This window comes from Sulfurimonas sp. (assembly GCF_034005705.1).
In the GTDB taxonomy this organism is placed as follows: Bacteria; Campylobacterota; Campylobacteria; order Campylobacterales; family Sulfurimonadaceae; genus Sulfurimonas.
Map to the genome: position 1 here is coordinate 103239 of NZ_JAVEUF010000003.1, position 56661 is coordinate 159899.

At 41.1% G+C, this 56661-nt stretch carries 59 protein-coding genes (1 of these 59 cut by a window edge); 33 read left to right on the forward strand and 26 right to left on the reverse strand.

Annotated features, from left to right (window positions below):
* Nucleotides 1-136: 136 nt before the first annotated feature.
* Nucleotides 137-1399, reverse strand: coding sequence for an arsenic transporter (locus tag RBR61_RS03215; protein ID WP_320342069.1), 1263 nt, complete (start codon nucleotides 1397-1399; stop codon nucleotides 137-139).
* 121 nt (nucleotides 1400-1520) lie between these two features.
* Between RBR61_RS03215 and RBR61_RS03220 the strand changes: the two genes are divergently transcribed.
* From RBR61_RS03220 to RBR61_RS03240, 5 genes are read left to right on the forward strand one after another with little or no spacing between them, the layout of a single operon-like run.
* Nucleotides 1521-1844 carry a metalloregulator ArsR/SmtB family transcription factor gene (locus tag RBR61_RS03220; protein ID WP_320342070.1) on the forward strand — a complete coding sequence of 108 codons (324 nt, stop codon included), beginning with the start codon at nucleotides 1521-1523 and terminating at the stop codon, nucleotides 1842-1844.
* Nucleotides 1841-2245 (forward strand): arsenate reductase ArsC, encoded by a 405-nt coding sequence (locus tag RBR61_RS03225; RefSeq protein WP_320342071.1) that lies wholly within the window; start codon nucleotides 1841-1843, stop codon nucleotides 2243-2245. The genes RBR61_RS03220 and RBR61_RS03225 overlap by 4 nt, the downstream gene beginning before the upstream one ends.
* The gene (locus RBR61_RS03230; protein WP_320342072.1) at nucleotides 2246-3190 is read left to right on the forward strand and encodes a permease; all 945 of its coding nucleotides are present in this window, start codon (nucleotides 2246-2248) and stop codon (nucleotides 3188-3190) included.
* Nucleotides 3191-3201: 11 nt separating this feature from the next.
* The gene (locus tag RBR61_RS03235; RefSeq protein ID WP_320342073.1) at nucleotides 3202-3435 is read left to right on the forward strand and encodes a thioredoxin family protein; all 234 of its coding nucleotides are present in this window, start codon (nucleotides 3202-3204) and stop codon (nucleotides 3433-3435) included.
* Nucleotides 3436-3450: 15 nt separating this feature from the next.
* Nucleotides 3451-4377 carry a cation diffusion facilitator family transporter gene (locus RBR61_RS03240; protein ID WP_320342074.1) on the forward strand — a complete coding sequence of 309 codons (927 nt, stop codon included), beginning with the start codon at nucleotides 3451-3453 and terminating at the stop codon, nucleotides 4375-4377.
* Nucleotides 4378-4414: 37 nt separating this feature from the next.
* Here RBR61_RS03240 and RBR61_RS03245 read toward each other — a convergent pair whose 3' ends face one another.
* Nucleotides 4415-6010, reverse strand: a complete 1596-nt coding sequence (locus tag RBR61_RS03245) for a ferredoxin--nitrite reductase (protein ID WP_320342075.1) — start codon at nucleotides 6008-6010, stop codon at nucleotides 4415-4417.
* 1 nt (nucleotide 6011) lies between these two features.
* The gene (locus RBR61_RS03250) at nucleotides 6012-7991 is read right to left on the reverse strand and encodes a molybdopterin oxidoreductase family protein (protein ID WP_320342076.1); all 1980 of its coding nucleotides are present in this window, start codon (nucleotides 7989-7991) and stop codon (nucleotides 6012-6014) included.
* Nucleotides 7992-8143: 152 nt separating this feature from the next.
* Here RBR61_RS03250 and RBR61_RS03255 point away from each other — a divergent pair, with 152 nt between their 5' ends.
* Genes RBR61_RS03255 through RBR61_RS03265 form a run of 3 tightly spaced genes read left to right on the forward strand, consistent with a single transcriptional unit; the run spans nucleotide 8144 to nucleotide 11181 of the window.
* Nucleotides 8144-9526 (forward strand): CmpA/NrtA family ABC transporter substrate-binding protein, encoded by a 1383-nt coding sequence (locus RBR61_RS03255; protein WP_320342077.1) that lies wholly within the window; start codon nucleotides 8144-8146, stop codon nucleotides 9524-9526.
* Nucleotides 9527-9571: 45 nt separating this feature from the next.
* On the forward strand, nucleotides 9572-10387 hold the full coding sequence (gene ntrB, locus RBR61_RS03260) for a nitrate ABC transporter permease (RefSeq protein WP_320342078.1): 816 nt from the start codon (nucleotides 9572-9574) through the stop codon (nucleotides 10385-10387).
* On the forward strand, nucleotides 10387-11181 hold the full coding sequence (locus RBR61_RS03265; protein ID WP_320342079.1) for an ABC transporter ATP-binding protein: 795 nt from the start codon (nucleotides 10387-10389) through the stop codon (nucleotides 11179-11181). Before ntrB ends, RBR61_RS03265 begins: the two co-directional genes overlap by 1 nt.
* 19 nt (nucleotides 11182-11200) lie before the next feature.
* Here the strand turns inward: RBR61_RS03265 and RBR61_RS03270 are convergent, their stop codons facing one another.
* From RBR61_RS03270 to RBR61_RS03300, 7 genes are read right to left on the reverse strand one after another with little or no spacing between them, the layout of a single operon-like run.
* Complete coding sequence (locus RBR61_RS03270; protein ID WP_320342080.1) at nucleotides 11201-12028, reverse strand: alpha/beta hydrolase; 828 nt, start codon at nucleotides 12026-12028, stop codon at nucleotides 11201-11203.
* 1 nt (nucleotide 12029) lies between these two features.
* The gene (locus RBR61_RS03275) at nucleotides 12030-12455 is read right to left on the reverse strand and encodes a hypothetical protein (protein ID WP_320342081.1); all 426 of its coding nucleotides are present in this window, start codon (nucleotides 12453-12455) and stop codon (nucleotides 12030-12032) included.
* The gene (locus tag RBR61_RS03280; RefSeq protein ID WP_320342082.1) at nucleotides 12455-13885 is read right to left on the reverse strand and encodes a Ni/Fe hydrogenase subunit alpha; all 1431 of its coding nucleotides are present in this window, start codon (nucleotides 13883-13885) and stop codon (nucleotides 12455-12457) included. Before RBR61_RS03280 ends, RBR61_RS03275 begins: the two co-directional genes overlap by 1 nt.
* Before the next feature lie 2 nt (nucleotides 13886-13887).
* Nucleotides 13888-14427, reverse strand: coding sequence for a hypothetical protein (locus RBR61_RS03285; protein ID WP_320342083.1), 540 nt, complete (start codon nucleotides 14425-14427; stop codon nucleotides 13888-13890).
* Nucleotides 14424-15143, reverse strand: coding sequence for a 2Fe-2S iron-sulfur cluster-binding protein (locus tag RBR61_RS03290; protein ID WP_320342084.1), 720 nt, complete (start codon nucleotides 15141-15143; stop codon nucleotides 14424-14426). The genes RBR61_RS03285 and RBR61_RS03290 overlap by 4 nt, the downstream gene beginning before the upstream one ends.
* Nucleotides 15136-16467 (reverse strand): NADH-quinone oxidoreductase subunit F, encoded by a 1332-nt coding sequence (locus RBR61_RS03295; protein WP_320342085.1) that lies wholly within the window; start codon nucleotides 16465-16467, stop codon nucleotides 15136-15138. Before RBR61_RS03295 ends, RBR61_RS03290 begins: the two co-directional genes overlap by 8 nt.
* Nucleotides 16464-16937 carry an NAD(P)H-dependent oxidoreductase subunit E gene (locus RBR61_RS03300; protein ID WP_320342086.1) on the reverse strand — a complete coding sequence of 158 codons (474 nt, stop codon included), beginning with the start codon at nucleotides 16935-16937 and terminating at the stop codon, nucleotides 16464-16466. The genes RBR61_RS03295 and RBR61_RS03300 overlap by 4 nt, the downstream gene beginning before the upstream one ends.
* Nucleotides 16938-17024: 87 nt before the next feature.
* On the opposite strand from RBR61_RS03300, the gene RBR61_RS03305 reads away from it, so the two are divergent.
* Genes RBR61_RS03305 through hypF form a run of 13 tightly spaced genes read left to right on the forward strand, consistent with a single transcriptional unit; the run spans nucleotide 17025 to nucleotide 28709 of the window.
* Nucleotides 17025-17198, forward strand: a complete 174-nt coding sequence (locus tag RBR61_RS03305) for a hypothetical protein (RefSeq protein WP_320342087.1) — start codon at nucleotides 17025-17027, stop codon at nucleotides 17196-17198.
* Complete coding sequence (gene hypB, locus RBR61_RS03310) at nucleotides 17198-17950, forward strand: hydrogenase nickel incorporation protein HypB (RefSeq protein ID WP_320342088.1); 753 nt, start codon at nucleotides 17198-17200, stop codon at nucleotides 17948-17950. Before RBR61_RS03305 ends, hypB begins: the two co-directional genes overlap by 1 nt.
* Nucleotides 17950-18189 carry a HypC/HybG/HupF family hydrogenase formation chaperone gene (locus RBR61_RS03315; protein WP_320342089.1) on the forward strand — a complete coding sequence of 80 codons (240 nt, stop codon included), beginning with the start codon at nucleotides 17950-17952 and terminating at the stop codon, nucleotides 18187-18189. Before hypB ends, RBR61_RS03315 begins: the two co-directional genes overlap by 1 nt.
* Nucleotides 18182-19309 (forward strand): hydrogenase formation protein HypD, encoded by a 1128-nt coding sequence (gene hypD / locus RBR61_RS03320; RefSeq protein ID WP_320342159.1) that lies wholly within the window; start codon nucleotides 18182-18184, stop codon nucleotides 19307-19309. The genes RBR61_RS03315 and hypD overlap by 8 nt, the downstream gene beginning before the upstream one ends.
* Before the next feature lie 10 nt (nucleotides 19310-19319).
* Nucleotides 19320-20339 carry an aldo/keto reductase gene (locus RBR61_RS03325; RefSeq protein WP_320342090.1) on the forward strand — a complete coding sequence of 340 codons (1020 nt, stop codon included), beginning with the start codon at nucleotides 19320-19322 and terminating at the stop codon, nucleotides 20337-20339.
* A 3-nt stretch (nucleotides 20340-20342) separates the two neighbouring features.
* On the forward strand, nucleotides 20343-20831 hold the full coding sequence (locus RBR61_RS03330; RefSeq protein ID WP_320342091.1) for a histidine phosphatase family protein: 489 nt from the start codon (nucleotides 20343-20345) through the stop codon (nucleotides 20829-20831).
* Nucleotides 20832-20834: 3 nt separating this feature from the next.
* Nucleotides 20835-21506, forward strand: coding sequence for a CHAD domain-containing protein (locus RBR61_RS03335; protein ID WP_320342092.1), 672 nt, complete (start codon nucleotides 20835-20837; stop codon nucleotides 21504-21506).
* A 1-nt stretch (nucleotide 21507) separates the two neighbouring features.
* Nucleotides 21508-22644 (forward strand): restriction endonuclease, encoded by a 1137-nt coding sequence (locus tag RBR61_RS03340; protein ID WP_320342093.1) that lies wholly within the window; start codon nucleotides 21508-21510, stop codon nucleotides 22642-22644.
* Nucleotides 22641-23354: a Sir2 family NAD-dependent protein deacetylase gene (locus tag RBR61_RS03345; protein WP_320342094.1), complete on the forward strand. Its 714-nt coding sequence runs from the start codon at nucleotides 22641-22643 to the stop codon at nucleotides 23352-23354. The genes RBR61_RS03340 and RBR61_RS03345 overlap by 4 nt, the downstream gene beginning before the upstream one ends.
* A 42-nt stretch (nucleotides 23355-23396) precedes the next feature.
* The gene (locus RBR61_RS03350) at nucleotides 23397-25148 is read left to right on the forward strand and encodes an AAA family ATPase (RefSeq protein ID WP_320342095.1); all 1752 of its coding nucleotides are present in this window, start codon (nucleotides 23397-23399) and stop codon (nucleotides 25146-25148) included.
* Nucleotides 25141-26133: a hydrogenase expression/formation protein HypE gene (gene hypE / locus RBR61_RS03355; RefSeq protein WP_320342096.1), complete on the forward strand. Its 993-nt coding sequence runs from the start codon at nucleotides 25141-25143 to the stop codon at nucleotides 26131-26133. The genes RBR61_RS03350 and hypE overlap by 8 nt, the downstream gene beginning before the upstream one ends.
* Nucleotides 26134-26475, forward strand: a complete 342-nt coding sequence (gene hypA, locus RBR61_RS03360; RefSeq protein WP_320342097.1) for a hydrogenase/urease nickel incorporation protein HypA — start codon at nucleotides 26134-26136, stop codon at nucleotides 26473-26475.
* On the forward strand, nucleotides 26475-28709 hold the full coding sequence (gene hypF, locus RBR61_RS03365; protein ID WP_320342098.1) for a carbamoyltransferase HypF: 2235 nt from the start codon (nucleotides 26475-26477) through the stop codon (nucleotides 28707-28709). Before hypA ends, hypF begins: the two co-directional genes overlap by 1 nt.
* Here hypF and RBR61_RS03370 read toward each other — a convergent pair.
* From RBR61_RS03370 to RBR61_RS03410, 9 genes are all read right to left on the reverse strand, one after another.
* Complete coding sequence (locus RBR61_RS03370; RefSeq protein WP_320342099.1) at nucleotides 28689-29480, reverse strand: shikimate dehydrogenase; 792 nt, start codon at nucleotides 29478-29480, stop codon at nucleotides 28689-28691. The genes hypF and RBR61_RS03370 overlap by 21 nt on opposite strands.
* Complete coding sequence (locus RBR61_RS03375; protein WP_320342100.1) at nucleotides 29481-30884, reverse strand: anthranilate synthase component I family protein; 1404 nt, start codon at nucleotides 30882-30884, stop codon at nucleotides 29481-29483.
* Between the two features lie 16 nt (nucleotides 30885-30900).
* On the reverse strand, nucleotides 30901-31557 hold the full coding sequence (locus tag RBR61_RS03380; protein WP_320342101.1) for an SPOR domain-containing protein: 657 nt from the start codon (nucleotides 31555-31557) through the stop codon (nucleotides 30901-30903).
* Nucleotides 31558-31646: 89 nt separating this feature from the next.
* On the reverse strand, nucleotides 31647-32189 hold the full coding sequence (locus tag RBR61_RS03385) for a DUF1882 domain-containing protein (RefSeq protein WP_320342102.1): 543 nt from the start codon (nucleotides 32187-32189) through the stop codon (nucleotides 31647-31649).
* A gap of 14 nt (nucleotides 32190-32203) precedes the next feature.
* Nucleotides 32204-33451: a serine hydroxymethyltransferase gene (locus RBR61_RS03390; RefSeq protein WP_320342103.1), complete on the reverse strand. Its 1248-nt coding sequence runs from the start codon at nucleotides 33449-33451 to the stop codon at nucleotides 32204-32206.
* Nucleotides 33452-33561: 110 nt separating this feature from the next.
* A complete protein-coding gene (gene lysS / locus RBR61_RS03395) occupies nucleotides 33562-35076 on the reverse strand; it encodes a lysine--tRNA ligase (RefSeq protein WP_320342104.1) in 1515 nt (504 codons plus the stop codon).
* Between the two features lie 11 nt (nucleotides 35077-35087).
* Complete coding sequence (locus RBR61_RS03400) at nucleotides 35088-35573, reverse strand: Fur family transcriptional regulator (RefSeq protein ID WP_320342105.1); 486 nt, start codon at nucleotides 35571-35573, stop codon at nucleotides 35088-35090.
* A gap of 2 nt (nucleotides 35574-35575) precedes the next feature.
* Nucleotides 35576-36226: a CvpA family protein gene (locus tag RBR61_RS03405; RefSeq protein WP_320342106.1), complete on the reverse strand. Its 651-nt coding sequence runs from the start codon at nucleotides 36224-36226 to the stop codon at nucleotides 35576-35578.
* The gene (locus RBR61_RS03410; protein ID WP_320342107.1) at nucleotides 36226-37140 is read right to left on the reverse strand and encodes a GGDEF domain-containing protein; all 915 of its coding nucleotides are present in this window, start codon (nucleotides 37138-37140) and stop codon (nucleotides 36226-36228) included. Before RBR61_RS03410 ends, RBR61_RS03405 begins: the two co-directional genes overlap by 1 nt.
* A 154-nt stretch (nucleotides 37141-37294) precedes the next feature.
* On the opposite strand from RBR61_RS03410, the gene RBR61_RS03415 reads away from it, so the two are divergent.
* Nucleotides 37295-38641, forward strand: a complete 1347-nt coding sequence (locus RBR61_RS03415; RefSeq protein ID WP_320342108.1) for a 3-deoxy-7-phosphoheptulonate synthase class II — start codon at nucleotides 37295-37297, stop codon at nucleotides 38639-38641.
* Here the strand turns inward: RBR61_RS03415 and RBR61_RS03420 are convergent.
* Nucleotides 38625-40568, reverse strand: a complete 1944-nt coding sequence (locus RBR61_RS03420; RefSeq protein ID WP_320342109.1) for an ABC-F family ATP-binding cassette domain-containing protein — start codon at nucleotides 40566-40568, stop codon at nucleotides 38625-38627. The genes RBR61_RS03415 and RBR61_RS03420 overlap by 17 nt on opposite strands.
* A 102-nt stretch (nucleotides 40569-40670) precedes the next feature.
* Here RBR61_RS03420 and RBR61_RS03425 point away from each other — a divergent pair, with 102 nt between their 5' ends.
* Nucleotides 40671-42068 (forward strand): MBL fold metallo-hydrolase, encoded by a 1398-nt coding sequence (locus RBR61_RS03425; RefSeq protein ID WP_320342110.1) that lies wholly within the window; start codon nucleotides 40671-40673, stop codon nucleotides 42066-42068.
* Here the strand turns inward: RBR61_RS03425 and RBR61_RS03430 are convergent.
* Both RBR61_RS03430 and RBR61_RS03435 read right to left on the reverse strand, forming a co-directional pair.
* Nucleotides 42065-42376: a hypothetical protein gene (locus RBR61_RS03430; protein WP_320342111.1), complete on the reverse strand. Its 312-nt coding sequence runs from the start codon at nucleotides 42374-42376 to the stop codon at nucleotides 42065-42067. The genes RBR61_RS03425 and RBR61_RS03430 overlap by 4 nt on opposite strands.
* A gap of 7 nt (nucleotides 42377-42383) precedes the next feature.
* On the reverse strand, nucleotides 42384-43211 hold the full coding sequence (locus tag RBR61_RS03435; protein WP_320342112.1) for a universal stress protein: 828 nt from the start codon (nucleotides 43209-43211) through the stop codon (nucleotides 42384-42386).
* Nucleotides 43212-43502: 291 nt separating this feature from the next.
* Between RBR61_RS03435 and htpG the strand changes: the two genes are divergently transcribed.
* Both htpG and RBR61_RS03445 read left to right on the forward strand, forming a co-directional pair.
* Nucleotides 43503-45395 (forward strand): molecular chaperone HtpG, encoded by a 1893-nt coding sequence (gene htpG / locus RBR61_RS03440; protein WP_320342113.1) that lies wholly within the window; start codon nucleotides 43503-43505, stop codon nucleotides 45393-45395.
* A gap of 101 nt (nucleotides 45396-45496) precedes the next feature.
* Nucleotides 45497-46003 carry a hypothetical protein gene (locus RBR61_RS03445; RefSeq protein ID WP_320342114.1) on the forward strand — a complete coding sequence of 169 codons (507 nt, stop codon included), beginning with the start codon at nucleotides 45497-45499 and terminating at the stop codon, nucleotides 46001-46003.
* Between the two features lie 16 nt (nucleotides 46004-46019).
* On the opposite strand, the gene RBR61_RS03450 is transcribed toward RBR61_RS03445, so the two are convergent.
* Genes RBR61_RS03450 through RBR61_RS03460 form a run of 3 tightly spaced genes read right to left on the reverse strand, consistent with a single transcriptional unit; the run spans nucleotide 46020 to nucleotide 46850 of the window.
* A complete protein-coding gene (locus tag RBR61_RS03450) occupies nucleotides 46020-46190 on the reverse strand; it encodes a hypothetical protein (RefSeq protein ID WP_320342115.1) in 171 nt (56 codons plus the stop codon).
* An 8-nt stretch (nucleotides 46191-46198) separates the two neighbouring features.
* Nucleotides 46199-46507: a hypothetical protein gene (locus RBR61_RS03455; RefSeq protein WP_320342116.1), complete on the reverse strand. Its 309-nt coding sequence runs from the start codon at nucleotides 46505-46507 to the stop codon at nucleotides 46199-46201.
* A 52-nt stretch (nucleotides 46508-46559) separates the two neighbouring features.
* The gene (locus RBR61_RS03460) at nucleotides 46560-46850 is read right to left on the reverse strand and encodes a DUF3817 domain-containing protein (RefSeq protein WP_320342117.1); all 291 of its coding nucleotides are present in this window, start codon (nucleotides 46848-46850) and stop codon (nucleotides 46560-46562) included.
* A gap of 146 nt (nucleotides 46851-46996) precedes the next feature.
* Between RBR61_RS03460 and RBR61_RS03465 the strand changes: the two genes are divergently transcribed.
* From RBR61_RS03465 to RBR61_RS03475, 3 genes are read left to right on the forward strand one after another with little or no spacing between them, the layout of a single operon-like run.
* Entirely contained in the window at nucleotides 46997-47233 is a 237-nt protein-coding gene (locus RBR61_RS03465) for an OadG family transporter subunit (RefSeq protein ID WP_320342118.1), read from the forward strand.
* A gap of 8 nt (nucleotides 47234-47241) precedes the next feature.
* Nucleotides 47242-49038 carry a biotin/lipoyl-containing protein gene (locus tag RBR61_RS03470; RefSeq protein WP_320342119.1) on the forward strand — a complete coding sequence of 599 codons (1797 nt, stop codon included), beginning with the start codon at nucleotides 47242-47244 and terminating at the stop codon, nucleotides 49036-49038.
* A 5-nt stretch (nucleotides 49039-49043) separates the two neighbouring features.
* The gene (locus RBR61_RS03475) at nucleotides 49044-50372 is read left to right on the forward strand and encodes a sodium ion-translocating decarboxylase subunit beta (protein ID WP_320342120.1); all 1329 of its coding nucleotides are present in this window, start codon (nucleotides 49044-49046) and stop codon (nucleotides 50370-50372) included.
* Between the two features lie 37 nt (nucleotides 50373-50409).
* Here RBR61_RS03475 and RBR61_RS03480 read toward each other — a convergent pair whose 3' ends face one another.
* A complete protein-coding gene (locus tag RBR61_RS03480; RefSeq protein WP_320342121.1) occupies nucleotides 50410-51354 on the reverse strand; it encodes a chemotaxis protein in 945 nt (314 codons plus the stop codon).
* 131 nt (nucleotides 51355-51485) lie between these two features.
* On the opposite strand from RBR61_RS03480, the gene RBR61_RS03485 reads away from it, so the two are divergent.
* The 5 genes in view from RBR61_RS03485 to RBR61_RS03505 are tightly spaced (at most 29 nt apart) and all read left to right on the forward strand, a layout consistent with a single transcriptional unit that may run on beyond the window.
* Entirely contained in the window at nucleotides 51486-52283 is a 798-nt protein-coding gene (locus tag RBR61_RS03485) for an HlyD family secretion protein (protein WP_320342122.1), read from the forward strand.
* Entirely contained in the window at nucleotides 52276-54018 is a 1743-nt protein-coding gene (locus RBR61_RS03490; protein WP_320342123.1) for a molybdopterin-dependent oxidoreductase, read from the forward strand. The genes RBR61_RS03485 and RBR61_RS03490 overlap by 8 nt, the downstream gene beginning before the upstream one ends.
* Entirely contained in the window at nucleotides 54011-55195 is a 1185-nt protein-coding gene (locus RBR61_RS03495; RefSeq protein WP_320342124.1) for an aspartate aminotransferase family protein, read from the forward strand. The genes RBR61_RS03490 and RBR61_RS03495 overlap by 8 nt, the downstream gene beginning before the upstream one ends.
* The gene (locus RBR61_RS03500) at nucleotides 55152-56351 is read left to right on the forward strand and encodes a TolC family protein (protein ID WP_320342125.1); all 1200 of its coding nucleotides are present in this window, start codon (nucleotides 55152-55154) and stop codon (nucleotides 56349-56351) included. Before RBR61_RS03495 ends, RBR61_RS03500 begins: the two co-directional genes overlap by 44 nt.
* 29 nt (nucleotides 56352-56380) lie before the next feature.
* Nucleotides 56381-56661 carry the start of an SAM-dependent methyltransferase gene (locus RBR61_RS03505; RefSeq protein ID WP_320342126.1) on the forward strand. It continues 718 nt past the right edge of the window, so 281 of the gene's 999 nt are visible here — the first part of the coding sequence; its start codon is at nucleotides 56381-56383; its stop codon lies off the right edge, out of view.

Consider the following 56661-nt stretch of genomic DNA (forward strand, 5'->3'; position numbering starts at 1 on the left):
TCCTGCCAACCATCTATTTCGGGCTTCTTACCATGATCGCCATGTTTATGGCAATTGTGGCAGACTTGCTGCTGCTTCCAGTGCTGCTTCTGATATTTGGGATCTAAATAAACAGTTTAGACCCCAGATTTATATTTTATATTAGACCCAAAAGTGCAACAAAGAGCACGGGCGGTGTAATGACGAGTCCGACTTTCATATATTCGCCCCAAGTGATTTTGACCCCTTTTTGAGCAAGTACATGCAGCCAAAGCAGTGTTGCAAGTGAACCGATAGGTGTCATTTTCGGACCAAGGTTTGAGCCTAAGATATTTGCATAGACCAATGCTTCGTTCCCAACATATCCAACATGGTCAATAGCTATATCCATAATCATAATAGTCGGCATATTGTTCATAATAGAACTAATTACGGCAGATAAAAAGCCGGTTCCGATAACGGCGATTGTAGTTCCGTGAGAGTTTAACTCCGTAATCCATGAAGCTATTATCTCTGTAAGACCTGCGTTTTTAAGACCGTAAACTACGACATACAGTCCGATACTGAACCACACGACCTGCCAAGGTGCCGCTTTTATGGTCATAATAGGTTTTACCGCTTTGTAGTGGTTTGCAATGAGTAAAAATATCAATGCTCCTCCAAGTGCAAAGACAGAAACTGGCAGATGATAATAATCACCTATAAAATAGCCGATCATCAAAAGAGCTAAAAAGAACCATGAGAACTTAATCATAGTCCGGTTTTTTATAACCGATGAAGCCTCCGGCAGTGCTGAGACATCAATAGTAAAAGGGATATCTTTGCGAAAGTAGATCCAAAGAACGACGATAGAGGCGAATATCGCGAGTAGATTAGGCAAGAACATATTTTTCGCATACTCGACAAAGCCTATGTCAAAATATCCTACCGTGACAATATTGGTCAGGTTTGAGATGACAAGCGGGTTTGATGCGCTGTCCCCGATAAAACCGCCAGCCATCAAAAAGGCGAATATAGCCAAAGGCTTCATTTTAAGATACTTCATCTTAGCAAGTAAAATAGGGGTCAAAATAAGTGCCGCACCGTCATTTGCAAAAAACGCAGCGACTATTGCGCCTAAAAGTAGAATGTATACGAACATCTTGTGCCCACTCCCGCCGCTGAGCTTTGCCATCTTGATGGCTGCCCACTCGAAAAAACCTATCTCATCAAGAACCATAGACAAAATTATGATCCCTATAAATGCCAATGTAGCATCCCAAACGATGTCAATAACCGTAAATACATCACTAAAGCCGACAACTCCCGCCATCAGTGCTACAATTGCCCCGACAACTGCAGTGGTGCCGATCTGCAGACCACGCGGCTGCCAAATAACGAACACTAATGTGATCAAAAAAACTAACATCGCCAATGTCATCTATGACTCCTATTATTTTAAAAGACAAAACTATAGCAGAATTAAATCTAAATATCAACATATGTTGATTTAATGATATTATTTCGCTACAATTTTGCAATTCAACACAGAGGAGGTCGGTATGGATATCTTTTTAAAAAGTGTCGCGGCACTAAACGACGAAACAAGAGTTCTCATACTGCGCTTTTTGGATGAGCACGGACGTACTTGTGTCTGCGATCTTCAAAACTCGCTGGACATGATCCAGTCACGTCTCTCGCGCCATCTTAAAATATTAAAAGAGGCTGGATTTCTGCGTGTTGAGAGACGCGGCACTTGGGCATACTACTCTGTTCGTTGCCCGTTAGACCGTTTTCGCTCTGAAGCACTGGAGGAGATTCGCACTTTAGACATTGAACTCCCGCCTTTAAAAAAATCATCACAAACAGGAGAGTGTAAAATATGAAAAAAAATGTACTCATTTTATGTACCGGAAACAGTTGCCGCTCAATTATGGCAGAAGCGCTTATTAATGCAAAATTAGGTGACTGCATCGAAGCTCAAAGCTCAGGCGTGAAAGCAAGCGGAGCCGTAAATCCGAATGCAAAGGCTCTTTTGGAAAAAAAAGGTTACTGGAGGGATGAGTATCACTCAAAAGTTATTGAGACCGTTTTAGACACGCCTTTTGATTTGATCGTGACTGTATGCGACCACGCAAAAGAGACTTGTCCTATGTTTCCAAAGGCGGTTAAGACAATACATGTAGGTTTTGACGATCCGTCCGGCAAAGCAGTAGAAGAGTATGAAAAAACATTGAATTTAATCGAAAAAGGACTTCTTCCTGTTGTCAAAGAGGAACTTTGCTAAATGTGGTATGAACTCTCACAAGAGTTTGTTTATAGCACCATTGGGCTTGATGGGAAATTGGCTGATGCCACGCACTTTTTTATCTATGACACTATAAAGATCTGGTTTTTACTCTTAACAATCATCTTTGTAGTCTCTTTTTTAAGAACATGGGTTAATAGTGAGTATGTAAGAGCGCATCTTCAAGGAAAATCATCATTTTACTCTCATGTGGGAGCGTCCCTATTTGGAATTATTACGCCGTTTTGCTCTTGTTCGGCCATTCCTCTTTTTTTAGGTTTTATTCAAGCAAGAATTCCTCTTGGAGTGACATTTAGTTATCTCATATCCGCTCCAATGAACAATGAGATAGCCATAGCTATGCTATTTGGCATATTTGGATGGAAAGTGACTTCAATATACATCGCTTTTGGTCTGAGTGTGGCTATTGTCGGCGGGTGGCTGATAGGAAAGCTTGGATTGGAAAAAGAGATTTTAATGAACGTAAAACCGATCGAGGGGGAGCTTGAAGCTTCTTTGGTAAAACTGACATTAAAACAGAGATCAAAAGAAGCTTGGGAATATACTCTTGATATTTTCAAAAAAATATATATCTATGTTATGATTGGCGTAGGGGCAGGTGCATGGATACACGGATATATACCGACGGATTTTATAGCTTCCTACACAGGGGAAGGGAATCCATTTGCCGTCATCATCGCTGTACTAATGGGGATACCGATGTACTCAAATGCCGCCGGTGTTATGCCGCTTATAGAGGTTTTAACATCCAAAGGAATGCTTCTAGGGACTGCTCTTAGCTTTATGATGGCTGTTACCGCGCTGAGTCTTCCGGAAGCTTTGATACTGAAAAAAATTATTTCGCTTAAACTTATCGGAATCTTTTTTTCCATTGTCGGAGGTGGAATAATTGCTATAGGGTATCTATTTAACTTAATATTGTAGGAGTATGAATTATGAAAATCGAGATTTTAGGAACAGGTTGTGCAAAGTGCAAAACACTTGAAGCGGTCGCAAAAGAGGCGGTAGCAAAGAGCGGAAAATTTGCGCAGGTAGAGAAAGTTGAAGATATTGCAAAGATCATGGAGTATCAGGTTATGAGCACACCAGCACTTGTAATCGACGGTGTAGTCAAGAGCAGCGGCAAAGTGCTGAGCGTAGATGAAGTTCTAGCGTTTATAAAGAGTTAATAGCAGGAGATAAAATTGCAAGATAAAAAGAAAAAAGAGACACTGCAAATAGTAATATCGTTAAACATCATTTTGGTTATAGCTGAGATAACTGCCGGAATATTTAGCGGTTCCATGGCACTTGTTGCAGATGCTTTTCATAACCTAGGCGATGTTTTGGCACTGTTCATCTCTCTTGTTGCCATTATTTACGGAGCAAAAGAGGCAACAGGCACAATGACTTTTGGCTATATCAAAGCTGAGATGATGGCTGCATTTGTAAACTCTCTTTTTTTAATTATTACAATGCTCTTTATTCTTTTTGAATCAATAAACAGGTTTTTTGAACCGCACGCCATAGATGCACCCATCGTTATAGTTGCCGCACTTATCGCACTGCTTGTAAATGGGTATAGCACCTACCTGCTAAGCAGAGCAAATATAGAGCACCACCATGAAGGCGAAGAGCATCATCACGACCACGGACACAAAGACCTTAACATCACTTCAGCCTATCTGCATATGCTCGGAGATGCCGTAATCTCACTAAGCGTTGCAATCGGCGGGGTAGTGATCTACTTCTTTAATATCGTCTCTATTGACACTGTTTTGTCAATTATCTTTAGTATTTACATCATAAAAGAGACATTCCCTATTTTAAAGAACTCATTTTTTGCGCTTATGGATTCAAGCGGCAGCATTGATGTAAAGAAGATTGAAGATACTATTTTACAAAAACAGATGATATGTTCAGTGCATGACCTGCATATATATACGCCAAATTCAAAAGAAGTATATGGCAGCGCGCATATAGTTTTATGCGAAAACCTCTCACTTGAGGCAATAGAAGCCCTTTTAGAAGAGATCAGAACGGATTTGGCAAAAATCGGGATCAAGCACTTTATCATACAACCAGAGACGCAAAAATATTCAACCGGCGACAGTAGTTGCCAAAGGCACTAAAAGAGCTCTTAAGAACGATCTTAGTTTGAGATTACAATTACAGATTGAGGCTAATTTTTTTAACAAGCTCATCCGTGCTCATATAGTCGAGATTGTTTGAGTAGAATGACTCAAAACTCTCGTTGCCGCTGCGCTCGTTTTTATATATGAGCATTATTTTTTTGACTATGTGTTTTGCCTCGGTAAGCGGAACCGACTTAAATACAACTCTTGCTTCTGAGGCCTTTTTTGTAGCGTAGCCGCCGAGCAGAATATGTACGCCAAAACAGAGCTCTCCGTTTTCATCCCTTGCTTTGCACCCCTCAAAACCTATGTCCGCCACGCCGTGGATACCGCACCCTTTTACACAGCCTGACCAGTACATTCTGACCTTGCCGTTTTTTATAGGCACCTCTTTGTTTAAAAACTGAGCCATACTTATGGCATCGGCTTTGTTTGGAATAACGCCGAAATTGCATGTTGCCGTACCTGCGCAAGCTATCTGATGGTTAAAATAGATGTTTTGATACTGTGCGTATAAGTTGTAAACATCAGAGTTTAAAACAGTTTCTACATGCAGTTTGTCAACTATGATGTAGAGGCTCTGCTCGACCGATAGCCTGATAGAACCCTCAACGCTTTTTGCAAGTTCTGAGACGTTTATAAGATCGCTTCCGCTGAATATTCCGCTTGGAATACTGAAGTGGCACGCGCTAACTTCACTGCCAAGATCAAACACGCCGCCCTCATCAAGCACATACTCTTCACTTGCTAAAATCTCTCCGCTTGGCTTATAATTTATAGATGTAGTTTTTGAGATCGCTTTTGCAAACTCATCCATCCCCACTGCTTCGAGCAAAAAGCAGAGTCTGTTTTTGTTGCGGTTGTCTCTGAAGCCGTACTCTTTAAAGAGCTCAATTACCGCTTTAAATGTTGGCACAACATCCTCTTTTTTTACAAACAAACCGCTGTTTTGTGCCTGAACACCAACTTTTCCGCCGAGATATAGGTTGAAACCTATCTCATCATCTTTTTTTGCGACGATAAAAGAGCAGTCGTGTCCGTAGATGTTGCAGTCGTTTACGTTAGTGCCAAGAATCGCCGTGTTGAACTTTCTTGGAAGCACTCCGAGATACTCCTCTTTTTTTAAAAAGAGCGATTGGAGCTCGTCTATTATAGGCTTGCATTCTATGATGTGTTTGTCTCCAAGACCGTCAAAAGAGCTTGTGATTATGTTTCTGAAGTTGTCTATTCCTGTCTGAAACGTCGTTATACCCGCATCTTCAAGCCTCCTAAGAACAACGCTTACATCTTCTAGTTTTATATATCTGAGTTCAAGCTGCTGTCTTGTGGTTATGTCTATATAGTCGTCTCCGTAAAGTTTTGAGACTTCGCCGATAGTTCTTGCCTGTGCGGTTGTTAGTTGTCCGGCAGGTATGCGCAGGCGGATCATAAACTTGCCGTCATCTTTAAAGTAGAGTCCGAAACATTTTAAGAAGAAACTCTTATCTTCATCACTCAAATTTTCAACTCCCATTGCACAGAGCTCATACATTTTTTCATAAACGCTCAGCGGAGTCTTTATCTTTTTGATCTCCTCGAACTTGTTTATTTTTTTGCTTCTTGCCTCTTTAGCTTCTAGTAATTTTTCCATTTTATATCCTTTTTATAGTTACAGCACTGTGGTTGTAGTCAGGTTGCAGAGACTCTCTGTCAAGCAGGTCGCTTGTCAGATAGTTGACCTCTCTGTTTGTTACAGGTATAAAGAGCGTTTTTGCTCTTATGGCATCAGTAACCACCGCTTTTGTAGTTATGCTTCCGCGCGCTGAGCAGACCAGAATCTCGTCTTTGTCTTTTATCCCGTACTGGGCAGCATCCTCCGTGTTTATCTCGCAGAAATTTAGCTCTTTGTGTTTTAAAAGTGTGGGTGAGAGTCTTGTTTTTGTGCCGCTGTGCCACTGGTCTCTTGTTCTTCCCGTGAGCAGAATAAAAGGAAACTCCAGAGATGGCTTCTCGCTAAGAAGCTTGTTTTGCACAAAAAAAAGATTTCCTTTTTTGTCCGGTGTGAGAAACTCTTTTATATCTTCGCCCCAGACAAAAGGCTTAACGTTTAGCTCATCATATGAAGCTTTATGGATGTCCATATAGTCGTTAAGAGTGCTCATCTGCTGGAACTCTTCAAATATCTCTTTTGTATTTTTAAAATCAAAACCGCTCTCAAAGCCGAGCTTTTGTGCGATAAGCTGAAAAATCTGCCAATCCGCCTTGCAGTCGATAGATGTTCTGGTGAGTTTCTCCTGTTTTGTCATAGTTCTGTCAAGATTTGTCTGCACACCCTCTTTTTCACCCCAAGGAGCCGCAGGCAGTCTTACATGTGCATATTTTGAGCTCTCGCTCTCTTCGTAGGCGTTTATCTCCACTACAAAGGGGATTTTTGATATCGCATCTTCTGTTTTATGTCTGTTTGGAAGGTGATATACGGGGTCCGTGTGGCAGATGATCAAAACATCTATTTGCGGGCATATCATCTGGGTGGCAGTAAGCCCGGGTGTAGAGCTGATGTTGTCAGTTTTCCAGAACTCTGAGACTTTTTTGATTGATTTTTCATCAAATCCAAGATGAACAGCCAGCATAGTGGATAGTCCGCCGACCTCTCTTCCGCCCATAGCGTTTGGCTGACCTGTGAGGCTTAGCGGACCGTTTCCTTTTTTGAATATTTTTCCGCCAAGCAGATGAGTGTTTATAAGAGAGAGATTTTTGTCCACGCCTTGGACTGACTGGTTGATTCCCATAGTCCAAGCCGTTATGATGTTTTGGCTCTCTTTGTAGAGTGAGAAAAACTCCTCAAAAAGCTCGCTGCTTATTCCCGTACGTTTTAACATCTTGGTAGTCGCAGCTCTTTTTAGCTTGTTCTTTAAGAGCTCGAAGTTGTTGATATGCTCTTTTACAAACTCTTTGTCGTAAAGCTCTTCGTCTATCAGTCTTTTTGAGAGCAGGTTGAAGAAGTCTATGTCTCCTCCTGCTTTTATGGGGATGTAGAGGTCTGCGATCTCTGCCGTCATTGTGCGTCTTGGGTCGATAACGACGACTTTTAGCCCCTCTTTTTTAGCTTTTTTTATATTATTATGAAAGACTACATGTGCTTCGGCGGTATTCGCACCGACAAGTATAAGAAGGTTTGAGCTAAATATATCATCCATTCTAAGAGGTACAAAATCTGCACCGAGCGATTTTTTATATGCGACAACCGCGCTTGCCATACATGTACGGCTGTTTGTGTCAACGTTGTTTGTACCTATAAAACCTTTTGCGAGTTTGTTCGCTATATAGTAATCTTCGGTAAGAAGCTGTCCTGAGAGGTAGAAGCCGACTCTCTCTTTTGGAGTCTCTGAGATCTTCTTTGCTATAAGTTCTATAGAACTCTCCCATGAGGCTGTTTGAAACTGCTCATTTATACTTTTCCTTAAAAGCGGTCTAAGCAGCCTTGAAGAAGTTTGAATAGTTGAGAGCTCAGACACCCCTTTTGCACACACTTTTCCCTGATTTGTCGGGTATGTGATGTCGCCTATGAGCTTATGTTCATCATACTCCAGTCCGCAGCCGACACCACAATAACCGCACACCGACTTTATCATAATATCTCCTTTTTCCAAGTTTATAGAGAAAATTATACAGGTTGCTAATGAAAAATTAAGCTTAGTATTGATTAATATTTAAGCAATAAGTTGATTATTGCTGATATCAATCGTGATACAATTTCGGCATAATGAAATTTTAAGGAGTCAACATGTCAAAAGGAATAATGAAATTTGGAGTCGGAGTCTCACTTTTGGCTTCGGCACTTTCAGCTGCACCCCAGAAGAGTGATCTGAAAATAGGCTTTATTGCCCTAACGGATTGTGCACCTATAGTAATAGCATACGAGAAGGGCTTTTTCAAAAAACATGGTTTAAATGTGCATGTAGTAAAAGAGGGCGGAGGATGGCCCGGGATTCAGCAAAAGGTGATAAACGGAGAGTACGATTTTTCTCACGCTCTGGCGGGTATGCCTATTGCGGCAACGCTTGGAATCAACGGAGATGCAAATCTTCAAGCTCTTCTCAGTCTTGATTTTAACGGTAACGGTATTACTTTTGGCAATAACATCATAGAAAAAATGAAAGAGCACGGAATGGACGAAAAAACGCGTCCTCTTGGTTCCGAATCTTTGAAAAAATATATAGATGCAAAGCATAAAGAGGAGGGCTCAAACTATCAGCCACTAAGTTTTGGCATGGTTCACCCTGTCTCCACCCATAACTATGAGCTTCGCTACTGGATGGCGAGCAGCGGGATAAGACCTGATGAAGATGCGACAATAAAACCGTTTCCTCCGCCGACTATGCCATCAAACCTCATAGCCGGAAACATTGAGGGTTACTGTGTGGGCGAGCCTTGGAATGAGCGCGTTGTAATGGAGAACAAAGGTTCAACGCTTGTTACAAACTATGATATATGGAACAACAACCCTGAAAAAGTGCTTCAGGCAAGAGCGGATTTTATAGAGAAAAACCCAGAGACTACAAAAGCCGTGATGAAAGCGATTTTAGAGGCTCAGATCTGGCTTGACACTTCATGGGAGAACAGAAAGGAAGCTGCAAAGATTTTAAGCAAACCTAACTATGTCAAAGCGCCTCTAAGGGTTTTGGAAAAATCGATGACAGGCACATTTCAGTACCTAAAAGGGCAGGAGTCGGAGCCAAATCCGCAGTTTAACGTTTTTGCAAACTACTATGCGGCTTACCCGTTTTACAGTCACGGAATGTGGTTTATAACCCAGATGTACAGATGGGGTCAGCTGGAGAGTGCCGTAAATATGAAAGAGGTGATAGAGAAGGTCTACAGACCGGACCTTTTTGAAGAGGTGGCAAAAGAGATCGGATATACGCTTCCTCCGAGTGCGTGGAAAAAAGACGGTGTAGATGAGTTCAATATGTTTATGGATAAAAAAGTGTGGGACCCAAACAAGGCGGTTGAGTATATCTACAGTTTTGAAGTTACGGCTCCAAAGGTCAGCAAAGAGGAACTTTTGAAGGTAAATGACTGGCAGGTGGAGACAAAACAGCCCGCATATGTCTGTCCTTACGGACCTGCAGGGTGTGCGGACGTAAAGTATGTCGGCAAAAAATAGGCACTATAATTTAGAGTCTGTTAATTTATTACAGAAGGGATTAAAATGAGCAGAGAGCTTCAAAAAAAGATAATACTTCCTATCTTGATGTTAGTAGTGATAATTCAGATATGGGGAAACATAGCTGATAAAGTTGAAGGGTTTCCGACTCCATATAACACCTACATAGCGGCATTTGGTGGTGTAAATAGTTTTGATGAGGAGATAGAGGGAGTTTTAAGCGATCCTTTTTATGTAAACAACCAAGACGACAAGGGAATTTTTTGGCAGGTTCTTGCCTCTTTGGAGAGAGTCTTTTACGGCTTTGTGCTTGCAATTGCAGTCGGTGTTCCGCTTGGACTTTTTATAGGTATGAGCCCAAGCGCACAGTACGCTTTTGACCCTTTTATACAGATATTTAAGCCGGTCTCGCCGCTGGCTTGGCTGCCTCTGCTGCTCTTTATATTTCAAGATATTAATCTGACAGCGATCTCGACAATCTTTGTAACGTCGATCTGGCCGATTATCATTAATACGACACAGGGAGTCAAAAGTGTAAATCAGGACTATCTAAACGTCGCAAAGGTTTTGAACTTCTCGCCTTTTGAGAAGATATTTAAAATCATACTGCCTGTTGCCGTTCCTTTTATATTTACCGGGATGAGGCTCTCTTTGGGGATCGCATGGCTTGTGATCGTTGCTGCGGAGATGTTAACAGGCGGTATAGGGATCGGTTTTTGGATTTGGGATGAGTATAACAACCTAAACTACTACAGCATTATCATAGGTATTATCGTTGTAGGTCTTATAGGATTTTTACTCGATTTGGGCATGGGTAAAATAGCAGATTTCTTTGATTATAGAAAAAAAGGCAGAGCGTAATGAGCAGAAAATTTTTAAGTTTACAAAATATTGAAAAAAGATTTGAGATCCCGTCAAAAGATGACTACATAGCAGTAACGGATGTAAATCTTGATATACGAGAGAATGAGATAGTCTCCATCATAGGACACAGCGGATGTGGGAAAAGTACACTGTTAAATATGATCTCAGGGCTTGATATGCAGAGCAACGGGGTTATTTTACTTGAGAACAAGCATATCGAGGGACCGGGGCCCGAGCGCGCCGTAGTTTTTCAAAACCACTCGCTTCTTCCTTGGCTTAGCGTATATGACAACATTGCTCTTGCCGTCAAAAAGGTAATGCCATCTTTAAGCAAAAGCGAGGTAAAAGCAAGGGTCGAGAAGTTTATAAAGATGGTAAACCTTGATGCTGCAAAAGATAAAAAACCAGATGAGATAAGCGGCGGTATGAAACAGCGTGTTGGAATTGCAAGAGCGCTCTCCATAGAGCCAAAGGTACTTTTGATGGATGAGCCTTTCGGGGCGCTTGACAGTTTGACTCGGGCAAACCTTCAGGAACATCTTATGCGAATACAAGAGAGCGTTAAGAACACCGTGATAATTATTACTCACGATATTGACGAAGCCGTGCTTTTGAGCGACAGGGTCATCATGATGACAAACGGTCCGAGTGCTACGGTTGGAGAGATCTTGGAGGTGAATCTGGAGCGTCCAAGAGACAGGGTCTCTCTCCAAAGTGATCCCGAGTATATAAGATGCCGCGAAGCTATACTTGAGTTTTTATACAAAAAGTTTGCAAAAGAGGATGAGTAGCACGTAGTGGTATAAGCAGTTATTTTTCGCCATCTAAAAACTCTAAAATAAGTGCCATCCGCTGATAGTGAACCTTTAGGTTTATGTCGGCGAACGGATGTTCATACTCCTCCCCATCTAGTGTTTTGGCACCTCTCTCTTTTGCGCTCTCTCTTAGCGGGGATGTCATGCTACTAGGAAGAACAGAATCACTTTGTGCAGTGATCACAAAAATTTTACCTGCATCTTTGGGGAGATTTTCCAGCGGGTCTATAGATTTTGGACATCCAAAGGGTGAGAGAGAACTCGGAGCAGAGTCTATAACTGCCGCATCATACTCCAAGCCTGAGCCTATGACGTTTAGCATGACCGCACCGCCAAGCGAGATGCCGTAGAGCAGTTTTCTTTTATATCTTTTATTTAGCGTTTGGGCAATCTCTTTATAGTCCTCTATTATCGCTTTTATGCGTCTGCTTCCCTCTGAGTTTGCATAGCCTCTGTAATCGTAAACATACACATCATAACCTCTTTGTGAGAAGCTCTTTAGCATAACGACCATCTGGTCCGAGAGCATGGTATTTCCCATAGCGACCAAAATATACCCTTTTGGAGAGGTTTTTGCGTAGCCGTTATTTGAGGAGTATCTGTAACCTCTAAGCGTTTTGCCATCAGACGTCACGTATTGGCTTGGCTCGATAAAAGGGATGTTTGCGACAATGCTGCTGTCAGGTTTGGGTGTCATAGAGCTCCACATCCAAAAAACGAACGGCTCAAAAAAAGTGCCGCAAAGAGCCTCTTCTCTATCATTTGCATATATGCTTTGAGCAAAAAGAGAGACTAAAAGCAGTGAAAAAAGCGATTTTTTCATACTACTCTCCACCAACCCAAACAATATGCTCTGCCGTCATTGAAACTCTCTTTTTATAGCTCACTATATCGGTTATGCCATCAAAACTGCTACTCATCATGGAGTAGATATAAAAGTGAGGGTTTTTAGAGTATAGACTTCTTAACATGTAGATAATTGTCTTTGGCGAGATATGGTGGCTTAGGTTTAGAGTGCTCTCTTCAACCAAAGAACAAGCCAAAGCGTAGGGATTTTTCTCATCATGGCAGGTGTCTATAAAGATAATCTCATCCGCATCTTGAAGCTCTAAGACCGTCTCGGGCGTGAGCTGATGAGCAGAGAGGAGTTTTGTCTCTTTTAGCGGGAGTTTTTGCAGCTCTTTTATGACATCAAGCCCGAAAGCATCCTCGCCTCTAATAGAGCTGCCATACCCTATGACGGCTCTCATCAGTTTCTCTCGATCACTTGGATTACTTTTTTGTTGTGATCCCGCACCTCTATTTTAGACGAGACTATTCCCAGCGCATGAGTAGAGCAGCTAAGACATGGGTCAAAACATCTGATTACCGCTTCAACTCTGTTAAGTGCGCCGTCTGTTATGTTTTTGCTGTCCACAAACGCAAGGGCTGTCTGTTTTACCCCCGCGTTCATGGCAAGGTTGTTGTTTCCAGTCGCTATGAGAAGATTTACGGCTGTTATGATTCCCTCTTTTGTGACTTGGTAGTCGTGAAAGAGCGTTCCCCTCGGTGCTTCCGAACACCCGACACTTCTTAGATTGCTTATTTTTGAGGTTACTTTTGTATTTCCGCTCATCGTCTCATCGTCATTTAAAAGCATCTCGATCTTCTCAATGGCGTAGATGATCTCGATAAGCCTTGCGTAGTGGTAGTAAAATGAGTTTAAAACTGGTTTGCCGTCTCCTTTCTCTTTGAACTTTTTAAACTCCTCGTCCGCCAAAGGAGTGCCGCAGCTTTGTGCTATGTTAAGCCTTGCGAGCGCTCCTACTCTGTACATTCCATTCTCGTAGCCAAGCGGTTTGTAGTATGGAGATTTCAGGTAGCTCTCCTCCTCCACTGCTTCGCCGATAAACTCTCTGTAATCTTGCGGATTGATTTTATCTTTTAGGATATTTCCCTCGCTGTCCATAAAACAGAGCTCTCCGTCGTAGTGTTCAAGCGTTCTCTTTTCGTTTGAGAGTGCCATAAAAAGAGATGGAAACGAAGCAAAAGCGTCTATCTCTTTTTGAAACTTATGAAGATTTGTTTTAAAAAATTCCAGTGCGCTCTGCGCTATTTTCATCATATCTGGGATTTGCGCTAATATTGCCTCTTTTTGGCTTTGCTCTATTTTATGCTCCACTCCACCTGGTACTATTCCTGTCGGATGTATTCTTTTTCCCGCCAACTCCTCTATGATCTTTTGCCCGAATGCTCTTAGGTTTATGCCGTCTCTTGCCATTTGCGGGTGTGTCTGCATCATTTTAAATATATTTCTATCCTCTTTAGGCGCGTCAAAACCGTAGATAAAATCGGGACTGGAGAGGTGAAAAAAGTTTAGCGCGTGGGATTGCACTATCTGCGCTAAGTTTATGATCTTTCGTATATTTATGCCAGCTTGCGGCGGAGTGATTGCTAAAATCTCATCAATTGCTTTTGTAGATGCTATAACATGGCTAACGGGACAGATACCGCAAGTTCTGGCAGTAAGGGCAGGCATCTCGGTGTAGATTCTGCCCTCGCAAAACTTCTCAAAACCGCGGTATTGCGTTACATGTATCTTTGCATCTTCTACTTTGCCCTCTTTATCAAGGTCTATTGTAATCTTTGCATGCCCCTCGATCCTTGTTACGGGGTCGATTATGATTTTTTTGCTATCCATCGTTACTTTCCAAATCTTGTAAGTTCATGCACGTTTATCTCTCTGCCCTCGATAAGCGCTTTTAGCATCTCATATATCGCATCTGAGGGAGTAGGGCAGCCCGGGAGAAAATAGTCTACTTGTACAACTTCATGCAGAGGCAAAACTTTATCTAAGAGTTTTGGAACTATCTTAGAGGGGTACTCTTTGCTCTCGTTCATGTCTGCCAAATCCAAATAACCCCTCTCTAGAACCGCATCACTGCCAAAGAGGTTTTTCATAGCAGAGACATTTCCCGTAATAGCGCAATCCCCAAGAGCGAGTATGAGCTTTGAGTTTTCTCTTATCTTCTTTATCATCGCTATGTCATGGTCGGTGCTGAGTGCACCCTCAACAATGGAGAGGTCAACATCCTTTGGAAACTCTTTTGCATCTATATAAGGGCTGTAAACGACATCAATAAATGGAGCTATCTCTATGAGCTTCTCATCCATATCGAGTATCGACATGTGACACCCTGAACAGCCGTCAAGCCAAAGAGTTGCAAGGCGAATCTTCTTCATCCTTGGCTCCTGTTTTTTATAAGCTCCGTAATGATCTCTCTCTTTTTAATGACATCTTCTTCGCTTATGTCTTTTTCATAAAGCGCACCCGTCGGGCAGACATAGACGCATTTCCCACAACTTGTGCAGCTCTGCGAATCAGCCCACGGTTCGTCCATATCGTGAACTATTCTCATATTCAGCCCTCTGCCTGCGAGATCAAGTGCATGTGCGCCTTCGATCTCATCGCAGACACGGATACATCTTGTACAGAGTATGCATCTATTTGGGTCATTGACGAAATTTTTATGCGAAGCGTCTATCTCAAATCTTTGGTTGATATAAGGTACTTCGGAGTGTTCAAGCGGCAGTTCTACCGATTTGCTTTGAAGTTCGCAGTCTCCGTTTGCAACGCAGGTAGAGCATACGTGAGAGCGCTCGGAAAACATCATGGAGAGTATCATCTTCCTTGCGGCTTCTATCTGGGGCGAATTAGTTGTAACCTCCATCCCCTCTTTTATCTTGGCGGTACATGCGGGGGTAGGTTTATGGCTCCCCTTTATCTCCACTATGCACATTCTGCATGAGCCCACACAGCTAAGCCCCTCTAAGTAACACATGGTAGGGATCTCGATGTTGTTGTCGCGCGCAACCTCCAAAATGGTCTGGTTTGACTGCCCGGTTACGCAGATGTCGTTTATCTTAAAGCTTTTAACTCTTACTTTTTCTCTAATCATCACAAATTCCTGCCAGATATTCATCTTCAAAGTATCTTATCGTGCTTAAAACGGGATTTGGTGCAGTCTGCCCAAGCCCGCAAAGACTGGTACTTTTTACCATTTTGCACATCTCTTTTAAAAGTTCAAAGTCGCTCTTTGTCGCCTTTTTTGCTATAAACTTATCCAAAAGCATGGTAAGCTCAGTTGTTCCTACTCGGCAAGGAGTACACTTTCCGCATGACTCGCTCCTGCAAAAGTCCATAAAGAAGCGCGCAATCTCAACCATATTTGAGCCCTCATCAATTACTATCAGCCCGCCGCTTCCCATGATGGAGCCTGCACTTTTGAGTGATTCGTAATCAACCTGCAGGTCTAAAAGATGCTCCGGAATGCATCCTCCGCTGGGTCCACCTGATTGTATGGCTTTAAATTTTCTGCCATCTTCAACACCGCCGCCGATATCAAAGATAAGCTCTCTTAAAGTCGTTCCCATCTCAACTTCTACAAGTCCCGTATTTTTTATATGCCCGGTGAGTGCAAAAACTTTTGTTCCGCTTGAACTCTCTGTTCCAATGGCCCTAAACCAAGCACCGCCGTTTTTGATGATCGGTGCGATGTTTGCGAGTGTTTCGACATTGTTTAAAACGGTAGGCTTGCCCCAAAGTCCGTAATCACTCAGATGAGGCGGTTTTTGCCTTGGATGTCCGCGATTCCCTTCTATGGAAGCTATGAGCGCCGTCGCTTCTCCGCAGACAAACGCACCTGCACCAAGTCTTATCTCAACACTGAAATTAAAACCGCTGTGAGCGATATTTTCTCCCAATATCCCAAACTTTGTTGCCTGTTTTATGGCTCTAGAGAGCTTTTCTACCGCTATGGGGTACTCAGCTCTGACATAGATATAACCCTTGTTAGCACCGCAGGCATAACCCGCAATCGCCATTCCCTCCAATACTCTGTGAGGATCGCCCTCCATAACAGCTCTGTCCATAAAAGCCCCGGGGTCGCCCTCATCACCGTTGCAGATGATGTATTTCTGTTCGCTTATCACTTTAGAGACGCTCTCCCATTTAAGCCCTGTCGGATAACCTCCGCCGCCGCGGCCTCGAAGAGCGCTTATCTTCACCTCTTCGATAACCTCTTTTGGGCTCATCTCATCAAGCGCACGAAACAGCGACATATAACCGCCACTTGCTATATAATCCTCTATGCTCTGGGGGTCAATAACTCCTACATTCTCAAGAACGACTCTTCTCTCTTTTGGATGGATATCTGAGGGGGTCTTAAAATCTTTTTTACTGTTTAGGGCAGCTTCTTGAAGCTCTTGTATGGAAGTGATCATTTTATCATCTCCTCAATATCGCACAGTGGATTTTCAAGCGATACTTTACCTTTTATCTGCTCATCACAGACTATGACGGGAGCCAAAGAGCATGAGCCGAAACATCTTGCGGTAAGTAGCGATAAAGCTTCATCCGATGTAGTTTCACCCGCTTTTATGCCGTACCTTTTTTCTATCTTCTCAAGGATCTTCTGGGAGCCTTTTATATAACAGGCTGTTCCCAAACAAACAACAATGTTATGTCTGCCTTTTGGTTTTAGTCTGAAGTAGTTGTAAAACGTGGCAACGCCGTAGACTTTTGAGTAGGGGAGTTTTAACCTTTTGGCGATGTACTTTAGCGCATCAATGCCCAAATATCCGAATGTCTCTTGAGCGCTGTGAAGAACCTCGATGAGCGCACTCTTCTCATAAGAGAGCTTTTTCATGCTCTTCTCTAGTGTTCTGTATCTGTCGTCTGCGCTAACGTCCATCTTATAATATCCTTCATAGGAAACTTTCTCTATTATAAGGAACAATTTATTAAAATAGTCTAATCTTTATAAAAAAGGGGCACATTTATGAAATATATAGTTATTTTTCAGCTTGTCATCACAACTCTGTTCGCACACGGCAAAGAGCATGAGCATCTGCACTTCTTCTCATCCCTGCATGCAGAGTATTTTGTTATGTTTATAGCGAGTTTGATCTGCGGTTATCTGATTTACAGCCTGTTTTACAAAGGCAGCAGATAATGTGCAAAGATTGCGGATGCAGCATAACGGAGCATACAGATGAACAGCATCACAAACACTCCCATGAGATGCAAAACGTCCATGCAAACCCTCAGCTAAATGACGCAAAGACCATAGAGGTTATTGAGAAGATTTTAGATAAAAATGACCATGAGGCTTCTCATAACAGAGCACATTTTGAGAGTCACAATGTTTTGGCGATAAACATTATGAGCAGCCCCGGAAGCGGAAAAACAGCTCTTTTAGAGAAGTTCGCAGATATGGCAAAGTTCAGATTTGGGGTTATTGAGGGCGATTTGCAGACTTCAAGGGATGCGGAGAGACTAATAGCAAAAGGCATAGACGCCTATCAGATACAAACAGGGAGTGCGTGTCATTTGGATGCTTTTATGGTTCATAAAGCGCTTCATCATATAGACCTGGACAGAGTTGATGTCTGCTTTGTGGAAAATGTCGGAAACCTTGTATGTCCAGCCTCTTATGATGTAGGAACACACCTAAACATCGTCCTTGTAAGTGTTCCAGAGGGAGATGACAAGATAGCAAAATACCCCGTGATGTTTAGAAAAGCCGACTTGGTGCTCATAACAAAAACAGACCTTTTGCCATATATTGAGTTTGATGTGGAAGCTGAGAAAAAAGAGGCTAGAAAACTGAAGCCAAACGTTGACATCTTGGAGGTAAGCACCAAGGATGACGCCTCAGTGCAGAGAGTGCTTAACTGGATAGAATTTAAAAGAGAGATGAGATAATGTGCCTCTCGATCCCAAGCCGCGTGACGAAGATAGATAAAGAGAGAAACGTAGCCACTGTCGATACGATGGGAGTGAGCCGTGAAGCTTCGCTTGATTTAATGCAGGAGGGAAGTGTAGCGGTTGGGGATTATGTTCTTATACATGTAGGTTTTATAATGAACAAGATCGACAATGAAGATGCCCTGCTTAGCCTCGAAGCATTTGATGAAATAGCCAGAAGGGCGGATGATGAGTAGAGAGCTTGGACTAAAAGAGCTCTATTTCGGCTTTAGAGACCCTCGTGCCATAAAAGCCTACGCAAAGCTTATAGAGCAAGAAGCCCAAAAAATACCAAATGAGGTAAACATCATGGAGGTATGCGGCGGACATACGCATACGATTATGAAGTACGGCTTAAACCAGTTGCTGCCAAAAAACGTGAAGTTTGTTCACGGTCCCGGCTGTCCTGTCTGCATCATGCCAAAGGAGAGGATAGACCACGCTTATGTATTAGCAGAGCAAAAAGATGTCATTCTGATAACTCTTGGAGATATGATAAAAGTTCCAGGAAGCCATGGAACGCTTCAAGATGCAAGAGCAAAAGGAAGCGACGTCAGATTTGTCTACTCTCCTATGGATACACTTAAGATCGCCAAGCAAAACCCAGATAAAACAGTTATATTTTTTGCCATAGGTTTTGAGACGACAACGCCCATGACAGCGGCACTTATCAATCAAGTCATAGAGAAGCGCATAAATAACATCCTCTTTCACATAAACCACGTAACCGTTCCCGAACCGATGAGGGTTTTGCTTGACGATGAGACAAACAAGATAGACGCTTTTATTGGACCTGCACATGTCAGTGTAATAAGCGGAAGCAAAATTTATGAGGAGTTCCCGCGGGATTATAAAAAGCCGGTGGTAGTTAGCGGTTTTGAGCCTGTCGATGTTATGAAGTCGGTTTTAATGATCTTAAAACAGCTGAGCGAAGGCAGATGTGAAGTTGAGGTCGAGTACAGCAGAAGCGTTACGCATGACGGCAATACAGAGGCGCAAAAACTAAATAACATGTACTTTGAGAAAAGGGAGCATTTTAGATGGCGCGGTATCGGTGACATAGCTAAGAGCGCTTTGAAGTTAAAAGATGAGTACGGCTATCTTGATGCTGAGGTTTTCTACAAAGAGATACTGCCTAACGAGAAGATAGACGACCATAAACTCTGCATCTGCGGGGATATTTTAAAGGGCAAGGCAAACCCCGTAGAGTGCAAAGTATTTGGCAAAGCCTGCAAGCCCTCAAGCCCGCTTGGAAGCTGTATGGTAAGCAGCGAAGGAGCGTGCGCTGCGTACTATAAATATGGAAATTTACTATAAAAGGTTTTAGATGCAATACAGATACATAGGAAAAACAGGGCTTAGGGTCACTCCCATCTGCTTGGGAACTATGAGTTTTGGTTCTTGGAGCGATGAAGCAGAGGCTTTTAGGATTATGGACAAGGCGTACGATCGAGGGATCAATTTTTTTGATACCGCCGAACTCTACCCCGTGCCGCCGGATGAAAAATATGCAGGCGTAACCGAGACTATTGTGGGAAAATGGCTCAAAGGCAAGCCAAGAGAGAGCATAATAGTGGCTTCAAAGGTCGCAGGTGCGGCAAACGGCTGGTTTGTTCCGCCTATCCGCCACGGCTTTACTGCAATAGACAAGTTTCACATAAAAAGAGCTATAGAAGGGAGTTTGAAGCGGCTGCAGACTGACTATATAGACCTGTATCAGATGCACTGGCCTGACTCTGTCGTGCCGATAGGGGAGTCTCTGAGGGCTTTTGACGAGCTTGTAAAAGAGGGCAAGGTGCGATACATCGGAACTTCAAACGACACGGCTTACGGACTTACAAAAGCAAACGAAACTTCAAAAAGGCTGGGCATTGCAAGATTTGAGTCTATTCAGAACAACTTTTCACTCAACAATCCTCGCTTTTTGGATGAGCTTGCAACCGTCTGCAAAAGAGAGCAGATATCGCTTCTGCCATACTCTCCTCTGGCTGGCGGAGTGCTCAGCGGAAAGTATAACAGCGATTTTTACCCTGAGAATGCGCGCTATTCGGACTATGTAAATAGCAAAAGCAGTCGCCTAAACTCTCAAGCCGCAAGGTTTGTAAATGAGAAAACACTCAAAGCTACAGCGCGCTATGTGGAGATAGCAAAAAAGCTTGAAATCTCCCCTGTGACTTTAGCGGTGGCATATTCAAAACAGTTTGAGTTTGTGGCCTCTACTATTATCGGAGCAAGAAATGCTCAGCAGCTTGATGAATCTTTTGCCGCAATGGATATGACATTATCGGATGAGACGATGAGCGAGATAAAGGCGGTACAGCAAGAGATCATGTACCCGATGGGTTGATAGATGAAAAAGCTCTACATCATCAGACACGCAAAATCGAGCTGGAGCGATGAGACGCTTGATGACTTTGAGCGACCTCTGAACAAAAGAGGAAAAGCAAATGCTCCGATGATGGGAGAGCGGCTCAAAAAAAAGGGCGTAATGCCCGACATTATCATCTCTAGCCCTGCAAAAAGGGCAAAAAGTACCGCTGAGATAATAGCCAAGCAAATAGGGTATAAAAACATACTTTTTTTGGATGATATTTACGAAGCAACATCCGAGACACTGAGTAAGATAGTTAAAAGTCTTGACGACAGTTACAAAATCATCTTTTTGGTAGGGCACAATCCATCGCTTAATGAGCTGGCATATAATCTCGCAGGCTTTAATGAGAATATCCCAACATGCGGCATTGTAGAGATAGAGTTCAAGTGTAAGAAATGGGCAGAAATAGCTCCCCAAAATGCAAAGTTAGTGATGTTTGAGTATCCTAAAAAGGGTGGTGAATAGCTTATGGAAAATGCGCTTTTAGCTAAAAAACTTGAAAAATTTAAAGAGTTTATAAACCGTTTCACAAAAAAATCCCTCCAAAGCGCCGATGATATCCACACTTTGCGCATTAAGTGCAGAGAGCTTTTTTCTCTGCTTGACAAAGAGGGCGCATTTGCTAAAAGCGTAAAAAAAGTCATCTCTTTGAGTAATGAGATAAGAGATATCGATGTCTTTTTTGATGACTATCTTGAGTCTTTGCCAAAAAAGTATAGAAAAAAAGTGCTAGAACAGATATCCGAAAAAGCAAAAGAGGGTGGCAGAAAAAAAGAGATAAACGAGCTTCATAAATACCTCAAAAATCTAAAAATCCCAAATAGCGCAGAGCAAAAAACAGAGGAAAAAACAGAGCAAAATCTGGTTGCGATGGAATTTCCGAAGTTTGATAAAAAGAAGCTGCACAAATATAGAATTTACATCAAAAAGAGGCTCTATGTAGAGAAAAACAGCTCTTCAAAAGATGAGAAGAAGATAAAAAGTTTAACAGAGACAAAAGACGCTTTGGGTGCTATAAACGACAACTACAACGGACTAGAGAGACTGCGTAGCTACGGCGTAAAAGAGAAGCTGCATGAGAAGATAGAGAAGTTTACGCAGGAAGAGAATCAAAAACTTTACGAAGCGGTAAAAAATTGAAATGAAAAATACAATCTATGAATATAGTGAAGTAAAAGATGAAAAGCTAAAAAAGTACATCATAGATACACCTCTGCTGCACAAATATTTTGAATATAATTGGGGTGTTTTAAAATCGCAACAATATTGCGGAATATTAAACTATGACAATCAAGATTTTTATCTGCTTCCCAAAATAGCCGACAATAACGATGAAAAAAACCTTGATATTTTTATCTACATGTTAATGTACGCATATGACATAAAGCTTGAAAATGAAGATATAGCTTCATGTAAAAATGAAAAACATAACATCTTGGAAGTATTTATACAGATGTTTGCAAGTAACTTATTTAAAGAGTTTAAACGGGGTGTTTATAGAGAGTACATCACAGAACAAGATAACTTGACGACTCTAAGAGGAAAATATCTCATAAATGAAAATCTAAAGTTCAATCATATAAAAAACAAGATTTACTGTGAATATGATGAGTTTAGCATGGATAATCAACTAAACCAATTCTTTTTATACGCTGTTAAAACATTATTAAAATACATAAAAAATAAAAAGCTTTTAAAACAGTGTGAGTTGGTACTCGATGAGGCAGAGTATAAAACTTTTGATATAAATAATCTACATGTACATTTTAATAGACTCAATAATAGGTTTAAAGATAGTTTTGAGTTTGCGCTTTTGCTTTTAAACAAATCTATCCCGCTCTTTGCAAAAGATAAAAAGAGTTTTGCATTTTTGTTTGACATGAATATGCTTTTTGAGAGATTTGTCGGCAAGATGATAAAAGAACTTGAACCCGAAACACTGCTTCAAAGCTGTGACACATACGGAGATTTAATTTTAAAACCTGATATCATTGTAAAAGATTTGATAATTGATACCAAATATAAAAAGCTTGGTGCAAAAAATGAGATAAAAAGAGACGATAAATTTCAGATGTTCGTTTACGGCAAAAACTACGGTATAAAAGATACTATGCTTTTGTATCCTAAACATCTGGAGCATTTTGACTATGATTTGGTTTTAGGGGAAAAGGGTGAGGAAGTAAATATGAAAGTAAAGAGCTTGGATTTGTGGTTTTATGGGTGTGGTTATAAAGAGTATGTTGAAGAGATGAGAATGAGAATAGGGGGAATTATTTGAGTAAAGTAATAATTATAAGCGGTGCTGGCATTAGCGCAGAATCTGGCATCAAAACCTTTAGAGACTCGGACGGTTTATGGAATAACCATAATGTACAAGAAATTTGCAATGTAGATAGTTTAGAAAAAAATGAAGATTTAACGATAGAGTTCTATGATAGCAGACGAAAAGAGCTGGAACAAAAAAAGCCAAATAAAGCGCATCTAAAAATAGCTGAGTTAAAAAAAGAGTTTCCAAATGATGTAACGGTAATAACTCAAAATGTTGATAACCTTTTTGAGAAGGCAGGTTTATCAAAAGATGAAATAGTGCACTTGCATGGATTTTTAACAGAGGTTAAATGTAGAAATAAAAGTTGTGATTTTATTACGGATATAATGCACGAAGAATTAAAAAGTTTTAACAACGGAATGTGTCCAAAATGCAATTCTAAGCTACGACCGAATATAGTTTTCTTTGGTGAAGAAGCTCCGGAATACTCAAAACTGTATAAAGAGATGAATGACTGTAAGCTATTGGTTGTTATAGGCACAAGCGGTTCTGTAATCAACCCTGATAGTTTAGTAGTACATGTAGAAAAGTCTATTTTAAACAATCTAGAGCCAAGCAAAGCTATTTTTGATGAGTTGTATACCCATGTCTTTTATATGCCTGTAACAGAGGCTATAAAAGATATAGCGATAGAGATCAAGTCTGTTTTGCGTGGTTAAAATGGTTTATATAAGAAATAAAACTAGAATAAAGGGGTTATTATGAAAGAATTACATGAGAAAATTTTAAGCAGGCTACTTGCATACAGGGAAGAACATAAAGATTTTACTTTTTATCTCAGAAAAAAAGGCGAAAGATTAGACGCTGGTTATTGGTTTTTGGGAAATGAAAATTATATCAATATTCCTTTATTTAATAGGGGCGATAGTAATAATAAGACACAAACAATAGGATTTGTATATGAACAAAATAATGATAGAAGTTTTATAGAAATCGTATTCAATAATGTTCTCAACGTTGATGATAATGAAATCAAATTTTATGAAGAATTAGTACATTTTTTACCTAAAGCCGAACAAAAGGCTGCTGGAAATAGATATTGGTATATCTTTAGTGAGAAAGATGTATTTGAAAATTTAGATTATTACATAAAGGATTTTAGAAATAAATGTTTAGAATTAATAAAAAAATATGCGTTGGAAGATAAATATATAATTAGTGAACATGAGTTTAATAGATATTTGAATAGGATTAATGAATATAGAAATGGACAAATAGATTTAAAAACAGAAAATTATAGGGTAAATATGTTGCTTTCTAGCTGCAAAATTAAAAACATAATCCTCTATGGTGCTCCTGGAGTTGGAAAGACTCATAACTATAAAAATATAATTTCCATGATAGAGGATGGCAAAAGCCAAAATGAGATTTTTGATGTCGTTTCAAAAAATCAACATGTAGATTTAAAAAATAATGCTTTTGAGAGCATAAAAAAAGATGGCAGAGTTGAGTTTGTGACCTTTCATCAAAGCTACTCTTATGAGGATTTTATAGAGGGCTTTCGACCAAGTGAAGAAGAAGATAAAATAGTTAGAAAAGATGGTATTTTTAAAATTATTTCAGATAAAGCAAGAAAAAATCTAGAAAATAGTCAAAAAAATATAGAAACAATACAAGAAGAGAGAAAATTTGAAGAGTTATTTGATTTATTTAAAGATTATATTGAAGATGAAATAGAGAAAAATAAAAAATTTGATATTAATGAAACAGCATATATTACAAATATCGAGCATGATGCTTTTAGATATCAAGGTGATAATTGGGGCAATACTCAAAGAATGAAATTTGCTGATATAGAATTATTATATAACTCAAATATCTATGAAAGAAAAGAGATTAAAAAGGTTCATAATATAAGTGGATTAGCTAAACAACATGCTACTTATTTTTCATATTTTATGAAGCATTTTTTAGAGTTTAAAAAGAAACAAAAAATAGATATACAAAAAATTGATAAGATAGAAGAAAAAAACTTCTACATAGTCATAGACGAAATAAACAGAGGAAATATCTCTAAAATCTTTGGAGAACTTATCACACTCATTGAAGAGGATAAAAGAGATGGTTATGAGGTGACACTTCCATACTCAAAAGAGAAGTTTAGAGTGCCATCAAACCTCTACATCGTAGCTACTATGAACTCAACGGATAAATCTATCGCAACTATTGACATAGCTCTTAGACGAAGATTTACATTTTTAAAGATGAAACCAAATATTGATTTGATTTCACATGTAAAAGCAAAAGAGCTGTTTCATGCTCTAAATATATTTATAAAAGAGAACCTAAACGAAGATTACATGTTAGGGCATAGTTATTTTATGAATATACAAAACAGTGAAGATTTAGAGTTTGTTAAAGAGTATAAAATCAAACCGCTTTTAGAAGAGTATTTTTACGCTGATGAAGAAAATTATAACAAAGCAGTAGGTATATTAAATCAAGATGACTAAAACAATAACCTTAGCACACGGTAACGGCGGGCAGGAGAACAACGAGCTAATCTCTCATGTGTTTTACAAAGCATTTAAAAACGACATACTAGAGCAAAGCGAAGATGCGGCGGTGATAGAGGGCGGAACTTTGGCATTTTCAACCGACAGCTTTACGGTCACTCCGCTTTTTTTTGCAGGCGCGGACATAGGCAAACTTGCAGTCTGCGGAACATGCAACGACCTTGCCATGATGGGTGCGAAGCCGAAATATCTTACATGCAGCGTGATTATCGAAGAGGGTTTTAGCGCAGATGTGCTTGAGCGCATAGTCTCATCCATGCAAAAAGAGCTGCTAATTAACGGCGCGCAGGTTGTGAGCGGAGACACAAAAGTTGTGCCTCGCGGCAGTGTGGATGGGATATTTATAAACACGACAGGTATCGGGGAGATTTTACAAAGATGCATCAGTTCAAACAGCATAAGCGAAGAGGATGTCATACTTCTGAGCCGAGATATAGGGTGTCACGGAGCGACCATTTTTGCATCTCGCGAGGGCATAGAACTCAGCTCTGCGCTTAAGAGCGATTGCGCTTCGCTCTATCCGATAGTAAAAACGCTTATAGATGAGGGTGTAAAGATAACGGCTATGCGCGATGCGACACGCGGTGGTGTGAGTGCAGCTCTTAACGAGTGGGCGAGGCAGTCAAATATTTGCATAGAGATAGATGAGGAAAAAATCGTCACAAGCGATGAAGTTATGGGGCTTTGCGAGCTTTTGGGGTTTGATGCGATGTCTCTGGCAAACGAGGGGACATTTTTGCTTGCAGTGAACAAAGAGGAAGCCATAAGGGCAGAGCAGATTTTAAAAACATTTAACAAAAATGCCTCCATCATCGGCAAAGTAACCGACAAGCATCTTAAAAAAGTCATCATAAATTCGGCATGGGGTACGCAGAGATTTTTAGATACGCCAACCGGTGAGCTTCTCCCTAGGATCTGCTAAATGCATGAGTACAGCATCGTTCAATCGCTTATTGATAGTTGCGAGGAGCATGCGAGAAAAAATAATGCAAAAAAAGTGACAAAAGTTGTCGTGAAAATAGGGATCTTAAGCGGAGTTGAGCCGCATCTTCTGCATAAAGCTTACGAGATGTTCAGGCTCGGCACGATATGTCACGAGGCGGAGTTGGTTCTAAATCTTCAAAAGGTAAAAGTGCATTGCAACGTCTGCGGCGTGGTTGAAGAGCTCGATAAAAATGAGTTTATCTGCCCAAAATGCGGCAGTTATGACATAAAAGTTCTTGATGGCGAAGAGATGTATTTGATGAGTTTGGAGTTAGAGTAGTGGTGTTTAGCATTGAGATAAGAGGCGTGGTGCAGGGTGTCGGATTTCGTCCTTTTATCTACAATCTTGCCGCTTTAATGGGTCTGTACGGAGAGGTCTCAAACAACGGTTACGGCGTGCTGATACTTCTTGATGCGACAAAAGAAGAGCTGGATGAGTTTGTAAAAAAGATAAGAGACAACAAGCCCCCGCTAAGTGAAATAGACTCCATAAAGATAACTCAAGAAAAAAAAACAAAATCGTTTGATGGCTTTAGCATAAAGATGAGCGAAGGTTCTAAAAATCTCTCCAGCCATATTCCTCCTGATATCGCAATGTGCGAGGAGTGTGAGCGTGAGCTTCATGATAAAAGCAACCGCAGATTTGAGCATCCGTTTATTACATGTGTCAGCTGCGGACCCCGTTTTAGCATCATAAAAAATCTTCCATACGACAGAAAACATACATCTATGGATGAGTTTGAAATGTGCCAAAAGTGTGCACAAGAGTATAAAAATCCGCATGACAGAAGATACCACGCTCAGCCCATCGGGTGCCACGAGTGCGGACCAAAACTCTCTTTGTTTGATAACAGCGGTAAGGTGATAGAGAGTGAAAATATCATAGATAAAACAGCCAAGCTTATAGCTGATGGCAAGATTGTTGCCATAAAAGGAATAGGGGGCTATCATCTTGTCTGTGATGCGACAAATGATGAAGCAGTGAAACTTCTGCGAGAGAGAAAGCAGAGACCATCAAAGCCATTTGGAGTGATGGTAAAAGATATCTACATGTCAAAAAATATTGCCACTATCAATGAAAAAGAGGAGGAGTTGCTCTGCTCAAACAGACGTCCTATCGTGCTGTTTAAAAAAAGAGAAGATAACGCTCTAAGCCGACATGTCGCTCCAAATATCAACCAAATCGGGCTTTTTTTGGCATACACTCCGCTTCATCATCTTATTTTGCAAAGGTTGAACAGACCCATAGTTGCGACAAGTGCGAATATTTCAGACGAGCCGCTTTGCAAAAGTTATGATGAGATTATGAGGCTTCGTGGCATTTGGGATTTCTGCTTGGATAACGACAGAGAGATTGTAAACAGCTGTGACGATTCGGTAGCCTTTGTCGAAGGTGAGAAAACATTTATGCTAAGAGATGCAAGAGGATATGCGCCTCTCTATCTTAAACTTCCTCATAAAACGGACAAGAAGATTTTGGCACTTGGCGCAAACCAGAAGAGCAGTGTGGCGATTACTATCTCAGAGAGTGTTGTTTTATCTCCTTACATCGGTGATTTGGGAAGTTTGTCGAGCATAGAGCATTACAAATCGCACATAGAGACGTTAAAGCGGATTTATGAGTTTGAGCCCGATGTTGTTGTGTGCGATAAACATCCAAACTATGAGTCGACAAAATACGCAAAAGAGTTAGTGATGCAAAATCAAGATTTAAAATTGCTTCAAGTTCAGCATCACTATGCGCACATTTTGGCAACTATGGGCGCAGGCGGCATAACGACAAAAGTTTTGGGTGTCAGTTTTGACGGCACCGGATACGGAGATGATGGCAATCTTTGGGGCGGAGAGTTTTTTGTCTGCGACTTGGAGGGTTATGAGAGAGTTGCTCATTTTAAGTACTTTAAACTTCTTGGCGGCGAGAGAGCGATAAAAGAGCCGCGGAGAGTTGCTCTTAGCTTTTTGTTTGATATATACGGCGAGGATGTTTTTAACCTTAACAATGCAACTCTGAACTCATTTTCTGCCGCTGAGATAAAAACACTTTACACGGCATGGAAAAACGGACTAAATTCGCCGCTCTCAAGCTCATGCGGGCGACTTTTCGATGCACTGGCATCAATCTTGGGTGTTGTTCAAGTTTGCAGCTACGAGGGAGAGAGCGGACTGCTTTTGGAGAGCCTTTATGATGAGAATATTTTGGAGAGTTATATATTTGGCATAGAAGATGGCGAGATAGATTTCAGCCAAATATTTAGACAGATTTTAGATGAAGAAAACAGTCGTGTTGCGGTTTCAAAATTTTTCAACACGATAGTTGAGATTATTTACGAGATGCACAAAAAGTACGATTTACCTTTAGTTTTGGGCGGCGGAGTGTTTCAAAACAGAGTGCTTTTAAGGCTGATTATGAGAAAAATTCCCGATGTTATTTTGCCTGAGATGTTTGTAAGCAATGATGGCGCAATAGCCTACGGACAGGCGTTAGCCGCCTCTTTAGAGTTCAAAACTCTTTGACATATGAAGTTTGATCTCTTCAGTTTTTAGCTCATAGTTTACAAATAGTTCGTTCGCTAAAACGCCTTGTCCAAGAAGCATATCGGCACCGTCTTTAAAGGTGATGTTTTTGCTTTTTGCGAGTTTTAAAAAAGGTGTCATTTTTCCGTAGATAGCATCTGCCGCAAATGAGCTGTTGTCTAGAATTTTTTCTAACAAATCTGATGGACATGGTAGAATCTCTTCTTTAAGTCCGGCACTTGTGGTGTTTACAACCAGATCATATTTTGATATTTTAAAATCATCCCAGCTAAAGCACTCACATCCAAGCTCTCTAAAGTATGCGAGTCTCTCTTGGCTTCTGTTTAAGACACTTACTTTTATGCCGTCTTCCATAAATCTTGCACAGAGCGCTTTTGCCGTTCCGCCTGCACCAAGAACTAAAATATTTTTAATAGCGCCAAACTCTTTGATGGCAAACATAAAACCGTCTGCATCGGTGTTGTAGCCTATAAGTCTGCCGTTTTCGTTTACGATAGTGTTTACGACTCCAACCTTCTTGGCAAAGCCTCTTACTTCATCGCAAGCCTCATAAGCCGCTTCTTTGTGAGGAACGGTAATATTTGCTCCGCTAAGATTTAGAGCAAAAAAAGTCTCTTTTAGCTTTGAGCCGTCTGGAAGATGGACTCTCGTGTAGCAGGCATCATAATTTAGATGTTTAAATACAGAGTTGTGCATAAGCGGAGAGCGTGAGTGCGCAACCGGGTCGCCAAAGATGGCAAAGAGTTTCATTTAGTCCAGATCTTCAAGCGAGGCGACAAGTGCGCCAAGTTTGTTCTTAACTTCCAAGTACTCTAATTCGTTTTGGCTGTCTGCAACTACGCCAGCACCCGCTTGAAGGACGACTTTGTCATCTTTTACAAGAGCTGTTCTGATTGTAATTGCGCTGTCCATATTACCATCAAATCCGAAGTAGCCGACACTTCCGCTGTAAAAACCGCGCTTTAGCCCTTCATACTCGGCGATGAGCTCCATCGCTCTTATCTTTGGTGCACCCGTCATTGTCCCGGCAGTAAATGTAGCCATAAAGAGATCAAACATATCTTTGTCATCAGCAAGCGTAGCCGTAACGTCAGAGACTATATGCATAACATGAGAAAATCTCTCGATATGCATCATATTTTCAACTTTTACGCTTCCTGTTTTTGCAACACGGCTGACGTCATTTCTGCCAAGGTCGATCAGCATAAGATGCTCTGAGAGCTCTTTTGGGTCTGCCAAAAGCTCATCTTCAAGCTCTTTATCTCTTGCCTTGGTCGCACCTCTTTTTCTTGTTCCCGCGATAGGGCGAAGAAGAAGTTCACCGTTTGTCAGCCTAACCATAACCTCAGGAGAACTGCCTACTATGTTAAAATCCTCATACTCCATCAAAAACATATAAGGTGATGGGTTTTTGCTTCTAAGGATCCTGTAGAAGCTAAAAGGGTCTACATGTATGTTTCTCGTAAAGCGGTTTGTCATAAGTATCTGAAAAACATCGCCGCTTCTTATCATCTCTTTTGATTTCTCGACCATCTCAAAAAACTGCTCTTTTGAGAATGCAAAACTTCCGCTATCATTGCCTATGTTTCGCTTCATGTGGATATATTCATATGAGTTTTTAAGCTCACTCTCTATCATCTCAAACTTTTTGCTCATCTCTTCTTGAGTACTTATAAGTGTGAGCTGATAGTTTTTGTGGGAGTATACTAGAATTATTTTTGGAAGTATCAGGTCCAGATCAGGCGTATTTAGCTCATCTCTCAGACCATCCATCGTGTTATGGAGCTTTGGTTCAAAAACCTTGACCATATCGTAACCGATATAGCCTATAAAGCCGTCCACATAGCCGACTTTAAGCTCGGCAGACGCTTTTTTGTAGATGGATGTGTCAATGTTCTTGTAATAGTTTTTTAAAAAAGTAAAAGGAGATTCGTCTTTTGTGTGTGTTAAGCCCTCTGCATCTGTATATAGGGTTTTTCCATCTATATACTGAACTCTCTCTCTGGCACCGATGCAGATAAAGCTGTAGTTACCTTCGCTTTGTCCTGCACTCTCAAAAAGATAGGAGATCTCATCTTTGAAGATCGCCTTTAGTTTTGCGTAGATAGCAACGGGAGCTAACTGGTCTTGAATAAATTGTTTAGAGTAAATCAAAAAAAACCTTATTTGGTTATATTTTAGTTAAAAAAGCACCTGCTTCTACAGACTTTCTAACCGGGATCAACGCTTTTCTTGCTTCTGCTTCATTGACAAAAGGTCCGACTAGTACTTTGTTTAAAGTCTTAGAGTTTACGGTCACTTTATGGAATTTATATTTGTACCCGAGATTTAAAATAGAGTCTAGAAATTTTTTATTTGGCTCATATTTTGCAAATGAACCGACTTGAATATAGTACTCACCCGAAGTTGCGGGAGCAGCAGTTTTTGGCTCTGTTACTGCTTTTTTCGTCTCTACAACTTTTGGTGCAACTGGAGCAGGTTCTACAACCTCTTGTTCTGCAGTTTGAAGATTCTCTTTTGAGCTCTCCTCTTTTAGTTTTTGAGCGATCTCATCCAAAGAGGTGTTTTCAGGCTCACTCTCTTGAACAACGGTAACATCTTCAAAAAGAGGCTCGTCATTTTGTGTTTGGACCTCTTTTTGAGGCTGAGGAGGAAGAACGGCTTGAGGCAGATTGTCAGTGCCGCTTGATGTAAGAGTATTCATCAGCATAACTACAATTATTAGAACAACACCAAGTGTCGCCACTGCTAAAATTATCTTTTTATTCCCCGCGGATGAACCACCTTTATTTAAGATAATATCATTTAGTTCATTTTTTTCTTCCATAACCACTCCTTTATAATTCTTCTCTCATAATAATACCCAAAACTTGTTTATGAGTACTCTTTATTTGTCAAAAAGCATACTCTATTCCACTACATATGCTTTGACCAGGATGCCCCGCGCTCTTTTGCATACACCTCGTAAGGAAGAGTTAGAATATTATACTCATCCGGCATGTCAGGATTTGGAAACATTCTCCACTGTTTTGGCTGTTTTGCCGCAAGTTTCATGCTTATCATTTTGCCGAGCTGTATAGCTTCTTGCAGTGTTGTGTGGCCTTTGTGGATGTAGACGTGAAGATGCCCTTCGGTTTTTGTTCTGTAGGCAGTGAAGTTTATGAACCCCTCTTCGCGAAGAAGAAGCTGAGTTTTATGATAAAAACGCTCAGGGTCTCTTCCGTTGTAGTCGATCACGATATTTTCGACTTTGTTGTTTTTGTTGATTATTGAGTGAGCTACGGTTATCTCGCCTTTTATATGCTGATTGATGACAGACTGGGATAAGATCGCATTTACTTTTTCAAACTTGTTGTAAAAGGTGCGCCCCTTGTACAGAATTTTCTCCACTACTTCGTCTCTTTTGATCCAGTAGTGGTCGTTTACCATCTTTATAAGGTTTAAATCTGATACCGTCATCTTAACAACCGACCTTAGTAAGTTGACTGATGATAAATTACGAAGTTTTGAGCCAGCTCTTTTAGCTCTTTTTTAACAGCGGCTTGCAGCTCCGTGTTGTTGATATCATCAAGAACGTCCGCTATTTTATTTGCTATAAATTCGAACTCTTTCTCTTTCATCCCTCTTGAAGTAAGAGCAGGACTTCCAATACGGATACCTGAAGTCACGAACGGGCTTCTTGTCTCACCTGGAACAGTATTTTTGTTTACGGTAATACCCGCATTTCCAAGAGCGATATCCGCATCTTTTCCTGAGAAATCACGGTTTAAGAACGACAGAAGAACCAAGTGGTTGTCTGTTCCGCCGCTCACAAGATCGTAACCTCTCTTGACAAGTACTTCTCCAAGCACTTTCGCGTTTGCTTTTACTTGTTTAGCGTACTCTTTCCACTCAGGAGAGAGGTTGTACTTAAATCCAACGGCTTTTGCAGCAATAACATGTACAAGCGGTCCGCCTTGAAGAGCAGGGAAGATCGCAGAGTTCATCTTCTTAGCAATCTCTTCGTCATTTGTCATGATCATACCGCCTCTTGGACCTGCAAGAGTTTTATGAGTCGTTGTTGTTACGACATGAGCGTGAGGGAACGGGCTAGGGTGCTCGCCTGCCGCCACAAGACCAGCAACGTGAGCGATATCTGCAAACAATATAGCTCCAACTGCATCAGCGATCTCGCGGAATTTTGCAAAATCGATCTCTCTTGCATAAGCAGAAGCGCCGCAAACAATAATCTTCGGCTGAACAGTTTTTGCGATCTCCATGATCTTATCGTAGTTCATACGTCCGTCAAGCTCAACACCGTATGTGAAGCTTGAGTAGTTTTGTCCTGAAAAGCTCGGCTTTGAACCGTGAGTCAAGTGACCGCCATGGCTAAGATCCATACCAAGAAGTTTATCTCCGGCTTTTAATAGACCTGCATAAACTGCGGCATTTGCCTGGCTTCCTGAGTGAGGCTGCACGTTTGCGTAGTTACATCCAAAAAGTTTGCATGCTCTGTCAATCGCCAACTGCTCAACACCGTCGGCATATTCGCATCCGCCGTAGTAGCGTTTGCCCGGATAGCCCTCTGCATACTTGTTGGTAAAAACAGAACCCATAGCTTCCATGACGGCAGGAAGCGTAAAGTTCTCCGATGCTATCATCTCCAGGTGATCACTCTGGCGCTCTAACTCTTTTTCGCACAGGTCAAATATCTCTTTATCATACTCTTGTAAAAAACTCATTTTTATTCCTTTTTATTTAATTTAAAACGCCAAAGGAAGTAATTCCTTTCGCTACGCTAGCCACTTTGGCACTAAAGCTTGACACATTCGTGTCAGATAAAACCATTTACTTACTCGTTTTCTTCTTGTTTCTCTTGTGTATTTATAGGTTTCATTGCCGGAAACAGCAATACGTCTCTTATGGAGTGCTCATTTGTCAAAAGCATAACCAGTCTGTCTATCCCGATGCCCTGTCCTGCTGTCGGTGCCATTCCGTAGCTTAGTGCCTCTACAAAGTCTAAATCCATCTCGTGCGCTTCATCATCGCCGCTCTCTTTTGACTCGACCTGAGTTTTAAATCTCTCATATTGGTCAACCGGGTCGTTTAACTCGCTAAATGCGTTGGCGATCTCACGTCCTGCAATAAATAGCTCAAAACGCTCCGTTATTTCAGGGTTTGCATCGCTTCTTCTTGCCAGCGGAGATATATCAACAGGGTACTCCGTGATAAAAGTAGGGTTGATAAGTTTTGCTTCAACGTATTCGTCAAAGAGCTCGCCTTGAAGCTGTCCAAGGCTCAGACCATCTTTTACCTGAATATTGTTGCTTTTTAAAAATGCTACTATTTTATCTTTGTCGTTTACTATCTCTTGAGGAACTCCGCCTATGGTGTATAGCGACTCTATAAGAGGAACTTCTGAAAACTTGCTAAAATCGACCTCCAGGTCTCCGTAAGGAAGCTGCGTAGGAAGATCCAGATGGTCAAATAGGTATCTAAAATACTCTTTTGTGATCTCAATGAGGTCTTTGTAGGTCTTGTATGCCCAGTAGAACTCAATAGATGTGAACTCCGGATTGTGAGTAGCGTCCATCCCCTCGTTTCTGAAGTTACGGTTGATCTCAAAAACAGCCTCAAATCCGCCTACAATTAATCTTTTGAGGTATAGCTCCGGAGCGATTCTGAGGTATCTGTCTATGCCAAGCGCATTATGGTGTGTAACGAACGGCTTGGCGTTTGCGCCGCCGGCAATAGGGTGCATCATAGGGGTCTCAACCTCTAAAAAGCCTTTATCTTCAAAGAAGCGGCGGGTCAGTGAGATCACTTTTGAGCGGATCTTGAATGTTTTGCGGACATCTGCGTTCATGATAAGGTCTAGATATCTTTTTCTGTATCTGATCTCTTTGTCGGTTACACCGTGAAATTTTTCCGGAAGCGGAGATATCGCTTTTGTGAGAAGTCTTAGTTCGTCTGCATGGAGTGAGAGCTCTCCTTGTCCTGTCACAAAAGGGTAACCAAGTACTTCTACAATGTCTCCCACTTCTATGTTTTTCTTAAATACGTCGTTATAAAAACCCTCTGCAAGATTGTCTCTTGCAACATAGACCTGGAGAAGTCCGCTCTCATCCTCGATCTTTATAAAGCTCGCTTTTCCCATAACTCTGAAAAACTTTATACGCCCGCTTACTACATAGTGGCGCTTCTCGTCTCTTTTGTTCTCCTTGTGAAAAATATCACCGTTTACGTTTAAAAATTTCTCGATAGTTGTGCTTCTTTTTGAGTCGTTGGAGTATGGGTTTATCCCATCCTTTTTAAGAAGTTCTGCTTTTTCTATTCTTAGTTGTATAAATTTATTGTCAAAAACCAATAGTTGTTCCTTTAGTGTTTCTTGCTTTTTTGGCACTCTTTGCAGATACCGTATATCTGCATTGAGTGATCCTGCATCTCAAACCCGAGTTCCTCGGCGATCTTATGCTGTCTCTCTTCTATCTGTTCATCTACAAACTCTATAATAGTTCCGCAGAAAGTGCAGATAAAGTGGTCGTGGTGATGTTTTGCGCCGAGTTCATACTTTTTACCCTGAGCCCCAAAAGAGAGTGAGGTGACCATGTCCGACTCCTCCAAAAGAGAGAGCGTTCTGTATACGGTGGCGATCCCTGTCTTTAGATCAGGAAACTTCTCTTGGATAAGATTGTGAAGAGCCTCTGGAGTCAAGTGCTCATCAGAGTTGTAGAGAGTCTCTAAAATAACCTCTCTTTGGATAGTGAACTTGAGATTGTTCTTTTTCAGAAGCGTTTTAAAATTCTCAAGAAGCTGTTTATAAGCGACCGTTTTATCATTGAAGTCGGTTGTTATCTCAGACATATTTACTGCTCCTCTTTGGTGGAAAGATTCTGCTCTGCACTCTGGATTATCTTCTTTTTGGCATCATCTATGATCTGCGCGGTAGACTCTTTAATGTTTTCGTCTATGCTCTCTTGAACAGCTTGGGAGCCTTTTTGTATGGTAGCGTTTATATCTTCTGATATCTCGACCGGATCAAGTTTCATAATAACGCTTCCCACTTCAACCAGTACCGGGAATACAAAACTGTTTTGCATCATGGAGTCAATATTTGTTCTCATCGCCTTGATGTTGTATGCTGCGTATGAGATAACGGCAGCGATTAGAAAGAACTTGCCTGCACTAAAGACGAATCCTAGGATCTTGTCAAATATACCAAGCCCGCTTACAGAGCTTAGCTTTTTGAAGATCAAACCGACAACAACCATCAAAAGCCAAAAGATAGCCAGAGTGACTAAAAAGCCGGTAAAACCTATGGCAGCACTGTTCTCAAACTTAAAAACAGAGTCGCTTATAACCTGCCCGACATCATCCCCGACGCGAGAAGCTATAAAAATACCGCCGACAATCCCTAAAAGCCCGAACAGCTCTTTGAAAAACCCGTTGATTATCCCCTTGAGCCCTAAAAACAGGACTATGATAGATACGACAATGTCAAAATAGCTAAATTCCATTATTCGCAGACCTTAGATACCATGTTCTTTCCGTTGTTTTTAGAAGCATAGAGAGCTTTGTCCGCTCTTGCCATAAGCGAGTCTGGAGTATCGTTTTGTAGAAATTTAGTTAATCCAATGCTTGCAGTTATGGATATTTTTTGACCCATATATATGAGGTTGTTCGAGCTTATAAGCTTCAGGAGTCTCTCTGCTATAGCTTCGGACTGCTCATCGCTGTTTCTGTTTAGTATGATAGTGAACTCTTCTCCGCCGAATCTGAAGATCTTGTCCCCGTCTCTTAGCGCTTTTCTTAGGATGTTTGAGATAAAAATGAGAATCTTATCGCCAGTGATATGACCATAGTTGTCGTTTATGGATTTAAAGTTGTCAATATCGATCATCAGCACATGGAGGCTGTAAGGAATATCTTTGTTCGCGCAGACCTCTTTAAGATAGGAGATCAGAGCTCTTCTGTTTAAAACTTTTGTAAGCGGATCAAGGTTTGAGGTCTGTTCAAGCACCTTTACTTTGTCCGTGAGCTCTGAGATCACTTCGTTTGCTTTTTTGACCTCTTCTGTCATATGAGCTTGGATCTCGTTGAATTTTTTTGTCAATGTCTCAAGGTTTATATGCTTCTCGCCGCATTGATCCATAGTCTCTTTGTTAAGCTGGGTCAGCTCTCCGAACTTGTCGTTTGTGTTCTTGTAAGATGTCAAACTCTGCTTTACAAGCTCTTTGTATGAGTTGTTAAAAGCCTCTTTTGCATGCTCTATGGAGTCTATATCTTTGTCGTTGATGTTTGAAACGACCTCAATAGCATCTTTTAAGTAGGCGATAACTTGCCCTTTTGTAGCATTCTCATCAGAATTGATACGTTCGAGCAGATTCTCATAAATCTCTTCTATCAGTGCTTTTAAATCGTTTTTTTCCATAATATGCATCCATAAAAAATATGCTGCATTGTACACTTTTAAGCATAAAAAAAAGCTTTTATGCTCTTTAAATTGAGTCATCAGTGCTATTTTAGTTACTATTATGTAAAATGACAAAAAATATTTTGACATATATTAAAAAAAGGTTTTATAAATGAGTATCTGGACTCCTTCTAGCTGGAGGCAAAAGCCTATAGTGCAGCAGCCTACATATCCGAACATAGATGAATTAAACAGAGTTTTAGCGGAACTAAAAGATTATCCGCCGCTTGTTTTTGCAGGTGAGGCTCGCTCGCTTAAAAGCCAGTTGGCAAATGTCGTAGAGGGGAGAGCTTTTTTGCTTCAGGGCGGAGACTGTGCAGAGAGTTTTAGCGAGTTTCATGCAACAAATATTCGCGATACGTTTAAAGCTATCCTTCAGATGGCGGTAGTGATGACCTATGCGGGCGGTCTCCCGGTTGTTAAAGTAGGGCGTGTCGGCGGACAGTTCGCAAAACCGCGCTCAAGCGACACGGAGACAATTGACGGCGTAACGCTTGATTCTTACAGAGGCGATATTATAAACGGTGTAGATTTTACTGCAGATGCAAGAACACCCGATCCGCAAAGAATGATAAAAGCGTACAACCAGTCGGCTGCGACACTAAACCTTTTACGTGCATTTGCAACGGGCGGTTTTGCAGACCTACATAAAGTTCATCAGTGGAACCTTGACTTCACGCATCAGAGCGAGATAAGTAAGAAATATGAAGATCTTGCAGAAGAGATAGGCAAGTCGCTTAAGTTTATGGAGGCGTGCGGAATTACTTCAAAAACTCACAGAACTCTGCGTGAAACCGATTTCTATACATCTCATGAGGCGCTTCTGCTTCCGTATGAAGAGGCGTTTACGAGAAAAGATTCTATAACTGGTGATTGGTATGACACATCTGCGCATATGTTATGGATAGGTGACAGAACCCGCCAGATCGACGGTGCTCACGTTGAGTATATGAAGGGTATTCACAATCCGATAGGCGTTAAAGCGGGCCCTTCGATGGATCCTGATGACCTTATAAAGCTTTGCGATATTTTAAATCCGAACAATGAAGCGGGACGTTTGAACGTTATTGTAAGGATGGGTGCGAACAAGGTGGCTGAGGGTATGCCTAAGCTTATACGCGCAATTGAGCGTGAGGGTAAAAAGGTTCTTTGGAGCTGTGACCCGATGCACGGAAACACTATTAAATCATCAAATAACTTTAAAACTCGTCCGGTAGATGCAATTCTTACAGAGATGAAGCAGTTTTTCCAAGTCCATAAGTCTGAAGGTACGTTCGCAGGCGGTGTTCACTTGGAGATGACGGGAAGAAATGTTACAGAGTGTATCGGCGGTTCGTTCATAGTAACCGAAGAGGATTTAAGCTCTCGTTACCACACACATTGTGACCCTCGTCTAAATGCGGATCAGGCGCTGGAACTGGCATTTTTAATAGCAGACACGCTTAAAGAGAGAGGTTGATCTCCTCCTCTTTAGCCTGAATATTCAAAAGCTCCTCCACTTTTTCTTCATAAAGATTTTTCAGCTCCTCAAGCTCACGCGCAAGCTGCGTAATTCCTATCTTCTCATAGCATAAAGGGTCTGCAAGACAGTTGTTCTTCTCATCTATCTTAGCTTCAAGCTCTTCAATTTCGACAGGCAGTTTCTCCAGAGCGATCTTCTCTTTGTAGCTCAGACGCAACTCTTTTGGCTTGCTCGTTTTTGCTTTTGGTTCTACTCGCTTACTCTCCTGCTCCATGATGCCAAGCTCTTTGATCTCACGTTCTAGCTCAAGATATTCGCTGTAGCTCTGGTAGCTCTCTTCGATATGCTTATCCTCTTTGAAGATGAAGAGTTTTTTGGCGATCTTGTCTACAAAATATCTGTCGTGGCTTACGATGATTACCGCTCCGCTGAAGTTTATAAGCTGCTCTTCTAAAATATTGATTGTAGGAATATCAAGATCATTGGTTGGCTCATCAAGAATGAGAATATCCACATTTTTTGTAAAGAGCAGGGCAAGGGCTATACGGTTTTTCTCGCCCCCGCTGAGAACCCCTATCTTTTTATCCAAAAACTCTCTTGGAAAGAGGAAGTTCTTGAGATAGCCATAAACATGCATGTCACGTCCGCGTACGCTTACTCTGTCTCCTCCGTATGGGCAGAAGGTCTCTATAAGATTTTTCTCATCATCTAGCATCTCCCGATGCTGGTCAAAATACCCTATCTTGAACTCTCCTCTTTTTATCACGCCGCTTGTAGGTTCTATGCGTCCCAAAAGAGCTTTGAGAAGTGTTGATTTTCCGCTTCCGTTTGGTCCTACTATGGCGATAACGTCTTTTTGGAGGATCCTTGTACTAAAATCTTTTAAGAGCTCTTTATCTCCTAGTTTTAGTCCTAGATGTTCCACTTCAAATAGCATTTTTTGCTTGTTCACGCTCTTGTCTCTGTTGAAGTGTTTTGCTTCGCGCTCAAGCTCCAGGGTCATCTTTTTTATCTTCGAAGGGTTCGTTTTTGCCTCTTCTCTGAGAGCCATAAGACGCTCTTTTCTGCCTTCGTTCCTCTTAAGCCTCGCTTTTACGCCCCTTGAGAACCATTCGTTTTCTCTCTTTAAGAGATCAAGCAGGTTTTCATGCTGTTTCTCCAGCGTTCGCATATACTCCTCTTTTTGAGCAAGATAGCTGCTGTATCCGCCGCTATACTCTCTAAGCGAGCAATCCTCAACTTCGACGCTTTTAGTAGCAACTCTGTCGATGAAATATCTGTCGTGTGATATAAATACGAGCGTGAACTTCTCTTTTAAAAGAAGCTCCTCTAAAAACTCAACCATATATACGTCAAGGTGGTTTGTCGGCTCATCAAGAAGCAGGATGTCTGGTTTTTGAAGCAGCAGCGATGCAAGGGCGACTCTTCTTTGCTCCCCTCCGCTAAGCATGACTACAAGTTTGTTCTCATACTGCTTAAGGTCAAAATGCTGGATTATCCTCTCTATCTTGTCATCAAGGTTCCATGCATTGTGATGCTCAATGTAACGGGATAGCTTCTCGTGCTCCTCCAAGAGCGTTTTGTTCTCAAAATCATCTGCAAGTTTGAGCGAGAGAAAGTTGTATCTCTGCTTTGCGTAGTTTAGCTCTTTAAGTCCTGCTTCAACCGCTTGACGTACCGTATGGCTCTCTTTGAAGTTCGGCTTTTGGTCAAGCATCTTTACTTCCAGATTCTGTCTTATGATCCTCTCTCCGCTGTCTTGTTCAAGCGTTCCGTTGACAATTTTCATAAGAGTCGATTTGCCGCTTCCGTTCTTTCCGATGATGACGATCCTCTCCCCTTCGTCAACATGAAAATTTATGTCTGTTAAAATTTTTTGAGCTTCGTAATGTTTTGATATGTTTAGTAGATCTATGAGTGCCATGAAGTCTTTATATCCCTTAATTGTTGCGCAATTATAGTATAAGTTTCATAATAGATAAATTTGATTATAATCTATGACATTTAATATAAATAGGAATAAATTATGGCAACGGTAACATCTTACGGGGCGGCCGAGACGGTAACGGGTTCGTGTCATCTTCTTAAAATAGGTTCTATAAAAATTTTGATAGATTGCGGGATGTTTCAGGGAAACGGCGGAAGCAAGAAAAATTATGAGCCGTTTGGCTTTGATCCTTCCGAGCTGCACTACCTTATACTCACACATGCGCACCTTGACCACATCGGAAGAGTTCCAAAACTTTTTAAAGATGGTTTTAACGGCAGGATAATTGCAACAAAGGCAACGCGCGATATTGCAAAGATCATGCTTCTAGACAGTGCGGGAATTTTGCAGGAGGAGTATAAAACAATAAGCAAAAAAGCTCGCAGACGCGGTGAAGAGGAGAGTGTCTTGGAGCCGCTATACACAAAGGATGACGTGAAGGCGGTGTTTGCTAAAAAGTGGTGTACGCTCGATTATTTCCAAGAGCATAAATTAAAACAGCATATAAAGGTCACTTTTGGAAATGCAGGTCACATAATGGGCAGCGCTTTTGTGATAATAGATTATCAGGATGGAAATCAGCAAAAACGCGTAATATTCTCTGGAGACCTTGGTTCTCCTGAGAGATTGATTATAGATGAGCGCGACAAAGTATATGAAGCGGATGCTCTTTTTATAGAGTCCACATACGGAGACCGCAGACATAAGCCCTTGGATCAGAGCGTGGAGGAGTTTAAAGAGGCGGTGATCTCTACTTTAAAAGATAACGGCACGGTCTTGATACCCTCTTTTGCTCTGGAGAGAACACAAGAGATACTTTGGCTTCTTCATGAGATGCATGATAACGGGGAGCTGCCAAAATGCCGCATCTTTCTAGACAGCCCGCTTGCCATAAAAGCTACAAGGCTTTACAATAAGTACCCTGGGCATTTAAGTGATGAGCTTGAGTACTCTACCGGGAGCGGAAGCGACCCTTTCTCTTTTGCATGGCTTGAGACTACGACGACGAGGGACCAGTCAACAGCAATAAACAAAGTAAAAGAGCGCTCTATAATAATTGCCGGAAGCGGGATGTGTAACGGCGGGCGTATAATGCACCACTTAAAACACAGACTTTGGAACAGCAGAAATGCGGTCATATTTGTAGGTTTTCAGGTTGAGGGAACGCTTGGGAGAAGCATAGTTGACGGACAGCATAGCGTTAATATATATGGAGAGCAGATAGTTGTAAAAGCAAAAAGATATACAATCAACGGTTTTTCAGCCCATGCAGACCAAAAGGAGCTTATAGATTGGATGCGCTCGATCGAGAACTTAGAAAAACTATATCTTATCCACGGTGAGAGGGAGAAGATGGAAATATTCGCAGAAGCGATAAAAGAGGAACTAGGCCATGAGAGCCATATCATGGAGGTAGGAAACTCCGTTACGCTCTAAAATTGCTCCTCATAACATAGTATCTTCGCCGTGTACCACTCGGCGATCTCTTTGTCGCTGTAGTGATACTCCCTTTGAGAAAATGGTATGGAGATATTGCGAATCTTTGAGCGGACGATACCCATGATGATAAATGCAAGAACAAGGGCAAGCAGAGCTATAAAGAGGTCGTATAGATACCAAGACACAAGGGCTGTAAGAACTGTAGCATATTGCAAAAAGAGCCTCAGTGCCAGAGCCGTAAGCTCGCACTTTTTTGAATGAAGTACTGGTGTTTGCTCTTTTAGCTCTATAAACTCATCTTGCACGGTTTATCTATTTTACAACAATAACATCGACGTCAGACTGCTCTAAAATATCAAAAGCAAAAAAGCTTACATTCTGTGTAGAATGGATCAAGAGCAGATCGTAGCTAATATCTGAACTCTCCTCTTTGAACTTTTTAGGGTTTAGAGAACTTACAATCGCAGAGGCAGAAGCATCCATCTCTTTTGGCAGAGACAGAGAGCTTAAGAATGTATCTATATTTTTTTGCGACTCATCTTTTATACGGGCTTGATATTTGCCAAGATCATCTTCATTGAAGCCAAATAGACCGAGCTTGTCGTCTGTCGGAAGATAGAATAGGTTAAGCAGAGTGATCTTTGATTTTGGAAAGAACTTGGCTGCTTTTTTTATAGCGGAGGCAGACTCATCAGAGAGATCCGTTAGTACCAAGATGTTCTTATACTCCAGCTCATGCTCATCTTTCATTACCAAAACAGGAGTCTGTGCATTTTTGATTATCTCTTTTGTATGAGAACCCATTATAAGCTCATTTAAGAAGTGCGTCTCACCGCTGTTGCCCATAATAATCATATCCGCATCCAATAGCTTTGCGCTGTTTGCGACTTGAACTTTTACTTTGCCGCTGACACAGTGAAAGTTCTCTTTTTTAATTTCACTATAACTCTTGCTTAGTTCAGCATATGCACGCTCCTCTACAGCGTCAATATCCTCTTTTTTTGAAAAGAATGAGCTCTCTACCACGTGGATAACGTGAAGTTCGCCATCTCTTTTTTTTGTAAAATCAAGCGCTTTTTCTAAAACGACGTAACTGCTTCTTGAAAAGTCTATTGCGACCAGTGTTGTGAATTTCTTCATAGTGACTCCAAAGTAAATAATATTGTAGTTTTATCATAATTGATATAAATAAAACAAGACCTACCGTTTTGGCGTCATTATATCTAATTTATATTGGAGTTATCGTTACTTAGAAAAATAAGTAGATAAATAGGAGTAAAAAATCTCTCTTATTATTTTTGAGAGTAAATTTAGCAAATATACTAAATATAGTTTAGTCATATAGACTTAGGTTATTTGATATAATTTGCAATTATTAACTTTTTTTGCTAATATTTTCTCTTAAAAATTTATATAGAAGGATTTACAAAGATGGCAAAACATCAGTTCCAGACGGAAGCAAACCAAATATTAAACCTTATGATACACTCACTCTATTCAAACAAAGAGATATTTATTCGTGAGTTGGTCTCAAATGCGTCGGACGCGCTTGACAAGTTAAACATGCTTGTATTGACGGATGATGCATATAAAGGCGTCGAGTTCTCACCGAAAATAGATATAGCCGCTGACAAGGATGCAAAGACTCTGACTATCAAAGACAGCGGTATCGGTATGAACGAACAAGATCTTATGAATAATCTGGGTACCATAGCAAAATCAGGCACAAAAGCATTTTTAGAGCAGATGACGGGAGATCAGAAAAAAGACTCCAATCTTATCGGTCAGTTCGGTGTAGGTTTCTATTCATGTTTTATGGTCGCACACTCTGTAGAGGTTATTACAAAAAAAGCGGGCGAAGAGCAGGCGTATCTCTGGAAGAGCAAAGGGGACGGCGAGTTTGAGATAGAAAAAACCACAAGAGATTCTCACGGTACGACTATTATAATGCATTTAAATGATGATGATGCAGAGTTTTTGGACAGTTACAGAATCGAGAATATCATCAAAAAGTACTCAAACCACATTCCATTCGCGATATTTATGGATAAAGAGAAGTACATTCCTGCAAAAAAAGATGATGAGGGCAATGAGATAGAGCCGTCAAAAAATGAGATAGAGAATGTTCAGATAAACCGTGCAAACGCTCTTTGGACAATAGCAAAGAGCGAGATAAAAGATGAGGAGTATAAAGATTTCTACAGCTCAATAGCACACTCTTCGGAGGAGCCTCTTGTCTGGATGCACAACAAAGCAGAGGGAGCTATAGAGTACACCACTCTCTTTTATATCCCATCAAAAGCGCCGATGGACATCTACAGAGTGGATTATCAGACCGGAATCAAACTCTACATAAACCGTGTATTTATCACGGATGATGAAAAAGAGCTTATGCCTACTTACATGAGATTTTTGCGTGGCGTGATCGACTCTAAAGACCTTCCACTAAACGTATCAAGAGAGATACTGCAGTCAAATGCGGTGATGGCAAAGATAAGAAACGCATCTGTAAAGAAGGTTCTCTCAGAGCTTGCAAAGATGGCTAAAAATGATAAAGAGAATTATGAGAAGTTCTTTAAAGAGTTCGGAAATGTGCTAAAAGAGGGACTCTACAGTGATTACGGCAACCGTGAGAAGATATTGGAGCTGATGAAGTTCAACACTCTAAAATCGGATGAGACGGTCATGTTTGAGGATTTCTTGAAAAATGTAGATGAAGAGAAAAAAGAGATATATTACATTACAGGCAAAACTTCGCTCTCAATGCTTAAAAACTCGCCTGCACTGGAGAGATTTAAGTCACGCTCCATTGACGTGCTCGTGTTAAATGAAGAGATAGACACTATAATCTTTCCAATGATAACAGAGTACAAAGAGTACAAGTTTGTTCATGTAAGCGATGCAAAGTTCGGCGAGAGCGAAGATGAGAAAAAAGCTGAAGAGGAGAGCGCTAAGGAGTTTGAAGGACTTGTAAAAGAGCTTAAAGACTCTTTGGGAGATAGCGTAAAATCCGTAGAGGTGACCTTTGACCTTGTAGAGTCTCCTGTGAAGCTAAAAGAGGACAAGGAGGACCCTGCCTATATGATGGCTCAGATGATGAAGCAGATGGGACAAAGTACCACCACTCCTGCTCCTGCTCCGATACTGCAGATAAACCCTAAGCATGAGCTTATCTTAAAGCTGAAAAACTCTTCGGACCAAAACCTCATAAGCGATGCGGCTCATGTGCTCTTAGATCAGGCAAAGCTTTTTGAAGGCGTAGAGCTTGATGACACAGCAGGCTTTATAGCAAGACTCAACAGAATCATCACAAAGGCTGTGTAAGCCCCTATACTATGGGTGTTTTTGTAGCACTCATAGTTCATTTGAACCCTTTTGTCAAAAGCAGCTGCGACAATAAAAGAAAGTTATGATATTTTACGTCTATGAATAATGATTATAGAGAAAAAAGACGGCCTGAGAATGCCGAACTTCGTCGCAGAATTGACAAACTTCTGATCGAAGGAAGTAATTTTATTGAGAAAAATTTAAGTGATCTGGATATAGCCGATTATCGTTATGAGATGAGCGAGGCAGTCGAAGAGCTCTCTTTGGACAGAGAGACGGTCTACCAGTTGGTAGAGGACTATATTATTCAGATATTAAAAGCAAAAGTAACATTTTATGAACAGATACACAAGCTAAAACTGGACAAGCTTGAAAATAGAGCTTTAGACTACACCGACATCAGAAATCTGGCACACAAAAATCTCGGTGTCGTAAGAAATCTCAGGATCAAAGATGCGGAAAAGCTTCTTAAAATAATCATGGAGGCAGAGGATCTTGACTATATGAGACTTTGCGTTAAAGCTTTGGAGATATCTGCGGTCAAGCTCAACCCCCTTTGTGCATATGAGACGCTAAGACTTATAGAGGTTAAAAACTCTCTATGATCTGAAGAGAGTGTTCCTACTTCTCTTTAAGAGACCTTGAGACCTCTTCAAGCAGATTGCTAGGCTTTTTTATAACAGTGGGCTTCTCTTCTTGCGGAGGGAGTACAAAGGCCAGAATGATGAAAACAAACGAAAAAATAATACCGGTCAATACGGTGAGTACTACTTTTAGTTTGAAATCGCTCATAGTTTGTACTAATCCACTTTATTGAGTCTGTTTGTGGTCATATAGATCCAGAACTCTTTGTGAGAATAACCTCTGTTTAAAAAGAATATTTGCAAGATTGCGACCCTGTAAAGAGTGATTATCATCTTGGCAAAAGGGATAAAAAGGCTAAGGCTTACCAGAAGCGATTGCTCCTTGTCTCCCTTTGATCTTATCATCTCCGTAATTCCTATATTTTTACTAAGATAAACTCCAAACATAATTGAGAACAGAAAATTTAATATAAGCCCAAATATCATATATGCAACAAAATCCTGCTCATTTATTCCGGCGATCATAAATATATTCCTTCTAAATTTATTAAAGTCATTTTAGCCAAAGAAAACTTTTTTATTCATAAGTTTTTATTTTAGCTTTTGTGAAAAAGGTTCCAAACGGTATGAGAGAGGCTATGAAGAATGTGGCACTCTCTTTAAATGGCCACTTTGCCTCATGCCATGCTTTTGCCAAAAGTATACAAAAGAGTATAAAAAGTATTCCGTGGATCATACCCACAACTTTTACTGCCATTGGTATATCCATAAAATATTTCATTGGCATAGCGATAAAAACAAGTGCTAAATATGAGTATCCCTCTATTGTATTTATATGTCCGAATTTGACGACATTTTGATTTTTCATATCTACACCTATATAAAATTTTTATGAATTATATAATCAAAAAGTAACAATTCGGCTTCTAATTTAAAATAAAAAAGAAGCAACAAGGCTTTTTAAACATTTATATAATACAATATCCGCCAAATATAAAAAAGAGGTATATTGATATGGATACTAACCTTGTAGTAGAGGGCTTAAAGTTTATGGGCCTTGGAATGGGAGCGGTGTTCTTGTTTCTTACAATTTTGATCTTCCTAATGGGAATTATGTCAAAAATTGTACATAAATTTTTCCCTGAAGTTCAGCCGAGTGCTGGCTCATCTTCATCACCCGGCACTCAGAACAATCAAAAAAAGATAGTTGCGGCAATAACGGCAGCGATTAAATTTCATAGAGAAAGTTAAGGATTAGTATGGCTAAAAAATATATAGATGTAATGGATACGACCTTTAGAGACGGTTTCCAGTCCGTTTTCGGCGGTCGTGTACTTATGAACGACTTTTTTCCTGCAGTTGAAGCTGCAAAGACTGCGGGGATCACACACTTCGAGTTTGGCGGAGGAGCGAGATTTCAATCTCTGTATTTCTACTTAAGAGAAGATGCATTTGAGATGATGGACAAGTTTCGTAAGATCGTAGGACCTGATGCAAACCTTCAGACATTGGCGCGCGGCGTTAATACAGTAATGCTCGATACCGGTTCAAAAGAGCTTATCGATCTGCATGCAAAGATGTTCAAAAAGCACGGTACTACTACGATCAGAAACTTTGACGCGCTTAATGATGTAGAAAATTTAAAATATTCAGGCGAGAGAATCGTTCATCACGGACTAAAGCATGAAGTGGTAGTCACGATGATGGATCTACCTCCGGGATGCTACGGTGCTCATACGGTCGAGTTTTACGAAAAAACACTACGCGAGATATTAGACAGCGGTATACCTTATAACAGCATCTGTTTCAAAGATGCATCCGGAACTTCAAATCCGCAAAAAGTGTTTGAGACCATCCAGATGGCAAGACGCCTTGTTCCTGAGGGAACGCACTTAAGACTCCACACTCATGAGACTGCAGGTGTCTCAGTTGCTGCTTATATGGCAGCACTCGAAGCAGGTGTGGACGGTATTGATATGGCAGCTGCTCCTGTGAGCGGCGGAACTAGTCAGCCGGATATACTTACGATGCTTCACGCTACAAAAGGTATGGATTATGACCTTGGCGGATTGGAGATCAACAAGATATTAACATACGAAAAAGAGCTGCAATCTTGCCTCTCTGACTACTTTATGCCTCCTGAAGCGACGATGGTATCTCCTATCATTCCTTTCTCTCCGATGCCAGGCGGCGCACTTACTGCAAATACTCAGATGATGCGTGATAACGGCATTATGGACAAATTTCCGGAGGTGATCGCTGCAATGACTGAAGTTGTAGAGAAGGGCGGTTACGGTACATCTGTTACTCCTGTCTCTCAATTCTACTTCCAGCAGGCACTTAACAACGTTATGCAAGGTCCTTGGAACGCTATTGCTCCGGGTTATGGAAAGATGGTTCTTGGATATTTCGGTAAAACTCCTGTCGCACCGGATCCTGAAATAGTAAAGATCGCATCCGAAAAACTTGGATTGCCACCGACAACCGAGAAGGCTCTTGATCTTGCAAATGCAGATGAGAGCAAATCTCTGGCTAACTGGATAAACAGACTAAAAGAGGAGAATATCGAGATAACTGAAGAGAACATCTTCATAGCTGCAGCTTGTCACGATAAAGGTATCGCTTTTCTTAAGGGAGAGGGAGAGTTAAACGTTAGAAAAATATCAACAATGAAAAAAGAAGAAGGAAGTTCAAAAATGGGTAATGGAAGCTATACTGTTGTAGTTGACGGTCAAAAATTTAGTGTTCAGGTAGCAGAGGGTGATGTTAATATACAGGTTACAGAGGTAAACGGAGAAGCAACAGAAGTTTCTGCTCCAAAAGCTGCTCCGTCATCAGGAAACTCTTTAGATATAAAAGCACTTCTTCCGGGCAATGTTTGGAAGATAGTGGCTAATCCGGGCCAAAGCGTAAACGAGGGTGATGTGATCATGATACTAGAGTCTATGAAGATGGAGATTGATATCGTTGCACCAAAAGGCGGCGTTATCAAATCTATCAATGTTGCTACTAACGATAAAGTAGTCGAAGGTCAAGTCGTAGCAGTACTAGGATAATAAGTATGAGATTTATCATAATAAAACTACTTACCTTTGTAATGCTCATAGGCGCTACGACTATGCATGCAAGTGCTGGAGCTGATGCTGCATCTGGAGCTTCGACTCATAAAGAGGAGACCTACCAAACTCAATCATTCGGTGATATGATAGACGGGTTTATAAACTCTACTGGTATAAAAGCTTTTGTAAGTCCAAATCCTGATGAACTGAGCTCTCACGGTGAGAAGATGAGCGATTTTCACAAATCTTGGGGCAGGATCATAATGATACTCGTTGCATTCGTGCTCTTTTATCTGGCTATCGCAAAGGGTTTTGAGCCTCTGCTTCTTCTGCCGATAGGATTTGGCGGCCTTTTGGCAAACATTCCGGTTGCGGGAATCGCAGGACCTGACGGTTTCTTGGGCATTATGTATGAGATGGGCTTGGCAAATCAGTTCTTCCCAATTTTGATATTTATGGGTGTTGGTGCTATGACAGATTTCGGTCCGCTACTCTCCAACCCTAAGACCGCACTTTTAGGTGGTGCTGCACAGTTCGGGATATTCGGGACACTGGTAGGAGCAGTTGCTCTTGCTCAGTATACTCCTCTTTTTGACTTTACGTTGCAGCAAGCTTCTGCGATCTCGATCATTGGCGGAGCAGATGGTCCGACCTCTATTTTTATTGCAACAAAACTTGCTCCTGAGCTCCTTGGCGCAATTGCGGTTGCTTCTTACTCATATATGGCGATGGTTCCGATCATCCAGCCTCCAATTATGAAAGCGCTAACCACTGATGCCGAGAGAAGAATTAAGATGAGCACAATGCGCCACGTATCGCGTTTGGAGAAGTTGGTTTTTCCTATTATGGTTTTGGTGCTCGCTATTTTGGTTCTTCCTGATGCTACGCCTCTTATTGGTGCATTTATGTTTGGTAATTTCTTAAAAGAGAGCGGTGTTGTTGATAGATTATCAGACACTATGCAAAATGCGCTTATCAATGTAGTTACGATTTTCCTAGGACTTGCGGTCGGTTCAAAACTGGCAGCGGATCAATTTTTGGTTGCAGATACTCTGGCGATTTTGGCTCTTGGTGTTGTGGCATTCTCCGCGGGAACTGCTGCGGGTGTTATCATGGCTAAGATCATGAATCTCTTCCCTGGCAACAAGATAAATCCGCTTATCGGTTCTGCAGGTGTTTCCGCGGTTCCTATGGCGGCTCGTGTATCTAACAAAGTAGGTATGGAGTATGACCGCTCAAATATGCTTCTAATGCATGCTATGGGTCCAAACGTTGCAGGTGTTATCGGTTCAGCGGTTGCTGCAGGTATTCTTATCTCGCTATTTAGCTAACAATTTATTTCATACTCCAGATCCGGAGTATGAACTTCTACTTCATATTCATAACTTCTACAATAAGCGGTATTATATTCTGGCTCTTTGTTTTGTCTATAAAAGCATCCGCTCCCAACACTTCAGCCTCTCTTTTGTTGTTCGAACCGGTCATAGAGCTGTTTACTATAACAGGTATATTTTTTGTCTTTGATGAGCTCTTGAGCAGTTTTACGACCGTAAATCCGGACATCTCAGGCATCTCGATATCAGTGATCACCGCAGGTATTTTTGAGACGTCATCTCCTAGAGAGTTTATATAATCAACCAGAAGCTTTCCGTTTTCAAATAGTTTCATAGAGATGTTGGCATTTTCAAATATCTGTTTTAGATGTCTTTGAGCCGTTTTAGAGTCTTCCGCTACCAAGACGGTACCGTTTTTAAGCTTGATCGGGATATCAAGATCTTTTAGGTTTGCAGGTGATTCAAGCACATTTACCATAGCTTGAGGGATAACGTCCGCTAAAAGCTTCTCATAGTCCAAAACAAGACATAGACTGCCGTCTTCAAGTCTTGTGTCGTTGATTACTACGTTGTTCTCTCCCATTCTGTAACTCTCTGGAGCGTGCATCTCGTTCCAGTTCTTCTTTAAAACTCTATATGCAGACATGATCCTAAGGCCTATAACTACGCCGTTAAAGTCGCAAACAAGTATGTTTGATCTGCTTACTTCATCTTTAGTAAGGGTCGTTCCAAGCCAAAGAGGGAGGTTTAGTATCGGGATCTGCATTCCTCGAAGAACGATCGTACCCTCCAACATCTTGTGAGAAGATGGTATCTGCGTTATAAAGTGATTTTTTGATTCCACTACTTCGCGGGTTTTAAAGACATTTATAGCGTAGTAAGCAGCTTCACTTTTGTCGCTGATCCTAAATACCAATAGTTGGAGTTCATTGTTTTTTGCCAGATTCGTAGCAGCGTCGACATTTTCTAAAACGGACATTTAAAGCCTTTGAAGTATACTTTTGTTAGTAGCAAATAGTACCGAAATTATGATGAAATATGCTTGAATGTTAATAATGAAATGGTAAAATGTGCTCAATTAATCAAGGGTGACCTTGTAAAAGGTATTGAATGAAAATTTTTACTCTGCTTGCTTTGCTTCTTACTCTTTCGCACGCAAAAATCTACTATGCAAAAGTCGAGCCTTACGAGGTAAGGGATATCTCATCAAATGTTTCAGGTCTAATACTGAATGCAGACGAAGCTTTAATCGGGACTACTCTTTCATCTAAGCCCTACATAAAGATCGATTCAGAAGTCGATGAAAAAGAGCTCAGGTTGATAAAAGAGAAGCTTATGTACGTAACGAACTCTCTGGAGATGAGCGAGGCAGTTTTGGTAAATCTTGAAGATTCGCTTGCTAGAAAAAGAGAGAACTACAGAAAAATAGAGCCTCTGAAATTCAAGTCTTCGGTTGAGAAAGACAGGGAGTTTTACGACCTTATTACAAGCGAGAATCTCTACCTGAACACAAGAAAAGAGATACAGAATCTAAAAGTCCAGATATCTGACTTAAGATTAAGAGAAGTGCAGCTCACAAGAAGCATCAAAGATAAAAATCTGGTTGCAGAGGGCTTCGTTCTTTATGAGATGCTGGTAAAGCCAGGGCAGGTCGTAGGCATTGCCGCTCCGCTTGCAAAGATAGCAGATACTTCAAAAGCGCTTCTTAGCATATATCTGGACGAGGAAGATGTCTTGGACGCAAAAAAAAGAGTGGTCTATATAGACGGTGAAAAAACTTCTTACAAAGTATCAAGGCTGCTAAATATTGCAGATAGCAAAAACATATCTAAGTATATGGCTCAGATAGTAACGGATGCGCCAAAACTATTCTCTAAGCTTGTAAAAGTGGAACTAAAAAATGAGTAGTGTTACCGCATGTCCGCTGGACTGCTATGATGCTTGCGAGATCGTATATGAAGATGGTAAGCTAAAAGCTCTTAAAGATGGTCATACACAGGGCTTCTTATGTCCTCATATGAACCATTACGAAAAGTACAAAACCATAGCAAAAGCTCGATACAGAGGCGAAGAGATAACTCTGAGCGAGGCTCTTTTAAAGCTAAAAGAGATGATCTCGTCGTGTGATAAGAGCGAAGTGCTGCACTACCGTGGAAGCGGGAACTTTGCTTTGATGCAGGAAGTCACAGACCACTTCTTTGCTTCATACGGAGCGGTTTTGACCGAGGGAAGTCTGTGCGACGGAGCAGGTGAGGCAGGAATAATCGAAGGCAGAGGCAGCAATAAAAATATGCCAATTCATGAAGTGGCAAAATCTGAGGTCGTGATATTTTGGGGTAGAAACCCTCATACAACATCAAGCCATATTTTGCCTCTGCTAAAAGATAAAGCCGTTATCGTTATAGACCCGCTTAGAACAAAAATGGCAAAGACGGCGGATCTGCATATTCAGATAAAACCAAACTGCGACATCTATCTTGCGATGCTGCTGAGTCGTTTTTTGCATATTGAAAACGGATGCGACGAGGAGTTCTTAGAGGAGTTCGCAAGCGAGTATGAGGATTACTATGAGCTGACGCAAAACATAAGAATAAAGGCCACTTTGGATCAGATAGGCGTATCTCTTGGACAGATCGGGGATATTCTCGCCATGGTAAAAGATAGAAAAGTAGCCATTGTGTGCGGTGTTGGGATACAAAAGTACAGCAACGGCGTTGATGTTATGAGATCGATTGACGCATTTGCCGCAATGCTTGGACTTTTTGGCAAAGAGGGGTGCGGTGTTAGTTATCTTGGCGCATCAAGAGATGCCATTGTGTTGCCATTTAACAAAAAAGCAAAAAGAGTCTCAAAGGTAAATACCGAGTTTAGCGATTTTAAAACGGTTTTTATTCAGGGCGCAAATCCGCTCTCACAGATGCCGGATTCACAGAGGGTAAAAGAGTCGATCGAAAAAGTTGAAAATGTCGTCTACTTTGGGCTTTATGAGAATGAGACGAGCGAGATTGCCGATCTGATAATACCTGCCAAAAGTTTTCTGTACAAAGATGATGTAAGAACCTCATATTCGCATAACGTTATGTCGTTCATGCCGAAAGTGGCCCAGAGCGACATAGGAATAAGCGAGTATGATCTGACCTCTTATCTATGCAAAGAGTTTGGAATTGAACTTGAGAGCGAAGAGTTTTACCTGAAGCACTTCAAAAATTTTGCAGTTCAAAAGATAGACGGTTCATGGTATGTTGAAAACAGAGAAGAGGTGCCTTATAAAGAGGGCTTTGATACGGATGATAGGGAGTTCGTCTTTTTAGATGAGCTTGACTCGAAGGCTGATGAAGAGATGAGCGGATTTTATCTCATTACATCCAAGAGTCCGACAAGTCTAAACTCTCAGTTTCAAAGGGATGAGCATGTGTATCTGCACAGCTCTTTGGGGTTTGGCGAAGGCGAGAGCGTTGTGGTCTCGTCTGTGAGCGGAAGTGTAAAGCTCAAGGTGAAGCACAATAACGATCTGCGTGAGGATTGCGTTTTAATATACAGCGGGACAAGAGGCGTTAATAATTTAACAACTTCAAAACATGCGCTCTATGCAAAGAGTGCCATATTTCAAGAAAACAGAGTGGAGATAAAAAGAGATGAGTAATATAACGGATTTGGATAAAAAGTATGTTCTGCCTACCTATGCAAGAGCAGATGTAGAGTTTGTAAGCGGCAATAATGCAAAGCTCTTTGATGCCGAGGGAAAAGAGTATATAGATTTCGCTTCGGGAATAGCTGTATGCAGCGTAGGTCATGCAAACAAGAGAGTAAATGACGCAATTTGCAAGCAGATATCAAATATTACGCATACGTCAAATCTATACTACATCGCTCCGCAGGCAAGCGCGGCTCAGAAGATAGTTGATGCCAGCGGATACGATATGAAGTGCTTCTTTGGAAACAGCGGAGCAGAAGCAAACGAGGGAGCTATAAAGATAGCTAGAAAGTTCGGCGAGAAAGACGGAGAGATAAAGAGATATAAAGTTATAACGCTTCAGCACTCTTTTCACGGAAGAACCATCACTACGGTCAAAGCTACGGGGCAAGAGAAGATGCACAACTACTTCGGTCCATACCCTGACGGCTTCGTATATGCGGATGACATAAACCATGTAGCATCTCTTGTGGATGAGCACACATGTGCGGTTATGATCGAGCTTGTTCAAGGTGAGGGCGGTGTTCAGCCGCTTGATAAAGAGGCTGTTCAAAAATTGGCAAAGTTTCTAAAAGAAAAAAATGTGCTATTGATAGTAGATGAAGTTCAAACGGGAGTTTACAGAACAGGAAAGTTTCTTGCATCAAATTACTACGATATAGAACCTGATGTGGTAACGTTAGCAAAAGGTCTTGGCGGCGGCGTTCCTATCGGAGTGGTTATGACAACCCTAAAAGAGGTATTTGGCGCAGGAGACCACGGCTCAACGTTTGGCGGAAACTTCTTAAGCACAACTGCGGCATGCGAAGTTATGGATATTTTAAATGAGATGAACGACAGCGGAGAGCTTCAAGAGGGCATCAAATACTTTGAGAGCGAGCTGGAGAAATTTTATGAGGCTCACAAAGGTGTCTTTACTTCAAAAGTGGGCATCGGAATGATGTGCGGACTGCGTGTAAGAGATGCAGATACTCTTACTAAAATAGTTTCAAACGCAAGGCAAGAGGGCGCAATAGTTCTAAAAGCCGGGCGTGACACACTTAGACTTCTGCCTGCACTTACAATTACGAAAGAGGAAATTGATGAAGGCTTTAAAGCTCTCAACCGCGCTGTTACTTCTCTGTAGTACGCTGCTTTTATCGCAGGAGAAGCTAGATAGCTACATCTCCGAGAACAAAAAAGAGCTATTTGAGTATGACTACGAAAAAAACGAAGCGGAGAGTTCAAAGCTTCGTGATTCGTGGATAGCACCTCTAAATCTCAACTACAGCTACTCAAAGAGCAATCCTTATGGAAGCGAGCAGACAAACGAGAATGCTTCTATCAAGATGGATCAGCCTATTTTTCAAAGCGGCGGCATCTACTACGGCATAAAGTTTGCAGAGGCTTCAAAGATATACTCCGACTACTCCGTTGATGTTGCAAAAAGGAAGCTTGTAAAAGATGCCATCTCTCTTTTGATGCAGATTAAACAGATCGACCTAAAGATACAAAAACAGAAGCTCCAGATCGAGAACTCTGAGATAAACCTTGCACAGAAAAAAGAGGAGTACCTAAACGGACAGCTTGATTCAGGCTTTTTGGACAGTGCGATAATCGACAGAAATATCGTAATACAGGCACTTTATGACTTAGAGACGAGTAAAGAGAGGCTGATATCAAAGTTTAGCGCAATAAGCGATATAAAGCATGAAAATGCCTATGTTCCGAGCTTAGAGATGCTTAGTCTTGAGCAGTTTTTGCAGAACAATATTGTTCTTGGGATGAGCGAGGGTGAGATAGAAAAAAACAGATATGCCAAAGACGTGACCGTTGCAAAGTATCTTCCAAAGGTCAACCTCACAGCAAGCTATAACTGGGATAAGACAACCACTACGCTTCTTCTTGGTCCAAATGAGAAGGATTACTACAGTGTAGGCTTTAGAGCAAATCTGCCTATAGATATAAACACCTTTAGAGACGTGGAGTCTTCCAAGATAGATTACCTCAAAGCAAAACTTGCAGTTGAGGATAGAAAAAGAGAGCTTAGCGCGATATATGAGCAGGTTATGCAAAACATAGAGAACCTTGAGAAGAAAAAGCTCTTAAGTGTTGAGAACAGAGATATTTACGAGAGACTTTTAAAAGATACCAAAGAACTCTACTCTGCAGGCTATAAAACAAAGTATGATGTTGAACTGCTGCAAAACTCCGCTCTGATACAAAAAAGCGACGTTGCAATATACGAGATAGACAAACAGCTTGAACTTCTGACCCTTTACGAGATGTATAAAGATGATTAGAGCTAAAGGTCAATGCAGCGAGGCACTAAATGCCGAGTCGTAGATTTAGCGACTATATGTCGGAGTGGCTCTACGGTAAAGACGGTTACTACGCGACATACAAAGACATAGGCAAGGGCGGGGATTTTTACACCTCTGTCAGTACTAGCAAGTTCTTCGGCGGAGCAGTTGCAAAGCATATTATCTCTCTGGTCGATGAGGGCTTTTTGGCTCTTGATGCGACAATATGCGAGATAGGCGCGCATCACGGCTACTTTTTGGCGGATGTCATAGAGTTTATCTACACACTGCGTCCCAAACTTCTACAGAG

Coding starts and splice junctions, on each gene's coding strand:
- RBR61_RS03225 (WP_320342071.1), top strand. CDS start 1,841: ATGAAAAAAAATGTACTCATTTTATGTACCGGAAACAGTTGCCGCTCA.
- RBR61_RS03465 (WP_320342118.1), top strand. CDS start 46,997: ATGGATACTAACCTTGTAGTAGAGGGCTTAAAGTTTATGGGCCTTGGA.
- RBR61_RS03275 (WP_320342081.1), bottom strand. CDS start 12,455: ATGAGAGCCGTCATAGGGTATGGCAGCTCTATTAGAGGCGAGGATGCT.
- RBR61_RS03450 (WP_320342115.1), bottom strand. CDS start 46,190: ATGAGCGATTTCAAACTAAAAGTAGTACTCACCGTATTGACCGGTATT.
- RBR61_RS03370 (WP_320342099.1), bottom strand. CDS start 29,480: ATGAAACTCTTTGCCATCTTTGGCGACCCGGTTGCGCACTCACGCTCT.
- hypD (WP_320342159.1), top strand. CDS start 18,182: ATGAGTAGAGAGCTTGGACTAAAAGAGCTCTATTTCGGCTTTAGAGAC.
- RBR61_RS03250 (WP_320342076.1), bottom strand. CDS start 7,991: ATGATAAAGTCGGTGTGCGGTTATTGTGGTGTCGGCTGCGGACTGGAG.
- RBR61_RS03480 (WP_320342121.1), bottom strand. CDS start 51,354: ATGTCCGTTTTAGAAAATGTCGACGCTGCTACGAATCTGGCAAAAAAC.
- RBR61_RS03385 (WP_320342102.1), bottom strand. CDS start 32,189: ATGACGGTATCAGATTTAAACCTTATAAAGATGGTAAACGACCACTAC.
- RBR61_RS03400 (WP_320342105.1), bottom strand. CDS start 35,573: ATGTCTGAGATAACAACCGACTTCAATGATAAAACGGTCGCTTATAAA.
- RBR61_RS03500 (WP_320342125.1), top strand. CDS start 55,152: ATGAAGGCTTTAAAGCTCTCAACCGCGCTGTTACTTCTCTGTAGTACG.
- RBR61_RS03220 (WP_320342070.1), top strand. CDS start 1,521: ATGGATATCTTTTTAAAAAGTGTCGCGGCACTAAACGACGAAACAAGA.
- RBR61_RS03295 (WP_320342085.1), bottom strand. CDS start 16,467: ATGATCACTTCCATACAAGAGCTTCAAGAAGCTGCCCTAAACAGTAAA.
- RBR61_RS03305 (WP_320342087.1), top strand. CDS start 17,025: ATGAAATATATAGTTATTTTTCAGCTTGTCATCACAACTCTGTTCGCA.
- RBR61_RS03425 (WP_320342110.1), top strand. CDS start 40,671: ATGGCAACGGTAACATCTTACGGGGCGGCCGAGACGGTAACGGGTTCG.
- hypE (WP_320342096.1), top strand. CDS start 25,141: ATGACTAAAACAATAACCTTAGCACACGGTAACGGCGGGCAGGAGAAC.
- RBR61_RS03495 (WP_320342124.1), top strand. CDS start 54,011: ATGAGTAATATAACGGATTTGGATAAAAAGTATGTTCTGCCTACCTAT.
- RBR61_RS03380 (WP_320342101.1), bottom strand. CDS start 31,557: ATGGAAGAAAAAAATGAACTAAATGATATTATCTTAAATAAAGGTGGT.
- RBR61_RS03270 (WP_320342080.1), bottom strand. CDS start 12,028: ATGAAAAAATCGCTTTTTTCACTGCTTTTAGTCTCTCTTTTTGCTCAA.
- RBR61_RS03415 (WP_320342108.1), top strand. CDS start 37,295: ATGAGTATCTGGACTCCTTCTAGCTGGAGGCAAAAGCCTATAGTGCAG.
- RBR61_RS03280 (WP_320342082.1), bottom strand. CDS start 13,885: ATGGATAGCAAAAAAATCATAATCGACCCCGTAACAAGGATCGAGGGG.
- RBR61_RS03340 (WP_320342093.1), top strand. CDS start 21,508: ATGAAAAATACAATCTATGAATATAGTGAAGTAAAAGATGAAAAGCTA.
- RBR61_RS03405 (WP_320342106.1), bottom strand. CDS start 36,226: ATGGAATTTAGCTATTTTGACATTGTCGTATCTATCATAGTCCTGTTT.
- hypA (WP_320342097.1), top strand. CDS start 26,134: ATGCATGAGTACAGCATCGTTCAATCGCTTATTGATAGTTGCGAGGAG.
- RBR61_RS03435 (WP_320342112.1), bottom strand. CDS start 43,211: ATGAAGAAATTCACAACACTGGTCGCAATAGACTTTTCAAGAAGCAGT.
- RBR61_RS03420 (WP_320342109.1), bottom strand. CDS start 40,568: ATGGCACTCATAGATCTACTAAACATATCAAAACATTACGAAGCTCAA.
- RBR61_RS03445 (WP_320342114.1), top strand. CDS start 45,497: ATGAATAATGATTATAGAGAAAAAAGACGGCCTGAGAATGCCGAACTT.
- ntrB (WP_320342078.1), top strand. CDS start 9,572: ATGAGCAGAGAGCTTCAAAAAAAGATAATACTTCCTATCTTGATGTTA.
- RBR61_RS03300 (WP_320342086.1), bottom strand. CDS start 16,937: ATGGACGTTAGCGCAGACGACAGATACAGAACACTAGAGAAGAGCATG.
- RBR61_RS03475 (WP_320342120.1), top strand. CDS start 49,044: ATGAGATTTATCATAATAAAACTACTTACCTTTGTAATGCTCATAGGC.
- RBR61_RS03490 (WP_320342123.1), top strand. CDS start 52,276: ATGAGTAGTGTTACCGCATGTCCGCTGGACTGCTATGATGCTTGCGAG.
- RBR61_RS03410 (WP_320342107.1), bottom strand. CDS start 37,140: ATGGAAAAAAACGATTTAAAAGCACTGATAGAAGAGATTTATGAGAAT.
- htpG (WP_320342113.1), top strand. CDS start 43,503: ATGGCAAAACATCAGTTCCAGACGGAAGCAAACCAAATATTAAACCTT.
- RBR61_RS03390 (WP_320342103.1), bottom strand. CDS start 33,451: ATGAGTTTTTTACAAGAGTATGATAAAGAGATATTTGACCTGTGCGAA.
- RBR61_RS03485 (WP_320342122.1), top strand. CDS start 51,486: ATGAAAATTTTTACTCTGCTTGCTTTGCTTCTTACTCTTTCGCACGCA.
- RBR61_RS03350 (WP_320342095.1), top strand. CDS start 23,397: ATGAAAGAATTACATGAGAAAATTTTAAGCAGGCTACTTGCATACAGG.
- RBR61_RS03290 (WP_320342084.1), bottom strand. CDS start 15,143: ATGATTAGAGAAAAAGTAAGAGTTAAAAGCTTTAAGATAAACGACATC.
- RBR61_RS03215 (WP_320342069.1), bottom strand. CDS start 1,399: ATGACATTGGCGATGTTAGTTTTTTTGATCACATTAGTGTTCGTTATT.
- RBR61_RS03455 (WP_320342116.1), bottom strand. CDS start 46,507: ATGATCGCCGGAATAAATGAGCAGGATTTTGTTGCATATATGATATTT.
- RBR61_RS03235 (WP_320342073.1), top strand. CDS start 3,202: ATGAAAATCGAGATTTTAGGAACAGGTTGTGCAAAGTGCAAAACACTT.
- RBR61_RS03315 (WP_320342089.1), top strand. CDS start 17,950: ATGTGCCTCTCGATCCCAAGCCGCGTGACGAAGATAGATAAAGAGAGA.
- RBR61_RS03230 (WP_320342072.1), top strand. CDS start 2,246: ATGTGGTATGAACTCTCACAAGAGTTTGTTTATAGCACCATTGGGCTT.
- RBR61_RS03330 (WP_320342091.1), top strand. CDS start 20,343: ATGAAAAAGCTCTACATCATCAGACACGCAAAATCGAGCTGGAGCGAT.
- RBR61_RS03255 (WP_320342077.1), top strand. CDS start 8,144: ATGTCAAAAGGAATAATGAAATTTGGAGTCGGAGTCTCACTTTTGGCT.
- RBR61_RS03335 (WP_320342092.1), top strand. CDS start 20,835: ATGGAAAATGCGCTTTTAGCTAAAAAACTTGAAAAATTTAAAGAGTTT.
- RBR61_RS03245 (WP_320342075.1), bottom strand. CDS start 6,010: ATGGAAAAATTACTAGAAGCTAAAGAGGCAAGAAGCAAAAAAATAAAC.
- RBR61_RS03460 (WP_320342117.1), bottom strand. CDS start 46,850: ATGAAAAATCAAAATGTCGTCAAATTCGGACATATAAATACAATAGAG.
- RBR61_RS03325 (WP_320342090.1), top strand. CDS start 19,320: ATGCAATACAGATACATAGGAAAAACAGGGCTTAGGGTCACTCCCATC.
- RBR61_RS03265 (WP_320342079.1), top strand. CDS start 10,387: ATGAGCAGAAAATTTTTAAGTTTACAAAATATTGAAAAAAGATTTGAG.
- RBR61_RS03285 (WP_320342083.1), bottom strand. CDS start 14,427: ATGAAGAAGATTCGCCTTGCAACTCTTTGGCTTGACGGCTGTTCAGGG.
- RBR61_RS03470 (WP_320342119.1), top strand. CDS start 47,242: ATGGCTAAAAAATATATAGATGTAATGGATACGACCTTTAGAGACGGT.
- hypB (WP_320342088.1), top strand. CDS start 17,198: ATGTGCAAAGATTGCGGATGCAGCATAACGGAGCATACAGATGAACAG.